The sequence below is a fragment of the Vibrio sp. 10N.286.45.E10 genome (assembly GCF_002874195.2).
GTDB lineage: Bacteria > Pseudomonadota > Gammaproteobacteria > Enterobacterales > Vibrionaceae > Vibrio > Vibrio crassostreae.
Genome location: NZ_MCWD02000002.1, coordinates 461371 through 519041 on the forward strand (window position 1 = coordinate 461371; position 57671 = coordinate 519041).

At 44.7% G+C, this 57671-nt stretch carries 51 protein-coding genes (1 of these 51 running past the window's edge); 26 read left to right on the forward strand and 25 right to left on the reverse strand.

Translation table 11 applies throughout. From position 1 onward, the window contains the following. The 11 genes from BCU34_RS15210 to BCU34_RS15260 form a co-directional block, all read left to right on the forward strand. Window positions 1–470: the 3' portion of an HD domain-containing protein gene (locus BCU34_RS15210; protein ID WP_102478901.1), read on the forward strand. It extends 157 nt beyond the left edge of the window; only the last 470 of its 627 coding nucleotides appear in the window; its start codon lies beyond the left edge, outside the window; the stop codon is at window positions 468–470. 42 nt (window positions 471–512) lie between these two features. Further along, complete coding sequence (locus BCU34_RS15215) at window positions 513–1010, forward strand: GNAT family N-acetyltransferase (protein WP_102478902.1); 498 nt, start codon at window positions 513–515, stop codon at window positions 1008–1010. Between the two features lie 97 nt (window positions 1011–1107). Then, window positions 1108–1794, forward strand: coding sequence for a DNA-3-methyladenine glycosylase I (locus BCU34_RS15220; protein WP_102478903.1), 687 nt, complete (start codon window positions 1108–1110; stop codon window positions 1792–1794). A gap of 194 nt (window positions 1795–1988) precedes the next feature. Next, window positions 1989–2723: a GntR family transcriptional regulator gene (locus BCU34_RS15225; RefSeq protein ID WP_048658960.1), complete on the forward strand. Its 735-nt coding sequence runs from the start codon at window positions 1989–1991 to the stop codon at window positions 2721–2723. Window positions 2724–3202: 479 nt separating this feature from the next. After that, complete coding sequence (gene xdhA / locus BCU34_RS15230) at window positions 3203–4648, forward strand: xanthine dehydrogenase small subunit (protein ID WP_102433431.1); 1446 nt, start codon at window positions 3203–3205, stop codon at window positions 4646–4648. Next, window positions 4641–7031, forward strand: a complete 2391-nt coding sequence (gene xdhB, locus BCU34_RS15235) for a xanthine dehydrogenase molybdopterin binding subunit (protein WP_102478904.1) — start codon at window positions 4641–4643, stop codon at window positions 7029–7031. Before xdhA ends, xdhB begins: the two co-directional genes overlap by 8 nt. A gap of 48 nt (window positions 7032–7079) precedes the next feature. After that, window positions 7080–7961 carry a xanthine dehydrogenase accessory protein XdhC gene (gene xdhC / locus BCU34_RS15240; RefSeq protein WP_102478905.1) on the forward strand — a complete coding sequence of 294 codons (882 nt, stop codon included), beginning with the start codon at window positions 7080–7082 and terminating at the stop codon, window positions 7959–7961. Window positions 7962–8020: 59 nt separating this feature from the next. Further along, window positions 8021–9355 carry a guanine deaminase gene (gene guaD / locus BCU34_RS15245; RefSeq protein WP_102433434.1) on the forward strand — a complete coding sequence of 445 codons (1335 nt, stop codon included), beginning with the start codon at window positions 8021–8023 and terminating at the stop codon, window positions 9353–9355. Between the two features lie 286 nt (window positions 9356–9641). Further along, complete coding sequence (locus tag BCU34_RS15250) at window positions 9642–10520, forward strand: AEC family transporter (protein WP_102478906.1); 879 nt, start codon at window positions 9642–9644, stop codon at window positions 10518–10520. A gap of 310 nt (window positions 10521–10830) precedes the next feature. Next, entirely contained in the window at window positions 10831–11358 is a 528-nt protein-coding gene (locus BCU34_RS15255; protein ID WP_102285549.1) for a hypothetical protein, read from the forward strand. Between the two features lie 52 nt (window positions 11359–11410). Further along, window positions 11411–11848 (forward strand): DUF3299 domain-containing protein, encoded by a 438-nt coding sequence (locus BCU34_RS15260; protein ID WP_219909161.1) that lies wholly within the window; start codon window positions 11411–11413, stop codon window positions 11846–11848. A gap of 115 nt (window positions 11849–11963) precedes the next feature. Here the strand turns inward: BCU34_RS15260 and BCU34_RS15265 are convergent, their stop codons facing one another. The 14 genes from BCU34_RS15265 to puuE all read right to left on the reverse strand — a co-directional run bounded on the left by BCU34_RS15265 (window position 11964) and on the right by puuE (window position 24330). After that, a complete protein-coding gene (locus tag BCU34_RS15265) occupies window positions 11964–12398 on the reverse strand; it encodes an META domain-containing protein (RefSeq protein WP_017105036.1) in 435 nt (144 codons plus the stop codon). 22 nt (window positions 12399–12420) lie between these two features. Then, complete coding sequence (locus tag BCU34_RS15270; RefSeq protein ID WP_240698053.1) at window positions 12421–13077, reverse strand: hypothetical protein; 657 nt, start codon at window positions 13075–13077, stop codon at window positions 12421–12423. Between the two features lie 455 nt (window positions 13078–13532). Next, a complete protein-coding gene (locus tag BCU34_RS15275; RefSeq protein ID WP_102431658.1) occupies window positions 13533–14051 on the reverse strand; it encodes a hypothetical protein in 519 nt (172 codons plus the stop codon). A 247-nt stretch (window positions 14052–14298) separates the two neighbouring features. Next, entirely contained in the window at window positions 14299–14769 is a 471-nt protein-coding gene (locus tag BCU34_RS15280) for a GNAT family N-acetyltransferase (RefSeq protein ID WP_102479038.1), read from the reverse strand. A 50-nt stretch (window positions 14770–14819) separates the two neighbouring features. Next, window positions 14820–16055, reverse strand: a complete 1236-nt coding sequence (locus BCU34_RS15285; protein ID WP_102479037.1) for an MFS transporter — start codon at window positions 16053–16055, stop codon at window positions 14820–14822. Between the two features lie 38 nt (window positions 16056–16093). After that, complete coding sequence (locus BCU34_RS15290) at window positions 16094–17590, reverse strand: RDD family protein (RefSeq protein WP_102479036.1); 1497 nt, start codon at window positions 17588–17590, stop codon at window positions 16094–16096. A 353-nt stretch (window positions 17591–17943) separates the two neighbouring features. Next, window positions 17944–18417: a GrpB family protein gene (locus BCU34_RS15295; RefSeq protein WP_102479035.1), complete on the reverse strand. Its 474-nt coding sequence runs from the start codon at window positions 18415–18417 to the stop codon at window positions 17944–17946. Between the two features lie 16 nt (window positions 18418–18433). Beyond that, complete coding sequence (locus tag BCU34_RS15300) at window positions 18434–18673, reverse strand: hypothetical protein (protein WP_102479034.1); 240 nt, start codon at window positions 18671–18673, stop codon at window positions 18434–18436. Between the two features lie 143 nt (window positions 18674–18816). Further along, window positions 18817–19590, reverse strand: coding sequence for a TIR domain-containing protein (locus BCU34_RS15305; RefSeq protein ID WP_017061600.1), 774 nt, complete (start codon window positions 19588–19590; stop codon window positions 18817–18819). 264 nt (window positions 19591–19854) lie between these two features. Then, window positions 19855–21171 carry a urate hydroxylase PuuD gene (locus BCU34_RS15310; protein ID WP_102479033.1) on the reverse strand — a complete coding sequence of 439 codons (1317 nt, stop codon included), beginning with the start codon at window positions 21169–21171 and terminating at the stop codon, window positions 19855–19857. A 14-nt stretch (window positions 21172–21185) separates the two neighbouring features. Next, window positions 21186–21746, reverse strand: coding sequence for an ureidoglycolate lyase (locus tag BCU34_RS15315; RefSeq protein WP_102479032.1), 561 nt, complete (start codon window positions 21744–21746; stop codon window positions 21186–21188). Between the two features lie 14 nt (window positions 21747–21760). After that, window positions 21761–22747, reverse strand: a complete 987-nt coding sequence (alc, locus tag BCU34_RS15320; RefSeq protein WP_102479031.1) for an allantoicase — start codon at window positions 22745–22747, stop codon at window positions 21761–21763. Window positions 22748–22870: 123 nt separating this feature from the next. Next, on the reverse strand, window positions 22871–23386 hold the full coding sequence (gene uraD / locus BCU34_RS15325) for a 2-oxo-4-hydroxy-4-carboxy-5-ureidoimidazoline decarboxylase (RefSeq protein WP_048658942.1): 516 nt from the start codon (window positions 23384–23386) through the stop codon (window positions 22871–22873). A gap of 23 nt (window positions 23387–23409) precedes the next feature. Then, window positions 23410–24330 carry an allantoinase PuuE gene (puuE, locus tag BCU34_RS15330; protein WP_102479030.1) on the reverse strand — a complete coding sequence of 307 codons (921 nt, stop codon included), beginning with the start codon at window positions 24328–24330 and terminating at the stop codon, window positions 23410–23412. Between the two features lie 412 nt (window positions 24331–24742). Between puuE and uraH the strand changes: the two genes are divergently transcribed. The 6 genes from uraH to BCU34_RS15360 all read left to right on the forward strand — a co-directional run bounded on the left by uraH (window position 24743) and on the right by BCU34_RS15360 (window position 34440). Beyond that, complete coding sequence (gene uraH / locus BCU34_RS15335) at window positions 24743–25096, forward strand: hydroxyisourate hydrolase (protein ID WP_004732855.1); 354 nt, start codon at window positions 24743–24745, stop codon at window positions 25094–25096. A gap of 304 nt (window positions 25097–25400) precedes the next feature. After that, window positions 25401–26744, forward strand: a complete 1344-nt coding sequence (locus BCU34_RS15340; protein WP_102479763.1) for an NCS2 family permease — start codon at window positions 25401–25403, stop codon at window positions 26742–26744. A gap of 225 nt (window positions 26745–26969) precedes the next feature. Next, window positions 26970–28421: a nucleobase:cation symporter-2 family protein gene (locus BCU34_RS15345; RefSeq protein WP_102479764.1), complete on the forward strand. Its 1452-nt coding sequence runs from the start codon at window positions 26970–26972 to the stop codon at window positions 28419–28421. Window positions 28422–28582: 161 nt separating this feature from the next. Beyond that, window positions 28583–29947 carry an 8-oxoguanine deaminase gene (locus tag BCU34_RS15350; protein ID WP_102479765.1) on the forward strand — a complete coding sequence of 455 codons (1365 nt, stop codon included), beginning with the start codon at window positions 28583–28585 and terminating at the stop codon, window positions 29945–29947. A gap of 690 nt (window positions 29948–30637) precedes the next feature. Further along, entirely contained in the window at window positions 30638–31876 is a 1239-nt protein-coding gene (locus BCU34_RS15355; protein WP_008220977.1) for an alpha-xenorhabdolysin family binary toxin subunit A, read from the forward strand. A gap of 167 nt (window positions 31877–32043) precedes the next feature. After that, the gene (locus BCU34_RS15360; RefSeq protein WP_102479121.1) at window positions 32044–34440 is read left to right on the forward strand and encodes a hypothetical protein; all 2397 of its coding nucleotides are present in this window, start codon (window positions 32044–32046) and stop codon (window positions 34438–34440) included. Window positions 34441–34536: 96 nt separating this feature from the next. Here the strand turns inward: BCU34_RS15360 and BCU34_RS15365 are convergent, their stop codons facing one another. The 6 genes from BCU34_RS15365 to gcl form a co-directional block, all read right to left on the reverse strand. Then, complete coding sequence (locus tag BCU34_RS15365) at window positions 34537–35973, reverse strand: amidohydrolase (RefSeq protein WP_102479120.1); 1437 nt, start codon at window positions 35971–35973, stop codon at window positions 34537–34539. Window positions 35974–36233: 260 nt separating this feature from the next. After that, the gene (locus BCU34_RS15370) at window positions 36234–36842 is read right to left on the reverse strand and encodes a TetR/AcrR family transcriptional regulator (protein WP_046223041.1); all 609 of its coding nucleotides are present in this window, start codon (window positions 36840–36842) and stop codon (window positions 36234–36236) included. A 163-nt stretch (window positions 36843–37005) separates the two neighbouring features. Continuing rightward, the gene (locus BCU34_RS15375; RefSeq protein WP_102479119.1) at window positions 37006–38316 is read right to left on the reverse strand and encodes a glycerate kinase; all 1311 of its coding nucleotides are present in this window, start codon (window positions 38314–38316) and stop codon (window positions 37006–37008) included. A gap of 260 nt (window positions 38317–38576) precedes the next feature. Continuing rightward, window positions 38577–39473, reverse strand: a complete 897-nt coding sequence (locus BCU34_RS15380) for a 2-hydroxy-3-oxopropionate reductase (protein WP_057622798.1) — start codon at window positions 39471–39473, stop codon at window positions 38577–38579. A gap of 37 nt (window positions 39474–39510) precedes the next feature. After that, the gene (hyi, locus tag BCU34_RS15385) at window positions 39511–40287 is read right to left on the reverse strand and encodes a hydroxypyruvate isomerase (protein WP_102479118.1); all 777 of its coding nucleotides are present in this window, start codon (window positions 40285–40287) and stop codon (window positions 39511–39513) included. A gap of 116 nt (window positions 40288–40403) precedes the next feature. Further along, the gene (gene gcl, locus BCU34_RS15390) at window positions 40404–42176 is read right to left on the reverse strand and encodes a glyoxylate carboligase (protein WP_102479117.1); all 1773 of its coding nucleotides are present in this window, start codon (window positions 42174–42176) and stop codon (window positions 40404–40406) included. A 313-nt stretch (window positions 42177–42489) separates the two neighbouring features. On the opposite strand from gcl, the gene aceB reads away from it, so the two are divergent. Both aceB and BCU34_RS15400 read left to right on the forward strand, forming a co-directional pair. Then, complete coding sequence (gene aceB / locus BCU34_RS15395) at window positions 42490–44115, forward strand: malate synthase A (protein WP_102479869.1); 1626 nt, start codon at window positions 42490–42492, stop codon at window positions 44113–44115. Between the two features lie 101 nt (window positions 44116–44216). Then, a complete protein-coding gene (locus BCU34_RS15400) occupies window positions 44217–44657 on the forward strand; it encodes a GlcG/HbpS family heme-binding protein (protein ID WP_008220964.1) in 441 nt (146 codons plus the stop codon). An 87-nt stretch (window positions 44658–44744) separates the two neighbouring features. On the opposite strand, the gene BCU34_RS15405 is transcribed toward BCU34_RS15400, so the two are convergent. Then, window positions 44745–45182 carry a DoxX family protein gene (locus tag BCU34_RS15405; RefSeq protein ID WP_102433251.1) on the reverse strand — a complete coding sequence of 146 codons (438 nt, stop codon included), beginning with the start codon at window positions 45180–45182 and terminating at the stop codon, window positions 44745–44747. 206 nt (window positions 45183–45388) lie between these two features. Here BCU34_RS15405 and BCU34_RS15410 point away from each other — a divergent pair, with 206 nt between their 5' ends. Beyond that, the gene (locus BCU34_RS15410) at window positions 45389–46294 is read left to right on the forward strand and encodes a LysR family transcriptional regulator (RefSeq protein ID WP_102433252.1); all 906 of its coding nucleotides are present in this window, start codon (window positions 45389–45391) and stop codon (window positions 46292–46294) included. 30 nt (window positions 46295–46324) lie between these two features. Here BCU34_RS15410 and BCU34_RS15415 read toward each other — a convergent pair whose 3' ends face one another. Further along, window positions 46325–46627, reverse strand: coding sequence for a hypothetical protein (locus BCU34_RS15415; protein WP_102433253.1), 303 nt, complete (start codon window positions 46625–46627; stop codon window positions 46325–46327). A 245-nt stretch (window positions 46628–46872) separates the two neighbouring features. Then, entirely contained in the window at window positions 46873–47355 is a 483-nt protein-coding gene (locus tag BCU34_RS15420; protein WP_004737459.1) for a MarR family winged helix-turn-helix transcriptional regulator, read from the reverse strand. Between the two features lie 123 nt (window positions 47356–47478). Here BCU34_RS15420 and BCU34_RS15425 point away from each other — a divergent pair, with 123 nt between their 5' ends. From BCU34_RS15425 to BCU34_RS15445, 5 genes are all read left to right on the forward strand, one after another. Further along, window positions 47479–48372 (forward strand): DMT family transporter, encoded by an 894-nt coding sequence (locus BCU34_RS15425; protein WP_102479872.1) that lies wholly within the window; start codon window positions 47479–47481, stop codon window positions 48370–48372. Between the two features lie 153 nt (window positions 48373–48525). Then, a complete protein-coding gene (locus BCU34_RS15430) occupies window positions 48526–49449 on the forward strand; it encodes a LysR family transcriptional regulator (protein WP_102433255.1) in 924 nt (307 codons plus the stop codon). Between the two features lie 171 nt (window positions 49450–49620). Further along, window positions 49621–50937 (forward strand): hypothetical protein, encoded by a 1317-nt coding sequence (locus BCU34_RS15435; RefSeq protein WP_102479874.1) that lies wholly within the window; start codon window positions 49621–49623, stop codon window positions 50935–50937. Between the two features lie 73 nt (window positions 50938–51010). Further along, window positions 51011–51664, forward strand: coding sequence for a hypothetical protein (locus BCU34_RS15440; RefSeq protein ID WP_102479894.1), 654 nt, complete (start codon window positions 51011–51013; stop codon window positions 51662–51664). A gap of 233 nt (window positions 51665–51897) precedes the next feature. Next, window positions 51898–53418 carry a DUF1254 domain-containing protein gene (locus BCU34_RS15445; protein WP_102479896.1) on the forward strand — a complete coding sequence of 507 codons (1521 nt, stop codon included), beginning with the start codon at window positions 51898–51900 and terminating at the stop codon, window positions 53416–53418. Window positions 53419–53507: 89 nt separating this feature from the next. On the opposite strand, the gene BCU34_RS15450 is transcribed toward BCU34_RS15445, so the two are convergent. Further along, a complete protein-coding gene (locus tag BCU34_RS15450; RefSeq protein ID WP_102433259.1) occupies window positions 53508–54416 on the reverse strand; it encodes a LysR family transcriptional regulator in 909 nt (302 codons plus the stop codon). 120 nt (window positions 54417–54536) lie between these two features. Then, a complete protein-coding gene (locus BCU34_RS15455; protein ID WP_102480079.1) occupies window positions 54537–55802 on the reverse strand; it encodes an MFS transporter in 1266 nt (421 codons plus the stop codon). A gap of 91 nt (window positions 55803–55893) precedes the next feature. Between BCU34_RS15455 and BCU34_RS15460 the strand changes: the two genes are divergently transcribed. After that, the gene (locus BCU34_RS15460; RefSeq protein WP_102480055.1) at window positions 55894–57630 is read left to right on the forward strand and encodes an SgrR family transcriptional regulator; all 1737 of its coding nucleotides are present in this window, start codon (window positions 55894–55896) and stop codon (window positions 57628–57630) included. Window positions 57631–57671: the final 41 nt, after the last annotated feature.

Here is a 57671-nt window from a genome sequence, read left to right on the forward strand (position 1 = left end):
CTTATCTTCATGACTGCTTCACCTTCCCGAAGAACCACCCAGACAGAGCCAAAAGCTCGCAAATGGCAGCAGACAAGGCGATCTCTTTCCTTAAATCTATCGACTATCCTGCGTCCTATCTGGATGAAATCCATCATGCGATTGTCACGCACAGCTACAGCGCCAACATCACACCAGAAACTTTGGAAGCTCAAGTCGTCCAAGATGCTGATCGTCTCGATTCTCTTGGTGCGATTGGCATTGCTCGTTGCCTGTACGTGGGTCAGAGCTTTAATGCCGAACTCTATAACCATCAAGACCCGTTCGCTGAACATCGAGACTTGGACGACAAGCATTACAGCGTCGACCATTTCTACGTGAAGCTGTTTAAGCTCGCTGAAACCATGAATACAGAATCCGCCAAGTTAGAAGCCAACAAGCGCACTGACTATATGCGTGGCTTTCTTGAGCAGTTGAGTACGGAAGTTTAATGGTTTAGAAAAAGAGACACACCATAAGGAGGAGACAAGGATATGGAAATAAACCGCTTTAAAGCATCCGACGCCGACGAGATCGTCACTTGGTTCACATCCCTCGAAGACTACGTACTGTGGGGAGGACGAACCTTTGGTTGGCCGTTAGAAGCCTCTTCCATCATCGAACGTTCTCAAGAGCCCCATGTCGAGCTTTACACATTCTCCACGTCTAGCACTAACTCGAATACCAATGACTTGCTCGGTTTTATGGAGTTTCAACGCATGTCAGACAATGAACTTCGTTTCTGCCGAGTTGCTATTCACCCAAACCAACGAGGCAAAGGGTTAGGACAATCGATGCTTGAAACGGCCTTAAAGGCGGCGAAAGAAATACCGAATGTCACCACCATCACCTTGGCCGTATTCAAGCAAAACCACGGCGCAAAACGCTGCTACGACAAAGCGGGCTTTGAGGTGGTCGACAAAGAGCCAAGCGTTAAAGAATTTAATGGTAAAACATGGCCCTTGTATCAGATGGAATTAAAGATCTCTTAATTGGCTTTCATTTGATTTGAAGACAATGGCTTAAGCTCCTTTTCATATAGAAATTAATCCCCATATCATAAAGAATCGCTTTAGTTTGGAACCTCCAATGACCCAAGAAAAATTCGACACCATTTACCAACGTGCCGCTCACCGTAAAGGCGGGGCAGCTGAGCTAGAAAAGATTGTTCGTGCACCTCTTTCACAAGCCGAGTTATCACAAATCACCGACGACCGTTGGCTAGCCGCCTTTACCGAGAAGGTATTCCAGTGTGGGATTTCGTGGAATGTGGTGAGGAAGAAATGGCCGCAATTTGAAGAAGTGTTCTTTGAATTCGACATAGAAAAGATGCTAATGCTGCCGAATGAGATGTGGGAACAGAAAGCGCAAGACCCGCGTATTATTCGTCACCTTACTAAGGTGATGACTATCCCTGCCAATGCCACCATGATTCATAATGCCAAGCGTGAAGCCGATTCATTCTCACAAATGGTTGCCGACTGGCCATCAGAACGCATTACAGAACTTTGGGACTACCTGAAGAAACACGGTAAGCGATTAGGTGGTAACACCGGTGCTTACACCTTGCGCCAGATGGGTAAAGACACATTCATCTTATCATCGGACGTTGAAGCGCACCTGCGCAGCACAGATGTGGTTGATAGCGGTCGTAACACTAAGCGAGCACAAGTTGCGGCAAGTAAGGCTTTCAACGAGTGGCAGCAGCAATCAGGTCGCAGACTGAGCGAAATCAGCCAGATCGTGGCATACAGCTGCGGCGATAATCGCGTCTAGTTTTAGGGCTAATGACTTAAAGCTCTAGATTGCACACAGTTCCTTGCAAACTAAATGTTATAAGTCATTAACAAATAAGCGTGCATCGCACTTTCATCCGGTGGAATTGTATAGATAAATGTATACAATATAGGGTAATACTCATGAATTATTCTCAACCAACCCAACTCGACTAAACAAGGGTCCTTATCTCTATGACAGTTCTCAAAAACTCTGTCTCCAAAGGTGTAAAAACGAAAGTAACAGGCCAGACTCAAGACGATGTTGTTTACTGCCATATCTTCGATGCGATACTAGAACAAAGGCTGCCACCAGCCACCAAATTAAGCGAAGAAGCATTAGCAGAAATCTTTAGTGTTAGCCGTACTATTATTCGTCGTGCCTTGCTGCGCCTATCTTTAGAACAAGTTGTGGTGATCCGTCCTAACCGAGGTGCCGTGATTGCAGCACCCACAGTAGACGAAGCCAAACAGATATTTAAAGCACGCGAAGTGATGGAAATTGCTATCACAGAGCTAGCGGTTAAAAACGCGACCAAAGCTCAAATCGAAGAGTGTAGAAAACTGGTCGCGAAAGAGAACTGCGCCTTCGACCAAGGTGACTATGGTTCTGGCTTACGTTTGTCTGGTGAGTTCCACATCAAACTGGCTGAAATGGCTGAGAACGCGCCACTGCTGGCTTTTCAACGCAGCTTGGTATCGCAAACTTCTCTGCTTATTGCCCAGTACGAAACCGGCAGCCACTCAAACTGCTCTCTCGATGAGCATGAAGGATTGCTTGATGCGATAGAGTCTGGAGATGAAGAGCAAGCCGTTGACCTAATGCGAGAGCATTTAAGCCACATTCGCTCTAAGCTAAACCTAGACAGCAGCACTGCATCGAGCGACCTGCATGTTGTGTTCTCAGATCTGCTTAAGAACAAATCATAATCGCTTCTATAAGCTATTAATGACTAACTGCTAATAGTTTCTTGTTGGCAACTATCAGTTAACAACTTTTTGTTAACAAGACGGGAGAGAAGTAAGCCTCTGCGATTACTTCTCTTTTTTATACCCTCCCTATAATGATAGACGCGAAGATCGACTCATTTCACCTCAAAATACTCTCGTTTCTGAGCAGAATAGTGTTCTTAGCCTCTATAACATTTACTCCCTAATGCAAAAATTATTGTCTTTATTTTGTATACATAGCCATTAATTCATTCACACCACAAAACTCAACACTTCCAATTTAAATCCCAATAAAACAAACAACTACATCCAAAATTAAATTGTACACAATCCACCAAAGCGCAACGTTGTTGCATTTTTGTAAATAAATAGTTGACCACAGGGTCAGGATGGATAATTATTGACCTAGAAGTCAAAAAGAATACACATGGAACAATGTCGATTTACAAGGAGGTCTCTTGATTACTTTTTTGCTCAATCAGGAAATAAGACGTGAAGACAATCTGTCACCTAACATGACAGTGCTCAACTACCTTCGTACCAAGGTTAATAAAACCGGTACCAAAGAAGGTTGTGGGTCAGGTGACTGTGGCGCATGTACCGTCGTTCTCGGTGAAGTAGTTAATGGACAACTGCAATACCGTTCGGTGAACTCTTGCCTTACATTTGTGTCAGCGTTACACGGTAAGCAGCTGATCACAGTAGAAGATCTGCAAAACCGAGATAAGTCATTACACCCGGTACAGAAAGCGGTCGTCGATTTTCACGGTTCACAGTGTGGTTACTGCACGCCGGGCTTCATCATGTCGATGTTTGCCCTAGGCAAGAACAAACCCGATGCGAGCAAAGAAGACGTCATGGAATCACTGGCGGGTAACCTATGTCGTTGTACAGGCTACCGACCAATCGTTGATGCCGCGATGTCGCTTTCAACAGACCAACCTTTGATCGACCAATTTGCTGAGCTTGAACGCAACACCATCAAGAAGCTAGAAGGTATTCAAGACACCGAGGCCAACTTACGCCTTGGTCACCTCACCGCTTTTTCCCCGAAAAGCACTGACGAGTTGGCCAAGCTTTTTCAAGCGCATCCGAACGCGAAGCTGGTTGCTGGCGGCACGGATTTAGCACTGGAAGTGACACAATTCCATCGCGAGATTGAAACACTGATCAGCGTAAACCTTGTTGAAGACATGAAGGTATGCGAAGAGACCGACACCGATTTAATCATTGGTGCCAACCTACCTATCAGCGATTCTTACTCACTACTGAAAAAACACTACCCAGATTTTGGGGAACTATTGCACCGCTTTGCTTCACTTCAAGTTCGTAACCAAGGCACCATCGGTGGCAATGTTGCCAACGCTTCACCTATCGGTGATACCCCTCCTCTACTGATTGCCCTGAACGCGAAGATCAAACTTCGTTGTGGTGATGAGTCACGCACCATGCCGATTGAAGATTACTTCATCAGCTACAAAGTGACAGCGCAAAAAGAGAGTGAGTTCATTGAACAGATCATCATTCCTAAGCCAACCAACGACAGCTTCCGAGCTTACAAACTGTCTAAACGTTTAGACGATGATATCTCTGCAGTGTGTGGTGCGTTTGATATTCAAATCGAAGATGGCAAGGTTTCTTACGCTCGTATCGCTTTCGGTGGTATGGCTGCAACACCTAAGCGCGCGGCGCGTTGTGAAAATACGTTATTAGGCAAACCGTGGACAGACGCTAATATTAAGTTAGCAATGCAGGAACTGTATAACGACTTTGAGCCGCTATCTGATTTCCGTGCAAGCCAAGAATATCGTTCATTGTCGGCAGCAAATATGTTGCGTCGTTACTTCATTGAACAACAGAACAAAAACAACCAAATCGAAACAAGGGTAACGTCTTATGTCTAAATCACACGAGCATGCGATGACCCACGAAGAGATGGTTACCATTGCAAAACAAGACCTAAAAACTGGCGTAGGCAAAAGCGTTAAACACGACAGTGCAGCCAAGCAAGTCACGGGCGAAGCGGTATACATTGATGACCGCCTTGAGTTCCCCAATCAGCTGCACGTCTACGCACGCCTGAGCACTCAAGCACACGCCAACATCACCAAGATAGATTTATCACCGTGTTACGAATTTGAAGGCGTGGCGATTGCCATTCAAGCCAAAGACGTACCGGGTGAACTGGATATCGGCGCAATTCTTCCGGGTGACCCACTGCTTGCCGACGGCAAAGTAGAATATTACGGCCAACCGGTGATTGCTGTGGCAGCTAACGATCTAGAAACCGCACGCAAAGCCGCACACGCAGCGATTCTTGAATACGAAGAGCTACCTGCCATTCTTGATGTAAAAGAAGCGCTGGTAAAAGAGCACTTCGTGACAGAGAGCCACACTCAACAGCGTGGTGACTCGAAAGCCGCACTGGCAAAAGCAAAACACGTGATCTCTGGCGACCTAGAGATTGGCGGTCAAGAGCACTTCTACCTAGAAACTCAAATCAGTAGCGTAATGCCAACCGAAGATGGTGGCATGATCGTCTATACCTCGACCCAAAATCCGACCGAAGTTCAAAAGCTGGTTGCGGAAGTGATTGGCGTACCGATGCACAAAGTCGTGATTGATATGCGTCGTATGGGTGGTGGTTTCGGTGGTAAAGAGACTCAAGCAGCCTCTCCAGCGTGTATGGCTGCGGTTATTGCTCACCTCACTGGTCGCCCAACCAAAATGCGTTTGCTGCGCAGTGAAGACATGCAGCAAACCGGTAAACGTCACCCGTTCTACAACCAATACACAGTTGGTTTTGACGACAATGGTGTGATTCAAGGTGCCGACATTACCGTTGCAGGTAACTGTGGTTACTCACCAGACTTATCAAGCTCAATCGTAGACCGCGCGATGTTCCACTCAGACAACGCCTATTATCTAGGTGATGCAACTGTGGTCGGTCACCGATGCAAAACCAACACAGCATCGAATACCGCTTATCGTGGCTTTGGTGGCCCGCAAGGCATGATGACTATTGAACACATCATGGACGAGATTGCGCGTTACCTGAAAAAAGATCCTTTGGAAGTACGTAAGGCAAACTACTACGGCGAAGAAGGCCGTAACGTGACCCATTACTACCAAACCGTTGAAGACAACTTTTTACCTGAGATAACCGAACAGCTTGAGCGCAGCAGTGACTATCACGCACGTCGTAAAGACATTGCTGAGTTCAACAAGCAAAGCCCTATCTTGAAGAAGGGCCTAGCAATCACACCAGTGAAATTCGGCATCTCGTTTACTGCGACTTTCTTGAACCAAGCAGGTGCGCTCATCCATATCTACACCGATGGCAGTATTCATTTGAATCACGGTGGTACGGAAATGGGGCAAGGCTTGAACATCAAAGTTGCACAAATCGTTGCACAGGAGTTCCAAGTCGATGTCGAACGTATCCAGATCACCGCTACAAACACAGACAAAGTTCCGAACACATCACCAACCGCAGCCTCATCGGGCACCGACCTCAACGGTAAGGCCGCGCAAAACGCCGCAATGACCATTAAGCAGCGCCTGATCGACTTCGCTTCTTCGCACTTCAAAGTGTGGCCTGAAGAGGTGGTATTTAAGAACGGCATGGTGCAGATCCGCGATGAGATCATGACCTTCAACTCATTTGTTGAACTGGCTTGGTTTAACCAAATCTCGCTATCGAGCACTGGTTTCTACCGCACTCCGAAGATCTATTACGATCACGAGAAAGCGCGCGGTCGCCCATTCTACTACTACGCATACGGAGCATCTTGTTCAGAGGTTATCATCGATACTCTAACCGGCGAAAACAAGATTCTGCGTGTCGATATTCTGCATGACGTGGGCGCTTCATTGAACCCTGCGATTGATATTGGCCAAGTCGAAGGTGGCTTTGTGCAAGGTGTAGGTTGGTTAACCACGGAAGAGTTGGTTTGGAACCAGCAAGGCCGCTTAATGACCAATGGCCCAGCGAGTTACAAGATCCCTGCGATTGCTGATATGCCAATTGATTTCAGAACGCACCTTTTAGAAAACCGTAACAACCCAGAAGACACCGTCTTCAACTCAAAAGCCGTGGGTGAACCGCCTTTCATGTTGGGTATGTCGGTATGGAGCGCACTAAAAGACGCCATTAGCTATGTCGCCATCGATGGCGCGATTCCTAAGCTCAACACACCTGCAACGCCAGAACGTATTCTGATGGCGATTCAGGAAGTCACTGAAACGGCTCCGACTTCAGTCGATGCTCAATCAGAAACGGCTTAATAAGGCTCATGATAGCTTGGGAAGTATAGAAGGGATTTAGGAGGACGTATGTTTAAGGATAATTGGATTCACGAACTGGCAAAACTGGAAGAGAATTACGAACCGTGTGTGATGGTGACGGTTCTTGAAGACAGAGGTTCCGTTCCACGCGATGCGGGCACCAAAATGCTTGTCACTCGTGACCGAATCATCGCTACGATTGGTGGTGGTCACCTTGAACATGTGGCCACCAAAATGGCGCGTGAAATGCTGATTGCCAGCGAGAAATCACTCAAAGTAGAACGCTTCAACCTAGGCGCTCGTTTAGGCCAATGTTGTGGCGGAATGGCAACGTTAAGCTTTGAACCGATTGGCACTCAGCAGAACCACCTTGTGTTGTTCGGCGCAGGCCACGTTGCCAAAGCGCTACTACACATTGTCGCAACCCTGCCCTTCCGCGTGACCTGGATTGATGAACGCGAAGAAGTATTCCCTGAAGCGCTGCCACACGGTGTGAAAAAGCTTGTCTCAGACGATCCAGTCGGTGAAGTGAAACACATGCCACCGAACAGCTATTACCTAGTGATGACCCACAACCACCAGCTCGATTTTGACCTAACCAAAGCGATTATCGACCGTGAAGACAGCCGTTACTTTGGCATGATCGGCTCGCTTACTAAGCGTAAGAAATTCGACTTCCGCTTAGAACAGCGTGGCTATAGCCAAGAGCAAATTGAAACCATGATTTGCCCGATTGGCATTAGCGCCGTGAATGGCAAACATCCTGCCGAAATTGCGGTATCGGTTGCGGGTGAACTGATCGCACACTATCAAGGCCAAGCGCTTGAACAAAAGCGCCCAACCAAACAATATCGAAATCAGGATTTGACCGATCAACACAGTCAACTAAGCGATGTAGGCGAACCACCATTGGAAGAGAAGATCGCCTAATACAAGTCGCAAAGCTTCAGTGGCCATCACGTCGCTGAAGTCATTAAAAGGAAGTAAACATGACAACGCAACGCAAAGCTTATCGCGCCAGTATTTTACACAGCGTCGCCGACCCAAAAGACGTCGGTATCGATGAGTCTTACGACTATTTTGAAGACGGTGTTTTAGTGGTTGAGAACGGCCACATCGTCGATTTAGGCCATGCCGATGACGTATTGGCTCGCCAGCCTAAAACACTCGAAGTAAAAGAATACAAAGATAAGCTGATCACCTCTGGCTTTATTGATACGCACATCCACTACCCTCAAACAGGGATGATCGCGTCTTACGGTGAGCAGCTACTTGATTGGTTAGAGAACTACACCTTCCCAGAAGAGAAACGCTTCAAAAACCCAGTTTATGCACACAAAGTGGCGAAGCTATTCCTAGACGAACTAGCAAGCAACGGCACCACCACAGCACTCGTGTTCGGCACCGTGCACAAAGAGTCGGTTAACGTTTTCTTTGAAGAAGCTGAGAAGCGCAACCTACGTATGATCGCAGGTAAGGTTTTAATGGATCGCAACGCGCCAGACTACCTCACCGACACTCCAGAATCTGGCTACGCTGATTCCAAAGAACTGATTGAGAAGTGGCACAACCGCAGCCGTTTGCTTTACGCGGTGACACCTCGTTTTGCGCCAACCAGCACACCAGAGCAATTGGCGACCGTTGGTAAACTTCTAGAAGAATACCCTGACGTATACATGCACACGCACCTTTCTGAAAACGAGAAAGAGATTGAATGGGTAAAAGAACTGTTCCCTGAACGCGACAGCTATTTGGATGTATATGACCACTATGGTCTACTGCACAAACGCTCCGTATTCGCCCATGGTATTCACCTGTCTGACTGCGAATGTAAGCGTCTAGCGGATACCGAATCTGCCATCGCTTTCTGTCCGACCTCTAACCTGTTCTTAGGCTCAGGTTTATTCCGATTACCCGAAATGGAAGAGCACGGCATTCGTGTTGGTATGGGTACCGATGTAGGCGCAGGCACTAGCTTCTCGATTCTGCAAACCATGAGTGAAGCCTACAAGATCATGCAACTACAACATAAGAAGTTGCACCCAGCCAAATCACTGTTCTTAGCCACATTAGGTGGTGCACGTTCACTGCATTTAGAAGACAAGATTGGTAACTTGGAAGTCGGTAAAGAAGCGGATTTCGTGGTGCTCGACTTACACGCCACGCAACTGATGCGCTTTAGAATGGAACAAGCCACAAAGCTCGAAGAGAAACTGTTCGTGCTAATGAGTTTGGGTGACGACAGAACCGTCAGCGAGACTTACATCTACGGAGAAAAAGCCTACGATGTGAACTTCAAAGATTACCAAAAGCTCGTTAGCTAGACTTAAAACCGAGTAACAATCGCTAGACAGCGGCAGCCGTCGTAATTAAAAATCCGTCCAGATTTATCTAGCCTTGAAAGACCAGTTGCTGATGCCACTGGTCTTTTTTGTGCTTCATTCAAAGAAATATAAATTAACCGCTCACAGACAACGATCTTCGGTGACGCCAAGTCATTATATTGATAGGTTAATGTTTATACATTTCGACTTCATACTTCACTTTAGCATCTCTCTCAAACATTCGTTTCTCAGCTAAATGGAAGCACCTAATCTAGAAAGGAATTCTATGTTCGAACAGGTCGTCAGCATTCTGTTTCCCGTTTTTGCTCTAGCCAGTGCTGGCTTTGCTGTCGGTCGTTGGCTCAAACCCGATTTCAAACCGATCAATCGCATCAACATGGATGTTTGTATCCCTGCTTTGGTGTTTGCCTCGCTGACCACCATGCCTCTCGACACTGAACAACTGCCACTCATCTCTGCGTCTTTGGTTGCGGTGTTAGTGCCAGCTTTATTAATGATTCCGATCTGTAAGATCTTTAAGCTCAACTTCAAAGCTTGGGCTCCGCCACACATGTTTCGCAATAGCGGCAACCTTGCGATCCCCCTATTCACGTATACCTTTGGCGAAAGTGCATTAGCCCCAGCGGTACTGCTGTTTGTGGTGTCGGCGTGTGTTCATATCAGTGTAGGCTTGGCGTTACTAAGCGAAGGCAACCCAATCAAACAGATCTTCAAGATGCCGATATTCTTGGCTGCTTTATTAGCAATGACACTGAATTTGTCCGGCATTGCAGTGTGGAATCCAATCTATGAAGCCACTTCGCTACTCGGGCAAGCAGCCGTGCCTATCATGCTGCTATCGCTAGGTTCGCAAATGGTCAACTTAAGGCTAAGCGGATTAAAAGTCGGCTTGTTGTGCACCGCTCAATCACTGTTTACTGGCGCCATCGCCTTTACCATCATCTACTTCTTTATTCCGCTGCCAACGCTGCACCTGCAAATGATGGTGCTATTCACCATGCTGCCACCCGCAGTGATGAATTACCTGTTTGCAGAACGCTTCAATGTAGAGCCCCCCAAGGTCGCGTCTATGGTGTTGTTCGGTAACTTCTTAAGTGTGGTAACGCTGCCGATATTGCTGTCTTTTGCCCTGTCGATGCCCTAAAAATTACTGCAAGTCCGCTGTACGACAGGCACACAAGATAAAAACATAAAGTTCCCACCCTAAGAATAAATATCATTGTTGATGTTTACGTTAATGTTTAATAAACGCACAAAATAGAAACTCAATACAAAATAAGTTTGATATCACTCTTTCCCTCACCCCCCCTTTCTGAACAAAAACACAAAAATGAACAACAAAATATTTTATTTATTTTGACTTTGTTCTCCTCGAGCTTCATCTTCCTCAAGTTACCTAGTTAATAAAATACCATCCGATTTTCGCCCCGCTAGCATTACCTTTTATAAGTCATATGAAAATTAAAAATTTAATACCTCTACTGCTATGTACCTTCTCTCACCAAGCATTGTCTGCTGCAAATTTCACTACAGATTTTGTAGAGCTTGGGATTCAAACAAAGCCAAATGGTATTAGTTTGGAAGGGGGACGAGATATCAATGACAGCCTGGCGCTTCTGGGTGGAGTAAGCTCAAATGCCGATCTCGATGAAGACAACTATGACGTCTATATCGGCCCTCAAGTTTACGGTCCTATCAACCAAGCCATCGATCTCAATACTCAATTATTTCTTCACTACAACAAAGGCTCTTACGCTCCAGGGAAAAGCAAAGCCTTTATTGAATTCAACGCAGGGCTTCGAGCCTGGATTACCCAACGAGTAGAGGCAAATGTCATGGTCGGTGCAAATGGAGAGCATTCGATCTTTACGTTTGGCGCGAGATTTCATGCAACGGATAAAGCCGCGTTCTCGATATCTTCTAAGAACAACGGGATTTATGGGCCTCAACTACAACTTGGGGTTAGATACAATTTTAGTTAACTGACTGTAAGTAAATGTTCTTAAAAGCAAAGTAGCCATTTGATGAGACATCTTGTATTCAACATACTTAGCGCAGCAAAAATTAACATCAGAAGGGCTAGGCGCCGATGAATTACTGAAGCTGCGTTCGAAATACATCGCGAATCAACAGCGAGCATCAGAGACATTGACTCAAGACTTTGACGGTAAGAAGGTGCGTATACCTGGATTCCTGGTTCCAATTGCTTTCTCAGCGCCCCTCGTTGCTACCGAATTCTTGTTAGTTCCTACAGCAGGAGCGTGCATACATATGCCACCACCACCAGCGAACCAAATTGTCAGAGTCTCTTACCCCGAAGGCTACAAAGTAGAAACCGTTCAGTACCCAGTTTGGGTAGAAGGCGTGATTTCGTCAAAACTGACCACCGACAATGTATATCTTGTCGATGGCGATACCGATCTGACCATGGGGTACGATATGAATGCTTCGTTGGTAGTGAATTACCACTAACTAAAACGGCGTGAACCACTAAGTGCTAATGCTAGCTTTGGTTTCACCGACAACTCATAACCTATAACAAAAAGAGCCGCATCGAGGCTCTTTTTAACATCCAATCAATCCCAGACTAGCTTGACGGTTCGAAAATCAACGTATTGTCATGCCCGATAATCGTCAGCTGTTCACCTACATCGTCGTAAGCCACAGTAACGCTCTCTTCGAATGTATCAAAAATCAAATTCTCTTGAATCGCTTGAGTTCCACTACAGCCCATTCTCGTGCTGACAATTGGGGTGAATGCCAAATAGCCCTGCTCAAATGTCGTCACGTGGGTGAAAAAATGGTTACACCCCGTACGGCCATAAATGTTGTCTCGTGCTATTTGTATTGATGCTTGGTGTGTCGGCTGCTCACCATTAACACGAATAAGATTCCAAGGCCCCATAACAGCCTGGTGCATTGGTGATAACTCATGAGAGGTTTCTATTTCTTGCGCTTGAACGGCTGTTCCTAACACTCCAGAAAATAACAACACACTAAGCGATAAAATTACTTTTTTCATTATTCTTTCCGTTACTTATGAATTACCAACGTGTGAATTTAATTGAGACTGCTTCACCCATTCCCAGCCCTAACCCGCCAGCTTTAAGGTCAAAAATCTCTCCAGCTTCTCGGTCCCAAATTTTCACCTCATGGTAAAACAAGCCGCTGAAATAATGCCCCTTATTATCGAGTAATTCGATCTGTTTCCCCTTCTCAAGCTTATCGAAGAATCGCTCATCAATATAAGATGAACCAGAGAAAACAGGGATTGTTGTAATACCAGCGAAACGCATCACTAGCTCACCATAATCACCAACAGCACAGGCAATCACAATACCGGCACCGCCACAGGTCGTTACACGATATTGCCAGCCAGAATCGGTAGTAAAGGCACGCTTGATCGTTCCTCGCCCTAATACACCATCTATTTGAATATGAACTTCTTCTGGCAATGTCGTGCCTTTAATTTCAAACATATGAGGTTGAGAGTTACGGAAGTAAGGTATAGACATACCTTGACTAACGAATCGCTTAGTCGGTGTGATAACTTTGATTCTTAACCTATCACCATCAGTGTAACTAATGAGATTAGACAGGGAGCTCGGGTCATTCATATCAAGCTGTTCAATATCAACCCAAGCACCTTTGTTAATTGAATAAAAAGCTTTCATCTCCTCGCTGCCACTTTCTCCAGACATGTCCAAGCTATTCTTGATAAATAGTGTTGAACTTAGCGCCGAGTTAGAAAACATCAGGGTTAATAATAGAAATGTAAGTTTAATTTTCTCCAGCATATACTGACCTTAATATTTAATAAGTATTTAGCTGGCAGGATGTTATGTACAAAAAACAAGAAAAACAACACATGATAAAATAATATATTAGAATCAAGTTGGGGCGCATACTTTTTTACGGTTTATAATAATATAACTATCATACTTTAGAACTAGAAATATAACATTTAACAAGATCAGTAAGAAAAAACCAATGAAAACAAAAGTCTATAAATTAGGGGACGGTAATATTAGCCACACAATAATTTAAACTGAGTTGCGTATGGTTATTTATCAAATAATAAAATGACTAACACGGAAAAGAAAACGAGAGGCTTCCTCGTCAAAGAAAGCCATACCCACTGAATCTAAACGGTAGTTTACCCAAGCTTGTCCAGTTTAAGTTCTGCCGTCACCTTAGTAAGGCGGAGAGCTATCGCAAAGCAAACTAAATAAGGGCTTACATACCAAAAGAGGCTTTCTAGTGGCTGCTTGACCTGGGCCTCTCTGGTTTTAATGTATTGGTTTTTCTGCTTCTCATACTGACTCAACATACCATCCACCCACACCGCATCGCTTTCCACCAGCGAAACGCTCGGCGCAGGAACCGTAAAATCCGATGCATTCGGTAGCAAGGTGAAATCGACATCTTTGAACGTAATTGCGGTATTCAAATACCACAAACACGCTTCATGGTGCTGAGCGTGATTATCTAAAGATGGTTGACCGGTGCAGGTATCACTTCTCAGCTTATCCAAAGAAAACTGCTGAACCGACTCTAAAATCGCCACCGCTCTGGTTTGTTCTGTTTCAACCCAATCACCCGCTACTTTCGCACGAATCTCAGACACTGCACCCAGCATCCCGATACCCGCCAAGAACGGCCATAAATAATCCATAAGTTTCCATTTGCGTCGGCTCAAGTTGAACCCACACCAAATTGGAATATGTAAGATGAGCGTTAGCCCTAGTGATAGCAAAACGAAATTCAAGGAGCTAGAGAGCATGAGTTCGCTATCGAAGAAGTTCCTCATAATGAGAGACTTGCCTGTATAACAAAGAGAAATTTGATACTAGGTTCGATGTTAGAAAAGAGTGTAAGGGGAAAGTAAAAACAGCACCAAGATTGGTATTGGCGCTGTTTATTTAAGCAACCACCGGCTTTTCCATAGGGATGCAATCGAGGCTAATACCTCTAGGCGAGTGATAAGTGGAAAGTTCATCGCCAATAAAGCCACACGAACGATAAAACGTAGCGGCATTCAGGGTCGATTCTAACTTCATTAAGGGCAAGTTGTGTTGAATCGCGAGCTCCTCTAAGAAGTGCAACATCTGCTTCGCTGCACCTTTTCCTGCAAAGTAAGGGTCAACAAAAATAGCATCAACCATACCGGTTTCGATGTTGATCTTACCGCTGCCAATCACTCGACCATCAACTTCTGAAACGTGGAAGGTTTCAACTACATCACTGATGAATCCATCAGACATTCCACCCTGCGTCCATATTGACAGCTGTTCTTCTGAGTAATAAGCCGAGCACTTCTCGACAATGGCACGGCTTCGGATATCGAAAATATCCTGAGCATCAGACTCAACCGCTTTTCTAATTGTAATCATAAGCCTACCTCTGGTGACTAAAAGATACTACTTGCTAGTAAATCGAATAACTACTCGGTGACTAACGCTGGAGATTGCTTCCCCTTAGCTGACATAAGATAAAAACCAACGGCACCAACAACTGAAATTAATATCACACTAAACCAAGTGAAAGTGTACCCATAATCATCGATAAAGTAGCCAATCACGATAAAACTAGGCATGACGAAAACCGTTCGCAAGGTAATGAGCACGCCTTGAATGCGTCCACGATGACTCGACGGGGAGTTGTTTGCTAAATATATGCCCTCTTTTGTCAAAAGAAGAACCTCGCCCGCAGATAGAAATAGCCAAGCAAAGAAATGAACAGGAATGTTGGGAAACAACATGACGAGCATATAACCAAAGGCAAACATAAAGCCTGCATAAGCAAGGCTTACGGTTTCAGCCTTACCTGACGTGAACTTCATTAAGATTGGCGTAATCAGCACCACTACAACACAAGCGTAAGTCATAAGTTGCCCGAAAATAATTGGGCCTTGCTCTCCAAACACATGACTCAAATACAATGGACTCGCCATAGTCATTTGATTTAGCGAATACCACAGTAATCCACATAGAAAAGTGAACAACAAAAGCCGTGGCCTTGATTTTAAAACTGACCAAACCGAACCAGAAACGGGCTGCTCCAGTTCACTCTTGCTGGTCGATTCCGTTCCAGGTTGCAACTTCACAAATGCAGCCACAATAAAAACACAAAAAAGAGCCGCAAAACCGTTGCCGAAAAATATCCAGTCAGTGTGATTCCAGAACAAGTACCCAGCCATAACAGGACCAAGAGCTGAACCAAAGTTATAGGCTAGATAACTCAGTGACATAACTGCATCACGATTCTGAGGGGTAGAAAGGTCAGCAACTAAAGCATTACTCGCGGGCAACGCTAAGCCGCCAAAGAAATAGGCACAAAACAAAAACACAGGTACGACGACCGGAGCATCGGCGAAGAAACCACAAATAATCAATAATACAGCACACATAAACTCGCCAAACACCATGACCCGTTTATGTCCCAACTTATCCGCCAATCTCCCACCTAAAAAGCTCCCTAAAAGGTAAGAGCCCGTCACACCCATGGCAAGGGAACCTGCGACTGTTGCGGAATAACCCAACTTATCGGTTAACAGTAAGACTAAAAATGGAACGATAAAGTTACCCATTCCCAGAATCATTCTAGCCAGTGCTAAATAATAGATGTTATTCGGTAAATACCTGTAAATAGAAATGGCTGAGAAAAGCTTATGAATCATGAAATGCCTAAAGTATGTAAGTGCTTAATTATGAATCTCTATTCGATAGTGCTGAAATCGAGATTTCTAGGAACAGCAACACTAACAACCTGACTTCCCGCGATTAAGTCATGCAAGCAACGTCTGTTTTTACGTAAAGCAAACAGATAGTTTAGCAACGCAATAAATTGACCAATAACAGGAATATAAACAAAGATGTTCATAGGTAAAATTCGTTTGATCATTATTTCGAATAACCCTAGTTGCTTGCCATCCATATCGACAATCGCGATTTCCATTATATTTTTGCCAATAGTCTGCCCTTTCTTATGCAGTAAATAGCCATTCAACAAAAGGAACACGAGCCAACCGTAAGCAGTGACTGCTATTAGTTCTGCTGTATCAGCTGTCCCTGTTTCAAATATTTTTTGGAAATAATCGGTATAGAGATAAATTGGCATGACAATAGCCACAGCAATTAAGACATCAATAAAAACGGCCCAAAAGCGCAGCCACCTAGACGCGAGTCTTACTTTAGGTGCATTTTCAATTATTGGGTTTTCTAATGATTCGTGCTCATTTTTTTCTAAATTGTTGGCTGACACACTAACAACTTGAGTGCCTGCGATTAAGTCATGCAAGCAACGTCTGTTTTTTCGGAAAATGAAAAGAGAATCCAACATGGATATTAAATGGCCAGTGATAGGTATAATAGTAAAGGGAATCATAGGTATCATTCGTTTACCCACAATTTTATATAACCCTATAGGTTTACCTTCCATATCGACAATCGCAATTTCCATTAGATGTTTGCCAATCGTCTGTCCCTTCTTATTCAGTAAATACCCATGTACCAATAAAAACATCAGCCCTAAATAGGCATAGACAGCAGCGACTTCTCTAAGGTCTATCACCCCTGTATCGATTGTTTTTTGGAAATAATCTGTATACATAAAGATTGGCGCAATGATGGCAGCCGTAATGACACCATCAATAAAAAACGCTAAAAAACGAGGCCATCGAGATGCAGGGACAACTTCGGTTGTATTTACACCAATTTCAGAGTTGTCGCTATCTGAACTTTTCTTTGAAACAATGACAACTTGAGTGCAAGCGATTAAGTCATGTAAGCAGCGTTTGTCTTTGCGAAAAACAAACAGATAATCAAACGTTGATATAAATGGACCAATAAAAGGTATGTAAGCTACAGCCACCATAGGAATGATTCGTTTGCCCACTATGTTTAGCAAACCTATTTGTTTACCTTCCATATCGACAATCGCAATATCCATTAGATTTTTACCAATTGTCTGCCCCTTCTTATGAAGTAAGTACCCTTGGCACAAAAAGTAAACCACCCAACTATAAACAGTCAGAGCAACTTGTTCTGTTAACTCAATGGTTTCATTGGAAAGCAATTTATCGTACAAACCGCCATATAGAAAAACAGGAACAATGAAAATCGCATACACGAAAGCATCAATGATAGATGCCCATAAGCGAGACCATCGAGACGCGAGTACAATTGTAGGGGTGTTTTCTATTACTTCAGACATGTCCTTTCCTAAGGTGGTATTGATTATTGGCGTAGAGAAATCGATTTTTGATAGCGTTAGGTTGATGTACTGATAGACAAATCTTGAAATTAATTCGAAAGAAAACACTTTGCTTTCAATAGATAAGAAACGCTTTATAAAATCGAGAGAAACATAACACAGGCAAATGCCAAAACTAATGGACCATGCAATATATGTGAGCTTAGTTGCTTAAATTTCGACTATAAAACGCGATAAGGTAGGTTGAAGGAAATTTAACAAGGTAAATTTTCAGAGGTAATAATTTTTGACTTAACAGTTTGTATTAATAAGACTTTTGTTAATTGGACAATTAGAAGAGAGGGGCATTGTTGCTATTTCAGTTCCAATACATGCTCAATGAAATCCGCTTTCTTTTCACGATACTCTTCTTGCGACCAACCTTCACAAGACATTTTAAGGGCATTGTATTGCTCGACTAGGGCAGGGGCCGCACGTAGCTTGTCACGAAACGTTAGAAAGCATTCAAACTCAGAACCATTAGCGACAACTTGCAACGCCACATCGTCCCCAGATGTAGAATCCAACATACACAGTTCCGGCGTTCTTAAGGTATCGAGTTTCTCATTGAAGCCGAGTGTTGTGAGTCTCCCTATAACATCCTCAAGTTCGACAAGCTCAACACCTACGAAGATATCCAAATCGCCCTTAGACACGGCAAAAGGAATAGAAGATGCGCCTACGTGCTCAACTCTCGCGTTAGGGATTAGCTTTTTGATGTCACGTTCGTATCGGATAAACAGCTCGTTGCAAGCTGCTTGGTATTGCTCCGCGGGGTAAAATTTCATATATCCTTACTCCGAATCACAAACTATTGAAGACACCAATTGCTAACAGAAGCAACACGATGCTAGTAGCTCCGATATAAGAGATTCTTGTTCGCTCTTTTTCCGTTGGAATCAATAGGGGGAAGCGCCCTAATGTGAAGATTTTACAGACTATCCAGCCAGCTCCGTAACCAATAAATTCGATCACTAGCGACTGAAACATATATCTGAAGAATGCGCTTAACGCCCTAAAATACGCAACTATCAAGTCTTCCATTTTCTGTCCTAATCAAAGTCAATTGGGAACAGAAAATGCCATGAGTAGAGATTCATATCAAATTTCTTTACTATGCCTATAACGGTAAAATCCCCTTCAAAGCGGTTATATTGGGTGTTTTATACGATGACTTAACTAAAACATCATGACGCTAAATCTGAACCCAATAACAAATCAATCCCTGCTTCATTGATTGAGTACTGATACACGCCGTTCCCCCAACTATCATGCTCGATGGTTTTTTCAATATAACCAAGACGTTCCAATTTAATTGCAGCCAAACTGATTAAACTATCTGACTCGTGAACATCATTACAAATTTGAAAAAAATCCAAGCCATCAGGGCGAGATGTGTGTGATGAAAGAACAACCGATAAGAACTTTAGATCTACTGTAGAAATAGGATAATTTTTAGAGTTAACTTCCAACACCGTGTTAGCTTTCAAAGATTCTCTATTCAATAAACCTAACCTTTTAACTTCAGCCTTAACTAATGAGCAAGCTCTATTTGTTGCAGAAACAAGATCACCATCACTTCGATTAGCTTCATAATCTGCTGGCATTAAGCCAAGAAGATCTGTGGGTAAGTGCATTTCTTGATTTCGAGGTTTAATAAAAAATGTACGCTCTTTCCCGATAGCTCCTACAAATAACCCCATCTCAAAAAGCACATTATCTCGCACGACATGTTGCTCTCGGCTTCTTATCATAGCAATGTCATCTGGAGCAAAAATAAACAACGCGAAATCAACAGAAGATGACTTTGCAACCAAGTCATCAACACTAGTGGAAGAAAGCTTAAAAGTTCCATTTTTCCAAATAGTAACCTCAAACTCATGATCTAGATTGACATTAATAGCTTCTGCCACATCCAAACTTTCTACTGAAGACGCTATAAATATTCTTGGTTTTCTCATTGAAAACACACCTTAAAAAAGCAATTAACTGCATATAATATAGCTTGGCATATTATTACTCAAACACTGAGAACACTCTAAGTGACATATATACACATATGCCATTAACTAAATAGTATTTCTGCATTCCCTTTGTCCAAAAACAAAAAGCCCCGGTTATAGGAACCGGGGAAACAGGGTGGGATGAGTTTGGCGCGTGCCCGAAACCAAACTCTCCCCAAGCCTCACCTAAGACTCATGCTCTTAGGTAAAGGATTTAAATCATTATTGAAGCGTAGCGCCTTGCTCTACCCAAGTGCCGATCAGTGCGCGTTCTTCATCAGTCATTTGAGTCATATTGCCGAGCGGCATCACCTTGGTTGTTACCGTTTGAGCAACAATTCTTGGTACGTTAGCTTTAATCTCTTCTGGCGTATCAAACATCACACCGCCTGGCGCAGCAGCAAAAGCGGCGTGGCTTGGGGTTGATGAGTGACACACAGAACAGCGCTCTTGAATGACTTTGTTGATGGTTTCAAAGCTGACACCTGCGCTAGCAGGTTGCGTTGCATACGCTGGAGTCTCTTGAGCGTCAAGCACTGCCGAAGCCGTGCTGTTCGCAGCAAGATCTTCTGGAGTCGATTCTGTCGCGCTCACTTGCGCTTCTTGAACCACTGGCGCTTGCACAACCGGAGTCATCTGTTTTTTCGCGTAAGGTGAGGTAACAAACGCAAGCGTGATCATACCCAATGCCGCTACTGGTACTGTCCATGCAAACTTCTGGCTACCATGACGGGTGTTAAAGTAGTGACGCACCAAGATACTGAAGATCGCTAACCCAGCAAGAATCAGCCAGTTGTATTCCGAGCCATAAGTGCTTGGGAAGTGGTTACTGATCATGATGAACAGCACTGGCAGTGTCATGTAGTTGTTGTGACGAGAACGCAGTAGACCTTTCGCTGGTAATGCCGGATCCGGTTCGCGCTTCTCTTCAATCGCTTTCACCAAGTTACGCTGCGCCGGCATGATAACGCGGAATACGTTACCCACCATGATGGTACCAATGATGGCACCTACGTGGATGTAAGCACCGCGACCACTGAACACTTGGGTTAGACCATAGGTCGCAGCAACGAGCAACACAAACAGCACTACGCCAAGCAACACGGGGGTTTTACCTAATGGCGAGTCACACAGCAAGTCGTAGATAAACCAACCAGCAACGAATGAACCAATACCAATCGCGATTGCCGTTGTTGAATCAAGGCCAGAGCCCGGTGCAATCAGGTAGATTTCAGCGTTGAGGTAGTAAACCACACCCAGTAGACACACACCGGTGATCCACGTGAAGTAGGCTTCCCATTTGAACCAGTGCAGGTGCTCTGGCATTTCTGGTGGCGCAAGTTTGTACTTCTTTAGGTGATAAATACCACCGCCGTGAATCGCCCATAAGTCGCCTGAAAGGCCCGTTTTAGGGTTAACTCGGTTAAGGTTGTTCTCTAACCAAACAAAGTAAAATGATGCGCCTATCCACGCAACACCAACAATCATGTGAGCCCAGCGTATTGCTAAATTCAACCATTCTGTAATATGCGGATCCATAATAAACTCCTGTATCACAACGCTTTAGCTAAGCGTTGCTCTTCCTTGTTGTCTTCCGTTGGCATATCTTCCAAATGCAATGCCACTCGATCGTTGTCGAAATAAACTTCATCACAGTTATGTCCTTCTCCGCCTCTATCGACAATCAAGAACTGGTCTTGATCCGTGAGCGCAAGAACCGGGTGATGCCACACCCCTTTGTGATAGTTCACTCCTTGACGGCCGTTGCTCAAGAAAGCTCGGCTATTGGCTAACGTTGGGTTATCGCCTTTTGGTGCAACAACAATTAAATAGGGTTGACCAAGTAATGGAACGAATGCCTGAGAGCCAAGTGGATGACGCTCTAACATTTCGATGGTCAGTGGGTAGCTCAACGGTGTGGCTTGGAAGATGCTGATGATCGCTTCTCCGTCTTGGTCTTGCACATCCGTTGTCGCTAGCTTGTGATAGCGACGTGTTGATCCACTGTTGATCATAAAGAAATCACTATTATCGGACTCGATAACATCACCAAACTCAGCAAAAGCCTGCTTGGTTAACGGTTCGATGGATAAACGACGTATTCCATTACTCATACTCATTTCCTTACCTATTTCGCTTTCGTACCAAATAGACGCAAACGGCTGATACCACCATCTGGGAATATGTTTGCACGTACATGGGTAATCGCACCAAGGTCGTTTACCTCAGAAATGAATTCGTGAATCTCATGCGCTTGCAGCTTTTGTGCTGGCAAGAGTTCACGCCAGAATAGGCTTTGTGTTTCCACTTGATCGTCGGTACCACCTTTCACGTAAGCCGCTTGGATTGAGCAGCAGTCTGGGTAGTTACCTTTGAAGTGTGCCGTATCCACAACGATACGTTCGATATTACCGGGGTGACCTAATGCCACGATAACCCAGTCGTTACCCGGTGTACGACGACGTGCTGTTTCCCAGCCATCACCCATGTTTTCACCGCGGCCTGGGCCTAAGATGTTGGCTTTGTTGCCGTAGTGCTCATCGCTACATGCGAGTGCTCGGCCACCGTGCTCAACCGCTGCTAGGTCGACTTGTTGTTGAGAATCTATTGCGTCCCAATCCACGCTTGGTCGGCCATAAACACGTAGGCGTGCGACACCGCCATCTGGGTAGATGTTCAAACGTAGGTGCGTAAATACTTGGTCACTTTCGATGTCTTCAAGATGATGATGATCACCTTGTAGTGCCATTGAAGGCAGAATTTCTTGCCACTCTGTTGAGTCAGTTGGCTCACCTTGTGGTGAATAACACGCGTCAATTGATGCCGAAGGTGGGAAGTTACCTGTGAAGAATGAGGTATCAATATCAACGCCAGCAATGGTGCCAGCTAGGCCAAGACGAACGACACAGTAGTCGTAACCTTCACCGCGTTTGCGTCTGCTTTCCCAACCGTCCATCCACTTGCCGTTGTCGTCGTATAAGTCGTCTTTCCACTCTGGTGCTGCATGGCTGAGTAAACGGCTTTTATCGGCGAAAAAGTCGTCGGTTGCGAACGTAGCTTCTGCGCCGAGTTTTTCGTCTGCAAGGTTTATGTACTGTTCAAATTTATGGGTCATGTACGTGTAATCCTATGAAATTAATCAAGTAATAATAAAATGAGAACTTAGTGGCTTATGTTTTTACAAATCAAACCTTTAGCGCACTAAGACTGGGCTGAGATAGCTGTTAACTCCGTTAACTTACATATCCCAGAGACGAAACATCGCGATCTTGTTGATCTCTTGAATCGCCGTAGCAAACTCAGTTTCACTATCATTTCCTAATCGCATCTCGAACGACTCAAGAATTTGGTAACGATTGGCTCCCTTCACCGCCATGATAAAAGGGAAATTGAAGCGACTTTTGTAGCTGTTGTTGTAAGAAGTGAATTTTTCAAATTCTTCGGCGTTGCACTGGTCGATGCCCGCCCCCGCTTGTTCTTTGGTCGACGACTCGGTGAGTTCGCCGTTTACTGCTGCTCGACCTGCTAAATCCGGGTGAGCGTTGATCAAAGCCAACTGTTTGCCTTGGTCGGCATTTAACAAGGTCGAGGCCATTTTCAGATGAAGATTCTCTATATGATCATCTTCGGCATTCAAACCTTGGTCATATACCGCTTCAGCAACCCATGGGCTGTGTTCGTAAACATCAGCAAAGTGCGCGACAAAGGTATCGCGGTTCATGGTTGTTGGTTGGCAAGATCGAAATTCAGTCACGTTAAGCCTCCTTGCTGTTCGTTCTAATTTTGTTGTTCGTTGTATGGGTGATGTTGGTGCCAGTGGTTCGCGATATCGATTCGACGACATAGCCACACGCTGTCATGCTGTTTTACGTAATCTAAGAAACGTCTTAATGCAGCAATACGACCGGGACGACCAATAAGACGACAATGCAACCCAACCGACATCATTTTCGGTGCGGCTTCGCCTTCCATATAAAGGGTGTCAAACGTGTCTTTTAGGTATTGGAAGAACTGTTCACCAGAGTTGAAGCCTTGCGCGGTTGAAAAACGCATGTCGTTCACATCGAGTGTGTAAGGGATCACCAGTTGTGGATGACCGGTTTCGGTATGCCAATAAGGCAGGTCATCGTCATAGGCATCCGAGTCGTAAAGAAAACCGCCCTCTTCTGCAACCAAGCGACGCGTATTTGGACCCGTTCGACCGGTGTACCAACCTTGTGGGCGTTGACCCGTCACTTGTTGGATGATCTCGATCGCTTTGGTCATGTGGTCGCGCTCTTCTGACTCATCAATGTATTGATAGTCGATCCAGCGATAACCGTGGCTACAGATTTCGTGACCCGCTTCGACCATGGCTTTGGCAACGTCTGGATGACGCTCAATCGCCATTGCGACAGCAAATACGGTCAGTGGGATTTCATATTCATCGAACAAGCGAAGAACACGCCACACACCTACACGGCTACCATATTCATAGATGGATTCCATGCTGATGTGACGTTCGCCTTTGATCGGTTGTGCTGACGGGATCTCTGAGAGAAAGGCTTCAGACTCGTCGTCTCCATGTAACAAACAACGCTCACCGCCCTCTTCATAGTTCAATACAAAAGAAACCGCGACGCGCGCATTACCTGGCCATTGAGGGTTTGGAGGGTTAGCTCCGTAACCGATCAAATTTCTTGAATAATCCTTATTCATCCAAGTACTCCTAACATAAGTGGTTGGCTTAGCCGCTCTTTAAGTAAGTCACCAAATGATTCAACCAAATGGATTCTCGATAAACAGAGCAACCTTACCCCTGTACATTTATTGTATACAATTATTTATCTCAATGTAAAGATTTTGTTATTTAAGTTAAATTAAAGCACTATTACCAATTAAAAACAACAACTTAACAAAACCAAAATTCACCAAAAAAACGATAATCAAGATCTATAAATTCAGAAAAAACGACACAATGGTTAACATTTTTCCAACAATTAGCTTTACTAATTGTGTACAGTTCGTACATAGTTAGTGATAACAAAGTGACCAGTTGCATTCTTTGCAAGGTCGAAGCAGACAGATAAACCACGGAACAGAGGAGCGCCAAAAGCGCTATTAAAGGACTATGGGAAGACTAACAACACACGTATTAGACACGACTCACGGCTTACCGGGTGCAGAGATCAAGGTAGAGCTTTATAAGGTCAATGAAGACTCAACAGAAAAGCTGGCGACGGTAATCACGAACTCCGATGGCCGAACCGATGCGCCGATTCTGGCAGGGAATGATTTCCGACCGGGGAAATATCAATTGGTGTTCTACGTTGCGGATTACTACAAAAGCAAAGGTGTGGAATTGGATGGTGTGCCTTTCCTAGACGATGTGGTTATTCGTTTCGGCTTAGATGATCCAGAAGCGCATTATCACGTTCCTCTTCTTGTCTCGCCTTACAGTTTCTCAACCTATCGGGGCAGTTAGTCCCGTGTCCTAGAACTTCGAACTAGGCTCAACCATCGAATAATAAACAGATTCGTGCGTGCATCTAAAATGATGCGCGCTCATTAAGCACGCTCATATAAAAATACTAACAACGTTAATAGTTAGAGATTAATAGCTAGAAAACAGATGGTTAGAAACCAATGGCTGGAAAATGCATAGCTAGGGAGTTAACCGTTAGGAAACTAATAAATAGAGAGCTAGTGGCTAGGAAAAACCTTAAAACTTAATATTGAAATCTCGCTGTATTCAATAAATGGATCACAACATAAAAGGACTTGCTGACATGAGTGAGAGTAAAACAGAAATACTCAACCAAGATGCGAATAACGGATTTTTAGAGAAACTCTTTAAAATTAAGGCCCACGGAAGCAGCGTAAAAAATGAGTTGGTCGGTGGTGTCACTACCTTCGCTACCATGGCTTACATTATCTTCGTTAACCCACAAATAATGGCCGCTTCTGGCATGGATTCAGGTGCGGTATTCGTCGCAACCTGTATTGGTGCTGCGATCGGTTGTTTGTTAATGGGGTTATTTGCGAACTGGCCTGTCGGCCTCGCACCGGGCATGGGCTTGAACGCCTTCTTCTCGTTCACGGTAGTAAGCGAAATGGGCTACAGCTGGGAAGTGGCACTGGGTGCTGTGTTTATCTCAGGTATCTTGTTCGTCGGAATGAGCTTTTACAAAGTCCGCCAATGGATAATTGAAAGTATCCCGGTAAGTCTGCGTTACTCCATGACAGCGGGTGTGGGTTTGTTCTTAGGCCTGATTGGCTTAAAAACAGCAGGCATTGTCGTCGAAAACCCAGCTACTTTGGTATCACTTGGTGACTTCACTAAACCTGAAGCTCTGCTCGCTGCTATCGCATTCTTGATTATTGCGGTTCTAAGTGAGCGTAAAGTATTTGGCGCGGTACTGATCGGTATTTTGAGTGTAACGCTTGTCGGCATGATGCTTGGCTTAGTGCATTACAACGGCTTCTTCGCAGCACCACCAAGTTTAGCGCCTACATTCCTAAAAATGGACATTATGGGTGCGCTTGATGTTTCGATGATCAGCGTTATCTTGGCTTTCCTTTTTGTAAACATGTTCGATACCGCAGGTACTTTGATGGGCGTGGCAGAGCGCGCAAACCTAACTAATCCTGAAACGGGCAAAATTGAAGGTCTTAGCAAAGCACTGAAAGCTGACAGTATCTCAAGTGTGGCAGGTGCGTGTGTGGGTTGTCCGCCAGTAACCAGTTATGTAGAGAGTGCAGCGGGCGTTGCAGCAGGCGCACGAACTGGTCTTTCAGCAATTGTGGTTGGTGTGTTGTTCTTAGCAGCGATTTTCCTATCGCCATTAGCAGGTATGATCCCCGCTTACGCAACGTCTGGTGCTCTTATTTACGTGGCATTCGTGATGATGAGCAGCATGCAGCACGTCGATTGGAAAGACTTTACCAACGGTGCTCCAGCTGCGATTACCGCACTGATGATGCCTCTGACCTTCTCTATCGCTAACGGTATCGCACTGGGTTTCATTACCTATACAGTGCTGAAACTTGCAACAGGTAAAACAAAAGACGTATCAATTTCGATGTACTTCTTAGCGGCTATCTTCATCGCCAAGCTGGTGTTCATCGGTTAACCCTATAGCTCCTGAGCAGTCATTTCTTGATTGCTCACAACGTTGCTTGGCTGGTTCGCGAGCCAAGCAACAATATGATTTTTAAGAAAGCTAATTGTATTGATGACGAGAGAGCAGAATCCCTGCTGATTCAGTGCACCTTTTTTATGACCCTACGCAGTTTGTAGAAGTCATTATTTGACCGCCAATCGCCTGTAAACGGAAACGCAGGCAGAGGAATATCAAATGAAACTTCTGTACACCCTAAATGAAAGACCGCCTCACGGCTTAACCCTTCTACTCGCATTGCAACACATGCTCGCCTCGATTGGTGGCATCGTTGCAGTCCCCCTTATTGTTGGTGCTTCAATTGGCCTGCCTAACACAGAGATCGTCTCGCTGATCAATGCGGCGCTATTGGCGTCAGGTATTGTGACTGTCGCTCAATGTCTTGGCTTTGGTCCTATTGGTATTCGACTGCCCGTTGTGATGGGTTCAAGCTTTGCCTTTTTAGGTGTCGCCATTTCAATCGGTAACGAAGGTGGTGTCGCCGCGATCATGGGCTCAGCGCTTATAGGCTCGTTCGTGGTGATTGGTGCCAGCTTCTATATGGACAAGGTTCGCAAGCTGTTCCCAACCGTGGTAAGTGGTGTGGTGGTTACCCTAATAGGATTAACCATTTTACCGGTTGCCATGAATTGGGTCGGAGACTCCCCTGCCAACACGGAACAATTCGCCACGCTACCAAAGCTGTTTCTAGCACTGATCTCTTTGGGGATTGTGGTTGGCGTATCGGTTTACTGTAAAGGCGCGGTTGCCGCTTCGGCCATCGTGATTGGTTTGGCGGGCGGCTACATTGTGGCGCTATCACTCGGCATGGTCGACCTTGAGCAAATCAGCTCTGCCGCTTGGATCGGTGGACCTGAGCCCTTCAAATATGGCTTTACCTTTTCTGCGAGTGCCATCATCAGCATGAGTTTGGTGTACATCGTGGTTATCGCCGAAGCAACCGGTGACTTCATGGCACTAGGCAACAACTGCCAAACCCAAGTCAGCGGTAAAGACTTAAAACGTGGTCTGTTGGGCGATGGACTTGGTAGTACCTTATCTTCGATTTTAACGGCAATGCCATTGGCGTCATTCAGTCAAAACGTCGGCATTGTAGGTATCACAGGTGTAGCAAGTCGCTATGTAGTGGCTGCAACCGGTGGTTTGCTAATTTTAGGTGGTTTATTCCCGAAATTAGCTGCTATTGCCGTCACGATTCCGAAACCTGTTCTAGGTGGTGTGGGCTTCGTGATGTTCGGTATGATTGCTTACGCGGGTATCCGAATGTTGATCAAAGCCGCAGACACCAAGCGAAATGCCTTGGTAATCTGTGTTGGTTTAGCGTCTGGTTTGGCCGTCACTTTCGAACCAAGGTTGCTGCAACACTTACCACATGACCTAGCGAACTTTCTTCACTCAGGTATCACTACCGGTACTATTATGACGGTACTACTGAACCTTGTTTTACCAAAATCTTCACGAGCAGAAGAGCAAGAAGCGTTAGCCGAGAGCCAAGCGCAAGTTGAGCTAGAAATGAAAGAACAGGCTGAAGAAGAACTACACTCAAACGAGCAATCAGAGATTCAACAAGCAACAACAGAACCTGACGTTCAAACGGCATCAGAAAACCCTGAGCCAAAAACTAACTAGATGATTCGCTAATTAGCGTTAAAACGATTTCCGTAGAATCACGGGCGTAACTAGAACACTAATTGTTTCATCGCCCTTGATTCGAATTTATCTTTCAACAACAAATACCAAATAAAGACCCTCTTCCCTGAAAAGGCTGAGATGGCTAAGGACTACTATGAATGGAAACCATCTGGATTAAGAATCCTCTCGCAATCTACACTGGCTCACACGCTGATGCAGAAGGCGGCATTGTCATTAAAGGTAATACAATCATTGAGCTGGTTGGCAAACACAAAGAGCCAACCTTACCCGTAGATTACAGCGTCGACGCCTCTCGTCATGTTGTGACTCCTGGGCTTATCAATGCGCACCACCACTTCTACCAAACCCTGACGCGTGCCTACCCCGGCGCACTCAATAAAGAACTCTTCCATTGGCTACAAAGCCTCTACCCGGTTTGGGCCAACCTCGATTCTGAGATGATGAGCCTAGCTACAGAGCTGGCGCTGGTTGAATTAATGATGTCGGGCTGTACTACTGCATCCGATCACCACTACTTGCTACCTAATGGGCTTGAGCACGCTATTGATTTACAAGTCGAGGCCGCAGAGAAGCTGGGCGTTAGAGCCATATTCACACGTGGTTCAATGAGTCTTGGGGAAGATGAAGGTGGGCTACCTCCACGACACACCATTCAAACCGAACAAACCATCATTGATGACAGCCAGCGCTTGATTCGTGATTACCACCAGCGTGATGAAGGCGCGATGATTCAAATCGCACTCGCGCCTTGTTCGCCGTTCTCGGTCACCACCGATCTAATGAAAGAGACCGCCAAGATCAGTGAGCGTGAAAACGTCATGATGCACACGCACCTGTGCGAAACCTTAGACGAAGAAGACTTCTGTATTGAGAAGTTTGGCCTGCGCCCTGTCGATTACCTAGAAGATGTCGGCTGGCTCAATGAACGCACTTGGCTTGCTCATGGTATTCACTTCAACCCAGAAGAGATTAAGCGTTTGGGTAAAGCAGGGATAGGTATCAGCCACTGCCCAACTTCCAACATGATGTTGGCTTCCGGTATTTGTAAGAATAATGACCTCGAGGCCGCGGGTGTAAAGGTCGGGCTGGGTGTGGACGGTTCTGCTTCAAACGATGGCTCCAATATGATTGCCGAAGTTCGCATGGCGATGTATCTACAACGTCTGCAATATGGCTCAGCAAACGTATCTCACTTCGACGCACTGCGCTGGGCAACATCAGGCTCTGCAGCGGCAATGGGCAGAACCGACATCGGTACGCTAGAGGTCGGTAAACAAGCTGACATCGCGATGTTCAAACTTGATGACATTCGCTTCTCTGGTAGCCACGATCCACTTGCAGCACTACTACTCTGCGGCGCTCAACAAGCGGACAAAGTAATGGTTGCCGGAAAATGGCGAGTTAACGATGGTTCGGTGATCGGCGTAGACATGGAGCAGTTAATGCACCGTCACCACGCCGCTGCGATGAAACTCGGTAAACTGGCAATGAATAATAACTAACGCCAATGCTTGCCCATCATAGTGTATATATCACTATGATAGGCAAGCTTCCTTAATACTGCTAATACTAATTCACTCCTGACTATTAGATACGCCGTCCTATTGGTTGTTCTTCCCTTAAATATCCAACCAAACCTCACCCTACAATTAACATCACTAATTTAATTATTGCTAATTTAAATCTAGCTAATTTAATTAAATCTAAATATTAAACCTCTTAGTTATTTGGCACAGGTCAAATTTAAAACGCTTGTTCTATTTATATAAATATCAATTCAATCAACAGATTTAGTAATAATCACAACAATTATTATAATTACATTTTTATCATTTAACTCATTGGTGAATAGAATAAAAATCGCCGACGCCTTTCTAGATATAGCCTGAAGAAAGAATGGAAACTAATGATTTAAATATCACCAAATTCAATAGATCAACAATCAAACAATATGAATCCCAATATGTGATCTAGATAGAACTTTTCATTATAAATTTGCTATAGATTGACCAAATCTTATAAAAACAAAAAGCGCATTAATGGAGAGTGTATTTAAAACCCACAGCATAATTACAACAATAACAATATAAATAATTCAATAAACCCGCATAAATATATAGGAATACCATTTTCATGGTAGGGGATTTTATTGTCTCTAAAAAAGCTAATCACAAATCTAACAGGGATAAAACATGAAAAAAATCACACGAACGCTGGTATTATCTTCGATCTCGATTGGACTGCTTTCCTCTTTTGCTTTCACTTCTCAAGCAGCGCCAATTCAAGTTAATCAAGCGTCAGCCGAACAGAACATACCTCAGATCACCTACGATACGATCACCGGTGAAAATGGCGTTTTTATCGATCTAGAAACCGACAATTTCATCCTCAAACAGCAAGAGTGGTATCAGATTCAAGCGTATGTCGAGGGAGCACTGGCACTGCCCGTAACAGAAACCAGCATGAAATCGGCTTTTAGCATTCCTAACGACATCCCTTTTTCTAACTTCCAAGCTTTAGTTCAGCAATATTCCAATATCCATGACACCGCTTTCTACTGGAAAAAAGACCTGTACCCAAGCATCGTGGACCTCTCATTGAGCCTAGCGAACTATGTACAAATCAAAGACTACATGCTCAACCCTTTGAGCGACGCCCTTAATGAGATGTTGGCAAAGGCATTTTCACCGTTACCAGAAGATATCGAGGCTGTTGAGCGCAACCGAAAAATGGCGATTGCTTATCTGAAAAGCCTGCAAAACTTTTCATTGAGATACCAGCAAGAGGTGTCCGATGTGGGTGACAACCTGTTGGACTTTTCTGCGCAACTAGACACGCAAAAGCTACAACTTGAAGTGTTGGAAGGGACCCATAACGGGTATCTAACGGATGATGGCAGCGTACTTCAACAGCAAGTGAACGATATCAATGCCCGAATCGCACAACTCAACAAAGACTACACGCACTATGTCACGGTTGCCTCTACTGCCGTCACCTACGCGTGGTTCCCTTTAGTAGCCGTACCAATTATGGGTGTCTACGGAGATAAAGCAGAGAAAGCGCGTAAGCTTCGCAACGAACTGCAAAATGAAGTTAAAGATTTAGAAGAACAGTTGTCTTACACACAAAAGGTATATAACTCTTACCATCGCTCTTCAGAAAGCATTGACCTTATATCTCAGCAAATTGAAGACGCTATCCCACATATTAATAAGCTCAAGTTAAATTGGCAGCAAATGAACACCGACTTCACATCACTGCTTGCTGCATTGGATGAAGCTCAAAACAATGCCGATATCATGAAAGACGACGCAATGCTTGGTGCTATCGGTGCATTAGCCAATACATCGGTTGCAGAAATGAACTGGAATAACATCAGCGAGAAAGCTAAGGCATTTGCAAATAATGCTTATATTCAAGAAATGGAGTAGTCCATACCCATCGACAAATAGCTCGGCAAAGCGAAGCCTCGCTATAAGTTAAACCAGTAAGACCAATAAAAACAAACTAACAACAGAACCCCACGCCTTATGAAAAATAAGGTGTTGGTTTCTGCTACCCAAAATTTGGCTAATACTCATTTCGACAGGACATTAATATGAGAATTCTACCGATTATTATTTCTCTTTCATTATCTCCACAAGCTTTTGCTAGTGACTGGCTAGAGCTTAATAACTTGCCTAATTCCATCGAATACCCAACTTGGGTTCAGTCTGCCTATTCAGATGTCGATGTTCTCTCTCGCTCTACATCTGATCTCCACATCAACCTCAGTGACTGGGTTGCAGAGCAGAACCTTTACGTGACTAAGCCCTCCAAGATCGTCGTTTTTGCCGATACCATTGAGGTTCCAGAAAACTTCAACTTGGTGGTGAATAACCAAAACATTCTCATTTTTGCCCGTAAAATTGTCGGACAAGGCGCCCCGACTTTCGTTCTCGGGCAACAAGGCGCTGCGGCATCAGTGACTGTGATTGCAGGAGAGATCGAAACTCCAATTAATGTCCTCGCTTTCCAAAACGATGGCAGCATTACACGAGATGCCCTTTCAGCAGAAGATGGCGATGGAACCTCTGTGGCATTAGCAGGAGAACACTACCGCAGAACCACCATCGACTCGAACATTACTGGGCAAATGAAACTAGCGACCACACCTTTTACCGACATTGTTAACCGCTCTTTTGATATGGCTGCCAGCTTATTCGACACCAACCCAGAGCTTAGTCTCGAACTGATTAATTGGATCGAGCAGAGTTTGCGTCACGCAGGCTCAGTGGTGGAAGATGACCCTATCCTTTCAGACCTATACCTCCAAACCGTAGCCTTCAAACAGTTCATTAGTTTCAGCACTAAAGAGAGTAACTATGTGCCTTATCTCGACAAGGTGCTCTACCAAGGCAAATACGAAGCGTACCTGAATGCAATGATCGCGTATCAAGCGCAGTGGGATATCATTCAAGACAGAAGTACGGTGATCGAAGACAAGATTGAAGCTGCGAAGTTAGCACTCGCTAACGTTGAAGACGTTCTCAGAGCACAAGAATCGATCATCACTCAAACCCAATCCAACATCGACAAAATAGGCGACAGCCTGACCGAGATCGACAGCCAATACAAAGCTCAGGAGCTTGTGACACTGAGTGCAAGAACCACTTACTTGGTCGGCGTGGAAAACTGGAAAACTCAGCAAGAGCTCAATGCAGCCTTGGCTATCTTCAAAGCCATCGCAGAGATTGGCAGTGCCGTCAGTGGCGTATTCACAGGGAACCTATCTGGTGTGAACGACCTCACCGAACAATTAGCCAAAACCCCGGAGGCTTTAGATAAAGCGAAAAACTTAGTCACCAATATCAAATCAGTCACGGGGATCATTGATAGCGTTACTAAGACCATTTCGGGCATCGCACAGCTCACCGCCGATGTGAAATCGACCATCAAACTTCATAAAATCTCCGAAGCGATGGATGGCTTTGACTTTAATATTCCGACTTTGAATGAGAGTAATCTGGCCTGGGATCTGATGATCACCGAGATCCGCAGTAACTTAAGACTTGCTGATAGCTTGGGAATTAAAGGCGCGAGACAATACCTAGTCGAACTTGAAAAACAGGTGCTATTAGGCAAAGCAATTAACACCACTCAGCTTAACTTTGCACAAGAGCAAGCCAAACTCGTCGACCTATTATTGACCAAGAACGTCACCGCTAATCAACAGCAAAGATTGAGTGACGCCATTGAGAGTTATCAGGTAGACAGCGAAGGTTTCGACTCCATCGAGCGTGAGCTGTCGCGAGTGCTAATGCACTTCAAACGACCAATGTATGTGGCTTTATCTAACTATGTTCAGGCATACGAATACTGGGCGTTGAAACCAAGTGAGATCACACCTTCGCTGAATAAAAGTTACTTGGACTACCAGTTTGACCTCGCGTCCATAGAAAATGAGTATGTGAATGCACTCTCTTCATTCCAGCCAGCACCACAAGACTTCACTATCGACAACTACACCATCTCTAGCCCAGAGCAACTCGATAGCTTCGCAACCACTGGCGAGTTGAACTTCACAATTCCATTAGGGCAGGCACAACTATGTTCATTCGACCGAGTTAGACTCTCTACAGTACGTGTGTTCTTAGAAGGGGAAAACTTACCTTATGGCAAGCAGTTCAACCTTGGAATATCGAGTTCAGGTAACTATGCCGACCGCTATCAAGATCAGGATTACCAATTCAGTTCTAATCCGGTCGCACGGGCGTTTTACTACCGCTTAGATGATCCAACCACCAATGACGTTAGCATCATCACCGATGGCGCAGTGGCGAATAGGTTCGAGTATGCGTACTTCCAACCAACTCCATTCTCGACATGGAATGTCACCCTCAACAACTACGATGAGGCAGACCAAGCCAACAACCAATACCTAAAAGATGTCGAACAAATTAGGGTTGAGTTCTTAGGCAGTGGTATCCCGAATGGCAACAGTTGTTCTAACTGAAGTGAGAAATAACCAAGCTATCTAATAGCCATAAAAAAGGCCGACATCTTGTCGGCCTTTTTGGTTTTATTCGATTAACTACTTAGCGTTTGGAGTCTAATCCATCAAGCTCTTCGACTTAATCGCTTTCTTAGAAAGTTCTTTGGCAAAGGCTTTAATATCAGCTTCAAACTCATCAACGCTTTGGCGGATTTCATCCAGTTGAACCGTCTGCATCACTCGGTTTTCCATTACGATTTGGCCGTTAACAATGGTGGTGTCGATGTTGCTTGGGTTCGCTTGATAAACCAGGGTCGTGTATGGGTCGTAACTTGGCATCATGTTCGCCGATTGTGTCTCTACAATCACGATATCCGCTTTCTTACCCGCTTCAAGAGAACCGATTTGGTCTTCCATGTGTAGGGCTTTTGCGCCACCTAATGTCGCCATCTCAATCACTTGTTCAGGAATCATGATGGTACGGTCAGAATGCTTTAAACGTTGCATGTTGGCTGCGTAGCTTAGAGTACGCATGATATCGACTTGGTTAGAGCTCATTGGGCCGTCTGTTCCCAAGCCGATTCGCATATCAGCACGGTACATATCCCACGCAGGTGCAATGCCTGTCGCCCCTTTAGCATTGGCCATTGGATTGTATGAGATACCCGCATCAGCTTGTTTCAATAGCTTTTGGTCATTCTCTGAAAGGTGGATACCGTGAGCAATCACTACGCGCTCGTCCAGTACTCCAATTTCATCCATGTATTCGACTGGCGACGTTGCCTTAGTTTCGTCTTTGATACGCTTTTCTTCATTCGGGAATTCAGCAACGTGAATCAACACAGGCACATCGTATTGAGCCGACAGTTTATTGATTTCTTGCAGTTTATCTTTGCTCACGGTGTACACCGCGTGTGGCGCATAAGCGGGTGTGATTAACTCATCGTTTTTGTACTGCTCAATAAAACCTTTAGCATACTCAATCCCGCCATAAGGTTCTTTGGCATCAACCACCGGGAACTTAATCACGGTTTCGCCCAGCACAGCACGCAAACCAACTTCTTTGGTCGCCTTGGCCATTTCGTCCATGTGGTAATACATGTCGGCATAAGTAGTTACACCGCTTTGTGCCAATTCGATAGAGCCAAGCTTAGTCGCGTTGTAAATCAGTTCACGGCTTAGCTTTTCTGCTTCTAGAGGAAAGAAGTAAGCGAACAAGCGGTTCGAAATGCCCTCTTCGCCTAAGCCACGAAACGCAATCATAGGTAAATGGTTGTGCGCGTTCACCATGCCCGGCATAACAATCCCATCTTGAGCATCAATCACCTTTTCAGCACGGTACTGAGCAATCAAATCCTCATTGCCCACCGCGATAATCTGGTCGTCTTTTACCACTACCACACCATCTTCAATCACATCCATTTCAGAGTTGATTGTTAGAACCTGTCCATTGGTTATGATCAGATCGGCGTTGTATGTTTGCGTCGCGACTGTCGAACCACAGCCTGCCAGTAGAACTGCGCTGATGGTGCATGCCAAGCTTTTAAGCGTCATTGCTAAACCTTAATGTTGTGCGTGTAATAAATATAGAAGTCTAATATTAGCTTCTAGCTTTGATAAAAATGACGGAATTGAATTTTTGCCGATACTATAACGCTAACTTTAAATAAAATGGCATACCTAATCGAGCCAAATTCAAGATAAATAAGTTATTGCACAACAGGTCACAAAAGTAGCTTTGCACATATGCTCACTCAAATGCACAAACAAAAAAGGCCTGCAATCGCAGACCCAAAAAAAACATTCAAATAACGTTAGCTTTTCACACCACAGCCTTTAATCACCAGTTGAGTAATGAACTCAGCGGCATCGGCATAGTCTTTATCATCGAGCTGCTCTTTCTGCATTACACTGCAAATCTGCCAGCCAAAGTCGGCGTAAGTTTGAGTGGCCGCCCAAATGGTAAACATCAAGTGGTGTGCGGGGACATCGTCCATTAGACCTTGCGCCGACCAAGTTGAGAACTTATCGAGGATCATCTGGGATTGTTTATACAGCTCGTCACCGATCTCTTTTGGTAACACTTTCGCGCCAGACATCACTTCATTGGCAAACACTTTAGAGGCGTGTGGATGGTCGCGAGAAATGATCAGCTTGGTTTGAATATACTGAGACAAGGCTTCAACAGGATCGCTGAGTTCTTCAATCGGACGAGACGCTTCTAGTAAGGGCTGAGTGACGGTTTCAAGCACAGCGTTGTAGAGCTTATCTTTAGAGCTGAAATAATAGAATACGTTAGGTTTGGGAATGTCGGCCGCTTTTGCGATATCGGCCATTTTTGTTGCGGCATAACCATGAGTGGCGAATTGTTCACACGCGACTTCGATGATTAAATCTTGATTCTTTTGTCTGATCCTAGACATATTACATCCTTTACAGCTCGTTACTGAAATCATAGTAATCAACGTGCTTCATTAGTCCAGAAGATAATTACAGAACTCAAGGTCACAGCATTGATAACAATAAAATGGCCGCTCTATTTGTTAAGAAGCGACCATTCCATACCGTGTTTTTGAACTGTTCAAGTTAAAGAATCAATATTGCGCGAAAGTCATTCACATTGGTCAGCGTCGGCCCCGTGGTAAGAAGCACATCGACTTGCTTGAAGAAATCGTAGCTGTTGTTGGCATCGAGGTAGTCTTGCGCTTTAAGCGACAAGCTCGAACCTTGTTGCCATGTTTGTGGGGTAATCCACGCGCCCGCATTGTCTTCCACGCCATCAATCCCGTCGGTATCAGCTGCCAATGCAAATATGTTGTCTTGGCCTTTAAGCTCATTATACAAGCTCAATAAGAACTCACAGTTACGCCCACCGCGACCATTGCCCTTAACGGTTACTGTGGTTTCGCCACCGGAAAGTATCACGCAAGGCGTCGCAAATGGGTGCTCGTGATTGGCCACTTGCTTAGCCAACGCAGCGTGAACTTTCGCAACATCTCGCGCTTCTCCCTCTATACAATCACTCAACACATAAGCAGGAATCCCCAAGCCTTCAGCTTCTGCAGCAGCGGATTCCAATGCCGACATCGGGGTCGCGATAATATGGTGCTCGGCGTTCTTCCAACAGACGTCATCTGGCTTAACGGTTTCTGACTCTGGATTATTAAGCCATTCAAATGCCGAGCATGGTGTTTCTATTTGGTAACGCTCTAAAATTGCCATCGCATCAAAACGTGTGGTGGTATCTGGTACAGTCGGACCTGATGCAATCACACTAATGTCATCACCCGGTACATCAGAAATCGCCAGTGACACAACCCTTGCAGGATACGCGGCTTTTGCTAGTCGCCCACCTTTGATTGACGATAAATGTTTACGAACACAATTCATCTCATCAATGGCGGCGCCTGATTTGAGCAGCGCCTTATTGATTTGTTGCTTCTCTGCCAAGCTGATGTCGCCACCGGGCAGACTTAACAAAGCAGAGCCGCCGCCAGACAATAGGCAAATAACCGTATCGTCAGCGCTCAAGTCACTCACCAATTGCAGCATACGTTGGCTTACTTCTAAGCCCATCGCATCCGGAACTGGGTGCGCCGCTTCAATCACCTCAATATGTTCGCAAGGGGCGGTGTGCTCATAACGAGTCACCACCAGGCCTTCAAGGTCACGCAACGCAAGGTCTTGTTGTTTCTTTGCCTGCCAAACCGCTTCAAGCTCAGCTGCCATTGATGCGACTGCTTTTCCTGCTCCTATCACCACAGTTCGCCCAGCTTGGTTAGCAGAGCGATAAAAAATGTCTTGAGGAAGAAAAGGTTCGATGTGATTTTTAGGTAGCGCCTGATTAACAGCACTTGAGAAAAGGGTTTGCAGAAACTGCTTAGCATCAATGTCCATCAGCCACTCCTTAGTTGACGGAGAAAAAAAGAACCCCGATACAAGGCTAAAGGGTGCCTGCTAAGATCAAGTTGGAAAGGAACAACTTCAACCTCTGCCTCATATCAGGAACGCGTATAAAAGGAGACGAAACTACGCGATTTATAAACAAACTGTTTGAAACTGGTGGGCTAGCTCATCAATGTGCTGTCGAGGAGTAAAGTAGATTCACTATTCGACATTACATGCGATGCCAGCCCGTATTCATCATTAAAACGAGGTTAACGAATCGAGTGGTCAGAACGCTTCTCTATTGCTTGGATAAGTGCAGAGTGGTCCCAGCCTTCACCGCCCATTTCGGCACACTCGCCAAACAACTCTTGAGCATTAGCCGTATTTGGCAGTGCAACCCCTAACTCTTGTGCGCCCGTTAGCGCAAGGTTAAGGTCTTTCTGGTGAAGTGAGATTCTAAAGCCAGGGTCGAATGTGCCTTCAACCATACGCTCGCCGTGCACTTCCAGGATCTTAGAGTTGGCAAAGCCGCCCAATAGTGCCTGACGTACACGTGCTGGATCAGCACCGGCTTTTGAGGCAAATACTAAGGCTTCGGATACCGCTTCGATATTCAGAGCAACGATGATCTGGTTGGCAACCTTACACGTTTGGCCAGCACCGTTATCACCCACCAGCGTGATGTTTTTACCCATGGTTTCAAATAGTGGACGTGCTTTATCAAAGGCGTCTTGCTCACCACCAACCATGATAGTCAGCGCTGCATTAATAGCGCCGACTTCGCCACCTGATACCGGAGCATCTAGGTATGACGCGCCACCCTCGTTGATTCGTGCGGCAATCGCTTTGGTCGCGATTGGCGAGATTGAACTCATATCGATAACCAATTTTCCAGCTGCGCCACTCGCCATTAGGCCTTGCTCGACACCGTTCTCACCAAACAGGACATCTTCCACTTGAGGCGTATTAGGCACCATTAGGATAATGACATCCGCCGCCTCTGCCGCTTCTGCTGGTGAGTGGTAGACCGTTGCGCCCGCTGCCACAAGATCGGCAGGTGCTGCATTAAAGTGATCCGACAGAATCAATTCATGACCCGCTTTTTGAAGGTTACTCGCCATAGGTTTACCCATGATGCCAGTTCCGATAAATGCAATTTTAGACATGTTGTTCTCCTTAACGTTTGAGGGTTACCAGACGCAATTAACGGTACTGGTGTAGCCAACCAAGGCCTTCTGTCGTTGTTGTTTTTGGCTTGTATTCGCAGCCAACCCAGCCTTGATAGCCAAGCTCATCAAGATAGTTGAGCACGAATGGGTAATTGATTTCTCCGGTACCCGGTTCGTGTCGGCCTGGATTATCCGCCAGTTGCACGTGTGCGATTTGGCCGATGTTTTGTTGCATGGTCGGCGTAAGATCGCCTTCCATAATTTGCATGTGATAAATATCGTATTGGATAGAAAGGTTATCGCTCCCTACCTCTTTGATAATCGCTTTGGCTTGCTCAGTCGTGTTCAAGAAGAAGCCCGGAATATCACGGGTATTGATCGCTTCTATCACTAAGCTAATGCCTTCTGCTGCTAGCGCGTTCGCCGCGTAATGCAGGTTAATCACAAACGCCGATTGCGCGTCTTGTTGGGTCACACCTTGCGGAACAATCCCGGCCAAGCAATTCACTTGAGTACAACCCAGTGCTTTTGCGTAAGCGATGGCTTTAGGTACACCCGCTTGAAACTCTTCAACGCGTGCAGGGTCGACCGCGATACCACGGTCGCCAGCATCCCAATCACCCGCGGGCAGGTTAAATAGCACTTGCTCTAGGTTATTAGCGTCGAGCTCTTGTTTAATCTCATCGGCATCAAAGGCGTAAGGGAAAAGGTATTCGACACCTTGAAAGCCCGCTTCTGCGGCGGCTTCAAAGCGATCCATAAAATCGACTTCCGTGAATAACATCGACAAGTTTGCAGCAAATTTTGCCATGACTCTGTCCTTATTCTTTATCTGTAAAAATCTGGTTGTTTGTAGTAAAGCCTCGCTCTATCGGAGGCTTTCCGTAGGGCTAAACCTCAGCTCTACGGATACACATTACTTAATGATTACTTGTACGCCAGCGCCGTTGGAGCATCGCCGCGGCTTTCGGCAAGCGGTTCAAATTCATTGATGGCATTGATCTCAACGCCCATCGCAATGTTGGTTACTCGCTCAAGAATCAGCTCAACAACAACCGGGACCTTATGCTTGTTCATCAGCTCTTTGGCTTGCTCAAACGCAGCGGCAATTTGCTCTGGTTCACGAACTCGAATCGCCTTACAACCTAGGCCTTCAACAACTGCGACATGGTCTACCCCGTAGCCTTCAAGCTCTGGTGCGTTCTGGTTATCAAACGCCAGTTGTACACAATAATCGATATCAAATTGGCGCTGCGCTTGGCGAATCAAACCTAGGTAAGAGTTGTTCACCAGTACATGGATGTATGGCAGGTTGAACTGAGCACCTACCGCCAGTTCTTCGATCATGAATTGGAAATCATAATCACCAGAGATAGCGACGATATCGCGATTTGGATCAGCCGCTCGGACACCCAATGCTGCTGGTGTTGTCCAACCTAGCGGGCCAGCTTGACCACAGTTGATCCAGTTACGCGGCTTATAAACATGCAGGAACTGAGCGGCAGCGATTTGCGACAAACCAATGGTGCTCACATAACAAGTGTCACGACCAAATGCCTTGTTCATCTCTTCATAAACACGCATCGGTTTCATTGGTGCTTCATCAAAATTGGTTTTACGCAGCATGGTCGACTTGCGTTCCTGACACTCACTTGCCCAAGCATTTCGGTTTGGCAGCTTGCCAGCATCACGCCACTCTTGCGCCACTTCAACCATTAACTCTAGTGCTGCCTTCGCATCAGAGACAATGCCTAAGTCAGGACAAAACACGCGGCCGATTTGGGTCGGTTCAATATCGACATGTACGAACTTGCGCCCTTCGGTATAAACATCGACAGAGCCTGTATGACGGTTAGCCCAGCGGTTACCAACGCCAAACACAAAGTCAGAGTTAAGCATGGTTTCGTTACCGTAACGGTGGGAAGTTTGTAGCCCTACCATGCCCGCCATTAAGTCATGATCATCTGGGATAGAGCCCCAGCCCATCAAGGTTGGAATCACTGGTACGCCTGTGATTTCAGCAAACTGCTGCAGCAGCTCAGATGCGCCAGCGTTAATCACACCACCACCGGACACAATCAGCGGTTTTTCCGATTGAGACATCATGGTTAATGCTTTCTCAACCTGCGCACGTGTTGCTTGTGGCTTATAAGGTTCAAGCGACTCATAGGTATCGATATCAAACTCAATCTCAGCCAGCTGAACATCAATCGGTAGATCAATCAGGATTGGACCCGGGCGACCCGAACGCATTAAATGAAAGGCTTTTTGAAATGCGCGTGGCACTTGTGCAGGTTCCAGCACCGTGGTTGCCCACTTAGTCACTGGCTTAGCGATAGATTCAATGTCGACCGCTTGGAAATCCTCTTTATGAAGACGAGCACGTGGCGCTTGGCCTGTGATGCAGAGAATTGGAATCGAATCTGCAGACGCAGAATAAAGCCCCGTGATCATGTCCGTTCCCGCTGGACCAGAGGTACCAATACACACACCTATATTTCCTTGACTGGTACGTGTGTACCCTTCAGCCATATGGGATGCACCCTCTACGTGGCGAGCTAAGACGTGATCGATTCCTCCGAGCTTTTTCATAGCCGCATACATAGGGTTTATTGCTGCGCCGGGAACACCAAATGCGATGTCTACTCCTTCACGTTTAAGCACTTCTACCGCTGCTTCAATCGCTTTCATAATTGCCATTCGAACCTCCAGTTCAGATTGTATACAATTAAACTAACTTTTGTGTACTATGAACCATCCTCGCTATTTATCAACCCCAAAATGAAACAATTTTATTACATCACACTGCCACTTTGAGTAAGCATCAACCCTGAAAAGCTTACAATTCATTACTTTACATAAAATATCTTTACGTAAAAATAAATTCTAAAAAGACCAAATGATAAATAAATGTTAAATACCCTTTGCTTGTTTACAATTTATGCAATATAAATATCCTTAAAAAGAGTATTTTGTATACAAAGTGGCATCGTATTGTTCAAAGGAGACAACAATGATGAATGACGTAAAAGAGAGAGAAGAAGTACAATGTATGCAGGTACTCGGGAATATGGACAACCCCGAGTACAAAGAGATCTTGTCTAAAGATGCATTAAAATTCTTAGAAGCTCTCGTCAATAAGTTTGGAGATCGCCGTCATGCCCTGCTAAGTGACCGCGACATAAAACAAGCTCAATATGACGAGGGAGAGCTACCCAATTTCAGAAAAGACACCATTTCCATTCGCCAGAATAAAGAGTGGAAAGTGGCAACGCCGCCGCCAGAATTGCTGGATCGCCGAGTAGAGATCACCGGGCCTATCGAAAGAAAGATGGTGATCAACGCGCTAAACTCAGGCGCGAAAGTCTTCATGTGCTGCTTTGAAGATGCGTCTTCTCCTACTTGGGCCAACATGGTCGAAGGGCAAATCAACCTAAGAGATGCCAACCTTGGCACCATTAGTTATTTCGATGAGAAGAAGCAGAAGCGTTACCAATTAAACGACGATCCTGCACTGCTGATCGCACGCCCACGAGGGATCCACCTTCCTGAGCAATCCATCCAATTCAACAATCAGCCTATCGGCGGTTGCTTGATGGACTTCGCCTTGTACTTTTTCCACAACTATCAATCACGTGCACAACAAGGCTTAGGCGTTTACTACTACATTCCAAAGCTAGAAAGCATGGAAGAAGCACAATGGTGGGACGATATTTTCAGCTTCACCGAAAACTATTTCCATGTACCCAAAGGCACCATTCGCGCGACAGTATTGATCGAAACGCTACCAGCCGTATTCCAAATGGAAGAGATCTTGTACGCAATGCGTGATCACATCGTTGCGATGAACTGTGGCCGTTGGGATTACATCTTCAGCTATATCAAAACGCTGAAGAACCATAAAGACCGCATCCTGCCAGATCGTCATGGGATCGGCATGGATCAAGAATTCCTTAACGCTTACAGCCAACTGTTGGTACGCACTTGTCATGCTCGCGGCGCACTGGCGATGGGTGGTATGTCAGCCTTTATTCCAGCAAAAGATCCGCAAGAAATGGCGCGTGTGACTGCCAAGGTAATCGAAGATAAACAAAGAGAGTCTCAAAACGGCCACGATGGCACATGGGTCGCGCACCCTGCGCTGGTTGATTTGGCAATGTCGATATTCGATAAGCACCTCGATGGTAAAGTAAACCAAATGGATTTCCAAAGCCCAGAGCATGTAATCAATGCAGACTTATTGCTGAAACCTTGTGAAGGTAGCCGCGATGAAGCGGGCGTTCGTAAGAATATCCGCATCGCGCTGTATTACATCGAAGCTTGGATCCAAGGCTACGGCTGTGTACCTATCTACGGCCTTATGGAAGATGCCGCAACCGCTGAGATCTCAAGAGCCAATATCTGGCAGTGGATCCACCACGGGGTAACACTCGATGATGGCCAAACCTTTACCAAACAATTGTTCCACTCTTGGCTTTACCAAGAGCTAGACACGATAAAACATGAAGTCGGAGACTCGCGTTATACAGCAGGTCGATTTGAAGAGACAGCCGATCTTTTCTATCAACTTTCTACAGCCGAAGAGTTCGCCGCCTTCCTAACTTTACCCAGCTATGGGCTATTACAAGAGTCCAGTTAGGACTCTTGTACCGAACTGAATCAGTCGATGATATCCACAACAAGAGTAATGATTGGCTGACTTAGCTTGGTACACGGCCCCTTGAAAAACTAGGAGATAACATGGGAAGTTTGACTCTACAACAAGCGTTAACCATCATTGATGGCACCTTAAAAGCAGGAAACAAGATCCACACTGAGCCTTTGACGGTCGCCGTCTTAGACAGCGGTGGCAAGCTGATTTCTTTGCAACGTCAAGACGGCTCTAGCATGATGCGACCAGACATCGCGATTGCTAAAGCGTGGGGGGCACTCGCACTGGGCTGTTCCTCTAGAAAGCTCGCCCAAGATGCTGACAACAGGCCTGCATTTATCTCCGCCGTAAACGTACTCGCACACGGAAACATGGTGCCAGTGCCAGGGGGCCTACTGATTCGAGATAAGGATAAAACGGTACTGGGCGCGATTGGGGTCAGCGGTGACATTTCAGACATCGACGAGAGCTGCGCCATTAATGGTATTGGTTGCGCAGAGCTGTTCAGTGACGAGATGCTACAAGCTTAATTCACTGTACTTGAATTTCTTAAACAGGAACAAAAAGCCGAAGCTATTAGGCTTCGGTTTTTTTATTCATACGTTGCGCCAACAACGCTAACGAACAAACGCCACTAAGCGCGCCCATTTAGCGTCTTCCTTCAATTTATTAGACAGCCAGTAATCAACACTAAACGATCCCGCGCCAAGTACCGCTAACGCTAGATACCCACCAGCAACAGAGACGTTTTTGTAGAAGTGAATCATTTGCCCCGATGAACTTGGGTCGAAGTGAAACATAACACCAGAAACCAAAGAGAAAAGCGCAATCGAGAACGCTGTAAAGCGAGTCATACACCCAGCTAGAATCGCAAGCCCACCACCGAGTTCAAGCAAGATAACCAAAGGCAACAAGTGAGCGCTGACTCCTTGAGAAGCCATGTATCCCGCCGTTCCTTCATAGCTAAATAGCTTTCCCCAACCCGCTTGAATAAACAAGTAAGCCAATAAAATACGAGCGAAAAAAGTCAGTGTGTCGTTCAATCTAGTGTTCATAGTTCTAAGCCTTGATAAGTTTCATTGCCGATAGGTTATTCGGCTTAGCATTAAGATGATAACGAGAAAAATAGAACAACTTGTTTGAAATTTTAGTAGACATACTTGCATACAAATTACTGGCTAAATCCGAAGATTCAACAACCTCAATGCTGATACCATTGGCTTAAATTCATTGAAACACTTGTCCCATTTTTATTGATTTTATGAAGACTTTGAAGAAAACACTGCCGCTCGATACTTTACAAATATTGGATGTTCTACAACGTGAAGGGACTTACTCGTCAGCCTCTGCGCACCTCAATCGATCCGTATCTGCATTAAGCTATCAGATTCAAAAGTTGGAAGACGAACTCGGTATCTTGATCTTAGATCGATCAGGGCACAGAGCCGTGTTTACTCAAGTCGGTAAAATGTTGGTGGAAAATGGTCGACAATTGCTAACGGGATCAGATGAACTCATAACCCAAATACAACGTTTCTCAAGTGGTTGGGAAAGCGAACTGTTTGTTTCTTATGACGGTATTATCGGGCAAGACATTGCGTTATCACTAATCGCTGATATGGCAACGGAGTGCAGCACGCAACTGTATGTCCAAGAGGATATTTTGTCAGGAGGCTGGGAGGCGTTAACCACAGGAAAAGCAGATATTCTTATCTCATCGATGCCCAATATCGAGCTACCGAATACCGTGAACAGTAAAACCATCGGCAGGGTAGAAATGATCTGGGTGGCCGCAAAAAATGCACCCATTTTAGACGAGAAAAATCCACTAAGTGAATCAACACGACGTGAACACACAATCATCGCAGTTGCAGATACCGCTAAGTCAGCGCCTAAAATCACCAAGAATATCTTGCTGAATCAAAAAACCAGTACGGTCAGTTCAATGAGTAGTAAGTTGACGGCAATTCAACGTAATCTTGGTATTGGCACTCTACCCAAGCAATTAATAACATCCGAGTTAGAAGACGGAAGTTTAGTGGAAATTGGCCACGCAAGAACCGTTGATATCGTGCTCGCGTGGCAAATAGGCAATATGGGGAATGCAAAAACACTCGCTTTGAAAAAGTTAGAAAAGTGCTGGAGAGCATCAGCTCAAATTCACTAGGCCTATCCCCTATCCGGGCACTCTAGATATCTATTTATCTCTTCCAATGAATCGGCTTTGTTGAATACTCTCACCGTCGGGATTCGTTACTTTAAACTGGTAAACTCTCGGGATATTACCTTTGTAGAAAAATGCTCGTCCATTCTCAGTTGTTTCTTGTACTTGTTGGCCTCGAATGTTGGTGGTCACTTGAGCATTAGCAAGGCGTTTACCATCTTGGTAAGCCGTCACCACCACTCCATTATGTTGCTCGAAAATCGACATTTTCAACTCGGCATGAGATGCAAATGAGGCTGCGAACAGTGCTGTGCTAAGGGCAAATTTAAATTTCATTTCAGTAATCTCTGTATTGTGGGAATATGAGAAATATACGGATGGGGACTCTCTATTGATAACGGGAAGTCTTAAATAGGATGTCCTAAATTATTGAATTACATCGATGGAACTTGTTCTATTTTCTGGTTCAGTGTCGCCCCAAATTAACCGACACAAAATTACAGACACAAAAAAACCGAAGCCCATCACTTCGGTTTCAAATCAAATTAAGCTCGTTCAGTTCACTGAGTTCAGCAAGCCGATTACTCGTAAGCACTCAACCATGTTTTTAGCAGCTGGTTAGTATTCTTCTTCTGGCTAGCAGACAATGATTTAACCAATTTTTTTTGCATTTCGACATGTTCAGTCATCATTTCATCGATCAGAACTAGGCCATCTTTGGTCAGTTTCACACTCACGCTTCGTCTGTCTTCCTTACTGTGCTCTCGACTTATTAACCCTTTGGCTTCCAGTTTATCAAGACGATTGGTCATCGCGCCTGACGTTAGCATCATTGAGCCAATCAGCTCTGAAGGCGTCAGTCGATATGGCTTTCCAGAGCGTCGTAAGGTCGCCAATACATCAAACTCGCCCAACTTCATGTCGTACTTTTTATGCAGGTCGGCAACTTGCGTTTCCATATACTTGGCAATACGCATAATTCGGCCCATCATTGCCATAGGCTCAGTTTCTAATTCGGGCTTTTCCTTTGCCCATTGCTCTACAACGCGGTCGATAGCATCCATTTGCAATCTAGCTCCGTTATTAGTCTGATTACTTTAAACTAGTTTAACATAAAGATACTTTACAACCACTAGTTCTCAGTATACAGTTCACACAATAGTTATCTTAACGTAAAGATATTTTAGATGAACATATTATTAGCAATGATTCCCGCATTCTTCTGGGGAACAACTTATGCAGTGACGCAATTTACGCTACAGGAGTGGCCACCACTATTACTAGGTGCTTTGCGTGCATTACCTGCTGGTTTGTTATTGCTAGCGGTAAAACCGACACTGCCGAGAAAAGGCGAGTGGCAAATCATTTTCACTCTAGGCCTGATCAACATCGCGACCTTCTTTGGTTTGATCTTCGTGATGGCACTAACCCTGCCTTCAGCGATTTCAGGCGTGGGGATGATCTCTGTACCTGTGTTCGCAATGATCTTCCATTGGGTAGTGAAGAAACAGCGCCCGCATTTGATTCAAGCCTTGTCAGGTATTGGCTTGATCACCTTAGCTTGGATTCTATTCAACCCAAGTCAAATCGCATTGAACCCTATCGGTTTAGGCGCCATGTTTGCCGCTATCATGTGTATCGTTATCGGCAGCAGCATTACCAAGTCACTGGGTAATCGCATGCACTGGTGGAAGGTACTCACATGGCAGCTCATTCTGGGCGGTACGATTTTGTCTGTCGCGTCTGGCGTTCATGCCTTCATCGACCCACAGCCTTATGTTAACGCTGTCACTCATTTCGATACTCGTAATGCGATGGGCCTATTGTGGGTGATTGGGCTAAACACGGCACTTGGTTACGGCATGTATGTGTGGTTGCTGCAACGTATGTCTGTAGTTGATTTCACCTTCGGTGGCATCGCTAACCCAGTAGCAGGTATCGTTACAGGTATGGTGTTGATGGGTGAATCATTCACTGCAGTCCAATACTCACTAATGACAGGCATGATCGTAATGTCGCTGCTACCGCAACTTATTCTTGCAGTCAGACAATCCAAGCAAGTTAAGCCTGTTACTCAATAGTAATCGCATACAGAAAATACCTATTCCAGAGCCCAACAAACCCGCCGAGTGCGGGTTTTGTTTTATTAGCATCACATCCATATAAGTTTTCTATTTGTTCTCAATCTGTTACCAACTTATGATTAAAGAACTCATAATCATTCGGTGCTCCTTATGGCAAAAGATCTATTCTCGAACTTAGATTTAAATTTACTTCGCACTTTTATCATTCTTCATCAAGAAAGGAATATGCGTAAAGCCTCCGAGCGCCTATTCGTATCTCAGCCTGCGATAAGTAAAGCTCTACAACGATTGCGCGATCATTTCGACGATGAACTATTTGTCAAAACGCATCACGGCTTACGTGCAACTGAACACGCAAATATGTTGGCTGAGAGTATTTCACCTATCTTGGATGACCTATCCTCGGCACTCAATAATAGTAATGAGTTCGATCCTAGTGAACTACGCGGTCCATTGAAATTAGCTTTGTCTCCATTTCTTTTAAGTTCACTATCTAGCAAGTTGTTCAATGCAATTCGTTCTCAAGCTCCACACGTTCAAGTTCAGCTATTAAATTGGTCTAAAACAACGATGTCAGACATCATCAATGATGAAGTTCTGATTGGCTTCAATTATGAAATTAACCACGCCCCAAAAGAACTATTACAACAGCCGATCGCACAAGACAGCTTTAAGGGCTATCTAAGAGAAGGGCATCCTTACCAGAAAGATTTCATTGAAATCAAAGATGGTGTGAAGTTTGAACTGGCGACGATCATTGCTATAGACTGGAATTCTCATCAAACAATTGCTGAAAAAATTCTAAAAATCAAAGGGCTTGACGCCAGAATAGGCTTTCGCTCCGAGCTTCCATCAGCAGTTATCGACGTAGTGCAAAACTCCGATATGATGTTTCCTGCCTCGAAGTTTTTAGGAATAGAGAAGAAAACCTCTTTACGAGCTATCGATATCTTGTTTGATAACAAAGATATTAACCCTGTCGTTTGTGCTTATTTTCATCACAAGAATCGAAACAGCCCAACAACTCTATGGCTTAAAAAGATACTTGATAACCTTATCAATAATAACCAGTAGTTATCAGCGTCTTTACTTTCCTTTATTAATAACTAAACGTTAATGCCTCTATTCCTTTAAGGGATTAGAGGCTTTTTTGTTCAATCCATATACTTCTCTCATCGGCTAGGAACGCCACATAACACTGCAAGAAGCAACTTAAGTTCCTAAACAATTATTTGAGAGTAAACCATGAAACTAAAATTACTGAGCACTGCTATTGCGGCGACATTCCTTGCTGGCTGTTCTTCTTCTGGTTCAAGTGATAACGGCGGCGGTATTGATCCACAAGACGGTATTGCTGACGTTACATACTTCCAAGGCGAAAACCTACAAGCAGCAATCATTAGTGGTGATGAAGGTAATTACCAAGCTAATTTATTGCAAGGAAGCAATGGTAATACGGTCATGCGCTTAAATGGTACAACCTATGTAACCAATGGTGATGAAGTAAAAAATGCTCAAGGTGAAACCATTGGCCATATACAAAAAGAAGGTTCAGAGCTTATCTTTCATGGCAACAATGGTGGAGAAGCAGTACTTAAAGTTGAAAATGGCCGTTTAATTATTTCTGAAACGATAAAACCAGCCCCACAACTACCACCTAAAGATGATGATTCATGGGATGGAGATCATGGCTGGGATGTCACGAAACCTGCTCCAGAATTACCACCTAAATGGGATGGCGATGAAGGACACACAAACCCATTTATACCAGTGACAATTAATGGTGTTGATTATGTTATTGATACAACAACTAACTTAGTCACAATTGATGGTGTTGTTGTTGGTGGAGCTGAATATGATGGAAAAGGTCGAATCGTATTTACTGATTTCTCTACTGGCGAAACTATGCAAATTGGAAAAGACAGCAACGGTAATATTACCATCATCAGAGGTGATGTAGATAATGGATGGGGTTGGGTAAACCCAGATAACGACTTACCTGAATTTGATGGCGGTTGGGATAATCCAAATAAACCTTACACTGTCGAGTTTAGTAAAGAACACCAACAAGCTTACGTGTACAACGAAGAGGGTAAAACGGTATTAATTATTGAGCCAGGTGATACTCATGGATCGTTTGAAGTTCGACTAGGTGCCATGAACTCTGACGACGTTTATGTTATTTATCAAGACAATCGTGGGGAATGGGTAATTGATTGGGAAAAATCAAGCATTGATGGTGAATGGGGAGTATCTCCTGATTCTGAAAAACAACTACCACCAAGCTTAAATGACCAACTGATTACTAGCATTGAATCTGGACAAAATACTGACGGCTCAACATGGATTAGTATTAATGACAAAGCGGTAAGTATTATTATTAATGACGGGAAAATTGTTGATGTAAATATCTCTGATAAAGCAAAGAAAGTAATTGCTGAACGTATTGAGCTTCGCTCAGATTTAAATGCAGAGCAAATTCGTCAAAAGGCACAATCTCTATCTCAAGAACAACGTCAGCAAATTAAGCAAGCTGTAAAAGACCGTGTTAGTCGCAGCTAATCAAAGACAATAAATATAAAAGCAAAGGAGCCGCTTATTAGCGGCTCCTTTTTATTTGAGAGTTGGGAACACGATGAAACGACTATTAATCACTTTATTGATACCCCTTGCCGTATGTGCAAACGACCATCAATTACAAACATTAAATTATCATGAGCCAAGCTTGAGCTTTCAAACAGCTAAAGCTGGAGACAACTGGATAGGTACTGTATCTGGAGTTATTCAAGCAACTGAAGAGATCAACATCAGTGCAGAAATTGACTCGGAAGGTTACCTAGAAATAGGAACTGGTTACGGCTTGATGCTGGGTAACTTTTACACTGAAGCTTTCGTGAGTTATGGCCGAGCAGACCTTATCGATATCTACGATATCGGCTTATTTGGTGGCACCGCCATCACGAACAATATTATGGTGTTTGCGAACACATCGCATGAATGGCGCGATGTTTCTTTATCCCTCATAGATATGACAGATAGAGAATGGAAAAACACTATCGGGACAAGTTACTCTCCCACGGAGTTTATGAACTTTTCCTATTCATTCAGCCATGATCGCCAATTAACGGGTTCAAAAGGTTATTACAACAGCCAAGACATCACTTTTACCCTGAAACCCAAATGGGTGGAGCCTTATGTGAAATATACATTCGGTCAAAAGCGCGTTAGTCCAGGAGATGTATTTCGTTCAGATGGCAGCGTCGAACTAGGCTTCAACCTTCGTTTTTAGTTTACCGTTTCGTGTGGTAGCTCTCACCCCTTTATAGTCTGATTCAGTAAAGGGGCTTTTTTATAACGAATACACTTCTTAAGATCCCTAAGTAAACCCACTAAGAACCTACATTTAAAGAATTTGCTCATCTATCGTACTTTCGTGCTCTTTTTTGAGCCTGAAGCGTATCAGATATTTTTTTTCGACTAGCATAAAGTAAGCACATCGAAACGAAACTGAAAGGTGACATCATGATTACGTCGAAGCTGAAAGCAATTGTATTAGCGAGCAGTATTTTTATCTCACACCAAGTACTGGCGACTGAAAGCTACAATACCGATATTCCGTCAAGCATCATGACGCCAGATACAGTACAAACCAGTATCGGCGAGTTGAATTTTAAAGATGGTGCGCCAACGGCTGAAACCGCGCAAAAGCTTTATGACAACCTAGACACGCTTCGCTCAACAGAAGTGTTCCTCAATGCAATTCCAATGGCTTCGATTGAAGCACTGCGTGTTGGTCATACTGAGATAGGCTCAACATCATCAAACCAAGTGGTGGTGTTCGATAATCTGATGGATTCAAATCCGTTATTTTTAACAGGTAACACCGACACCGTTTATGCTTCGGTTTTCCTAGACCTTGAAAAAGACGGTCCAACTGTCATTGAAGTCCCTGAGGGCATGGGACCGACAACGGTGAACGATGCGTTCTTCCGTTTTGTCACTGACTTGGGCATCGTAGGTCCGGATAAAGGCAAAGGCGGTAAGTACTTGATTCTACCTCCGGGTTACGAAGGCGAAGTGCCTGAAGGCTACTTTGTTTCGCAATCCACCAGCTACACCAACTGGTTTATTGCGCGCGGATTCCTGAAAGATGGGAAGACTGACGCTGCTGTAAAAGCTTACAAAGAGAAGCTGAAGATTTACCCATTGGCGAAGAAAGATGATCAACCAAAAATGGAGTTCATCTCTGGTAGCGGCAAGTCATTCAATACCATTCATGCGAACGATGAGCACTTCTACACCGAGATTAAAACGGTGCTAGATAAAGAGCCGATTTCATTCATCGACCCAGAACTTCGTGGTTTAATGTCGAGCATTGGTATTCAGAAGAACAAACCTTTTGCACCCGATGAGCGTATGCAAAAACTGATGAAGGATGGCGTCGCGATTGGTAATGCAACAGCTAGATCACTGTACTTCCAACCAAGAGACAAGAAAGCTTACATCTATGAAGATCGCCTATGGAAAACGGCGTTTATCGGCAAAGATTACCAATGGTTAGTCGACCAAGGTGAAGGCGGGCGCAACCTAGATGCTCGTTCTTACTTCTTCTACATCGCGACAGTGAATACACCAGCGATGGCCCTGAAGCTTATCGAAAAGGGCTCTCAATACGCATTGATTGACCAAGCAAAAAGCGGTGAATACTTTGATGGTGGTAAGCAGTATAAATTGAATATTCCAGCGAATGTGCCTGCTAAGAACTTCTGGTCGATTGTGGCTTACGACACGCAAACGCGCTCAGAACTGCAAACCAGTCAACCGCTGCCAAGTAAGAATAATCAGCGTGATGATTTCATTGAAAACAAAGATGGTTCGGTTGATTTGTACTTTGGCCCTACCGCTCCAAAAGGCAAAGAAGCGAACTGGATTGAGACGGTACCAGGTAAAGGTTGGTTCACGATACTAAGACTCTACGGCCCTCAAGAAGCTTGGTATGACCAAACATGGAAGCCAAGCGACATTGAAGAAGTTAAGTTGTAACACGAACCAGACTTAACTAAACAAGCTGTAGATACTAAAAAACGCGCCTTCATCGGCGCGTTTTTTTGTTGTTGTCATCATCTATATGATCAATAGCTTTCTAAGCTCTCACTTAAGATCTGCTCAATCCGTTTGACTATCGGGTGCTGATAACAAGCTCGGTGATACTGAATACCAACATCAAAAGTCACCGCTTCACCGTTGAATAAAACAGGACGTTTACTGAGCCCACTAGGGATAGAAGCCAAATCCATATCAAAGCCAACGTACACATACTGGCTTACTTGAACACATTGCAACGCAGAGGATACCGATGCAACGGTCAGCTTTTGTTGCAATACCAAGCCTGTGCGTTTTTTTAGGCGTTCGTAATAGGAGTTCGCATCCAATGACCCCATCGAAACGCGCACCGTATCAAAGCTTTCTAACTGGTTGAGGTCGATGGCTTCATTTTTGGCTAAAGGGTGAGTATCCGCCACATAAGCAAACAGCTCCAACGACCCTACTTTACGCTCCACAATTCGGTCGTTGAGCTCATTAGGGTAGCCCGACACACCAATCGCTAAGGTCCCTGCTTTAGGGAATTCAACGCCATCCAAAGACCAGTCCATCATCGAGATCTTGGGTTTAGCCTCCTCATTAGTAAGTCCCTGCAACAAAGGGACCGTAAACAGTGTGCTCAGCGGATTGGCGGCGTGAAAAACATATTCGATGTTCGAATCGTTACCAATAAACGACTGCGATATTTGCTGCGCTTGCTCTAGCTTTTCTAAAGGTTCTTTCACCACCAGTATTAGTTGAGTGGTGAACAAGGTCGGCGCATAAACACCTTTGGTTGCAATGAATAACTCATTAGCAAACAAATCTCGACAATCCGAAAGGTGGCGATTAAACGTGGCGCGGCTTATATCCAGAATATGGCATACCTTCGCCTGAGATTGTTGCTCATAAAGCAGGTCCAAAAATCGATACAGATTTAAGTCGATTGTGTTTTTCAAATGCCCTACCTCATTTCCATGCTATGTCGGCCTTTGTTCAGTATGAACGTGAACCAAATAAATTTTAAACACTTAATGCGATAACTTTGCTGCTGATAACGGTTTACCCAGAATGAGGCGTTAAGGAATCTTGCGAACCTTGGTCATCATCAACCCAAGGGCAGCCAACACTTGAGCCACGAAACAGCTGACAAAGAGTACTGGCAAACCAAACATTGTCACCAAGTATCCAGAAGCAGCCAGACCAAATGGCATCAAGAGTTTAAACAAAGACCCTGTAATTCCAGCAACACGACCAAGGTGCTTTTCCTCGAATGCTTCTTGACGATAGCTCCAAATACAAATGCTGCTGTAGACGCCAATCGCACTCACCCATAAGAACGACATCATCAATACGCCTTTTTCAATAACAACCATGTGCGCTGAAGTCATACCTTGCAATAAATAGCTTCGACTCAGCAATGCAGGGAACAAGAATCCAAACGCCTCTAAAACAATAGACAAAATAAGCAGCACACCAAACCCGATGCGCTTTCTAACCTTATCAGCGGTAAAAGAACCTAATAAACCACCGACGCCGGACGCCGCGATCAAGTAACCCACCTCGATATGACTAAGCGCTAATTCAGCTTTGGCAAAATAGATGGCTTGAATCCAGAAAATTGCACCCGTGGTATTGATCACCATCACGACCAAGGTGATGTGCCACATGTTTTTGTTCGCATATAAGATCGACCAACCCTCTTTAAGCGCGCTCAGCACCGACTGTTGAACCACGGGGGCTGATGGCTTGAATTCCAGTTTATTGAGCTGCCAAAATGCTAGCACATACATCCCCGCAATAAGCAAAAACACGTTATGTAACGCAGACAATAAAAGCAGCCCCCCAGACAAAACCGGGCCAACAGTTTCTAACAAACTGTACAAAGAACTCATTCTCGCGGTGGCGATATTTTGCATGTGCTGAGGTAAAACATTTTTCATCATCCCAATACGCGCATTGTGGTAACCATAGTTAAACGCCATCATCAGGAATGCGCACGGAAACAGTGCGTACAAAGGGTTCGGCAACCATCTCACTGCAATATAAGAGACGACCAATACTGCTGCTTGCCCGATCAACATGCATTGTGACCACTGCTTTTTATTAAACCTGTCAACCCAAACACCGATGAACAGAGCTAATAGTAGGTTGGGTAAAAACTCGACGGCTCTCATCCAACCCATCATCTCTGAAGACTCTGTCAACTCGTAAACCAACAAGGGCAGAGCAAGGTCATAAATCTTGGTACCAAAGGCAACAAAGAACGCTGTTGAGAACAAAACAATAAAGCTTGAGCTTTTCCAAATAGAGGGGGATACCTCTGCACCTTTTATACTTTCCATTTCTCATTCCTTTTAAAAACAATCGAATAACTCTATTATCGAGATTAAAAGATGAAGAAAAATAGAAAGTTCAAACAAGGATTTCACCTTTATGCATTACTGGAAGGCTCTAGCATTTTTACGTTCTCGGGTACTCGTTAACCAACCGACTTCACTCTCTTTAACTGAAATAACGAATGCGCTAGGTTGTACCAAACGTAACGCTCAATTGGTGATCAAAAAGCTAGTCAACGAAGGTTGGGTTGACTGGAAGTCGGGAGTTGGCAGAGGCAACCTACCCACACTCACGCTATTAAAAAGCTTGGACAGTGAGCTTGAGGTACGAATAGATGAATTGCTCTCTGAGAATAAAGTTGACCAAGCATTGGATCTGGTTGATGAATCACAACGGGATCAGTTTCTACTGGGTTATATCAGCCGCTATCAAAGCTTGCCTACTGAACTAGATATTCTGCAAATCCCTTTTTATCGAGGGACACACAGTCTGGACCCGATTGAAGTCACACGACGCACTGAAGCTCACATCACTAGCTACCTTTTTAGTAACTTACTACGTTTCAACAAGTCAACTCACTCGTTTGATGGTGATCTTGCCATTGATTGGTATCAAACAGAGCACCGTTGGCACTTCACGTTACGCAAAGGCTTAGTCTTTCATGACGGTTCACCGATTCTAGCGCAAGACGTCAAAGCACACTTTCAACGTCTGATAGGCAGCAGTCACCACAATAGTCAGCAATTTAAATGCATCTCCGCTATTACTGTTATCGATCCGCTCCACCTCTGTTTCGATATCAATGCCAACACAGGCTACCTTCCATCACTGCTATCGTGCTCCGCCGCAGGTGTTGCCAAAAAAGTAGGAGATAAAATCATTGGTAGCGGCAGCTTTAAATTAGTGGAACAGTCCGAATGGCTAACCATACTCGAGGTTTTCAGCTCCTACCATGGGCACCGACCTTGGGTAGACGGTATAGAAATTTGGAATGTTGGTGATAAAGCCAAAGACTATGAAATGCACTGCGATATTGTTCACTCACACCCACATTACCAACACTCATCCATCTCAAACGAGCTTGCCGAGATAGAACAGTGGGAAAAGGGGTGCGAGTACGCTTTAATAAACCCACATCGACACACTTGGCTATCAAACCCACAACACCTTAAATCACTGAGTGAATTACTACGTTTGCTAGGGATCGCGAAAGACATACCTCTGGACACTGTCGGCTACGCCGAGGGGATGCTATCGACGTCAAATCAATCAACACAGCCAAAGATAGAAACGGCAAATAACCAAAGCCCATTACAAATGGCTCGACAATTCGCTGACCAGCATAGCAAGCCTAAACAACCGTTAAAGATCCTAACCTATCAGCTTTTTGACCACATAAAAATGGCTCGCCACTATTGTGATCGGTTAAATGAACTTGGTTTTATCTGCGAATATCAAGTGCTCGAGTTCCCTGAATTTTGTCAGCCAGATAACCTAAAAGATGCAGACATATTAATTAGCGGCGAAGTGTTTTCAGATAACCTCGATAGCAGTTGGATGGGGTGGCTACAAAGTTCTATCGCATTAGAAGTGTGCCTCACTGATGAGCAAAAACAGTGGCGAGATGAAAACCTTGAACGGCTTTGGAAAATCACCGATTACCAGCAACGACAACCTGCCTTCCTACACATAGAAGCGCAATTGATCACATTCGGAATCTATCGACCAATTTTCCACGTTAAACAGCAGCTCAATTATGCCAAAACCGTGAACCCAGTGGAGCAGTTGGCGAACGGTTGGATTGATTTTAACCAAATCACTATGCGCCGCTAAATTGGTTAATTCTCAACCAAAACTAAACCTCACAAAGAATA

What these genes read in the sequence shown, in the direction of transcription:
- BCU34_RS15215 (WP_102478902.1), top strand. Translation starts at nt 513, where the DNA reads ATGGAAATAAACCGCTTTAAAGCATCCGACGCCGACGAGATCGTCACT.
- BCU34_RS15220 (WP_102478903.1), top strand. Translation starts at nt 1,108, where the DNA reads ATGACCCAAGAAAAATTCGACACCATTTACCAACGTGCCGCTCACCGT.
- BCU34_RS15225 (WP_048658960.1), top strand. Translation starts at nt 1,989, where the DNA reads ATGACAGTTCTCAAAAACTCTGTCTCCAAAGGTGTAAAAACGAAAGTA.
- xdhB (WP_102478904.1), top strand. Translation starts at nt 4,641, where the DNA reads ATGTCTAAATCACACGAGCATGCGATGACCCACGAAGAGATGGTTACC.
- xdhC (WP_102478905.1), top strand. Translation starts at nt 7,080, where the DNA reads ATGTTTAAGGATAATTGGATTCACGAACTGGCAAAACTGGAAGAGAAT.
- guaD (WP_102433434.1), top strand. Translation starts at nt 8,021, where the DNA reads ATGACAACGCAACGCAAAGCTTATCGCGCCAGTATTTTACACAGCGTC.
- BCU34_RS15250 (WP_102478906.1), top strand. Translation starts at nt 9,642, where the DNA reads ATGTTCGAACAGGTCGTCAGCATTCTGTTTCCCGTTTTTGCTCTAGCC.
- BCU34_RS15255 (WP_102285549.1), top strand. Translation starts at nt 10,831, where the DNA reads ATGAAAATTAAAAATTTAATACCTCTACTGCTATGTACCTTCTCTCAC.
- BCU34_RS15265 (WP_017105036.1), bottom strand. Translation starts at nt 12,398, where the DNA reads ATGAAAAAAGTAATTTTATCGCTTAGTGTGTTGTTATTTTCTGGAGTG.
- BCU34_RS15270 (WP_240698053.1), bottom strand. Translation starts at nt 13,077, where the DNA reads ATGTCTGGAGAAAGTGGCAGCGAGGAGATGAAAGCTTTTTATTCAATT.
- BCU34_RS15275 (WP_102431658.1), bottom strand. Translation starts at nt 14,051, where the DNA reads ATGGATTATTTATGGCCGTTCTTGGCGGGTATCGGGATGCTGGGTGCA.
- BCU34_RS15280 (WP_102479038.1), bottom strand. Translation starts at nt 14,769, where the DNA reads ATGATTACAATTAGAAAAGCGGTTGAGTCTGATGCTCAGGATATTTTC.
- BCU34_RS15285 (WP_102479037.1), bottom strand. Translation starts at nt 16,055, where the DNA reads ATGATTCATAAGCTTTTCTCAGCCATTTCTATTTACAGGTATTTACCG.
- BCU34_RS15290 (WP_102479036.1), bottom strand. Translation starts at nt 17,590, where the DNA reads ATGTCTGAAGTAATAGAAAACACCCCTACAATTGTACTCGCGTCTCGA.
- BCU34_RS15295 (WP_102479035.1), bottom strand. Translation starts at nt 18,417, where the DNA reads ATGAAATTTTACCCCGCGGAGCAATACCAAGCAGCTTGCAACGAGCTG.
- BCU34_RS15300 (WP_102479034.1), bottom strand. Translation starts at nt 18,673, where the DNA reads ATGGAAGACTTGATAGTTGCGTATTTTAGGGCGTTAAGCGCATTCTTC.
- BCU34_RS15305 (WP_017061600.1), bottom strand. Translation starts at nt 19,590, where the DNA reads ATGAGAAAACCAAGAATATTTATAGCGTCTTCAGTAGAAAGTTTGGAT.
- BCU34_RS15310 (WP_102479033.1), bottom strand. Translation starts at nt 21,171, where the DNA reads ATGGATCCGCATATTACAGAATGGTTGAATTTAGCAATACGCTGGGCT.
- BCU34_RS15315 (WP_102479032.1), bottom strand. Translation starts at nt 21,746, where the DNA reads ATGAGTAATGGAATACGTCGTTTATCCATCGAACCGTTAACCAAGCAG.
- alc (WP_102479031.1), bottom strand. Translation starts at nt 22,747, where the DNA reads ATGACCCATAAATTTGAACAGTACATAAACCTTGCAGACGAAAAACTC.
- puuE (WP_102479030.1), bottom strand. Translation starts at nt 24,330, where the DNA reads ATGAATAAGGATTATTCAAGAAATTTGATCGGTTACGGAGCTAACCCT.
- uraH (WP_004732855.1), top strand. Translation starts at nt 24,743, where the DNA reads ATGGGAAGACTAACAACACACGTATTAGACACGACTCACGGCTTACCG.
- BCU34_RS15340 (WP_102479763.1), top strand. Translation starts at nt 25,401, where the DNA reads ATGAGTGAGAGTAAAACAGAAATACTCAACCAAGATGCGAATAACGGA.
- BCU34_RS15345 (WP_102479764.1), top strand. Translation starts at nt 26,970, where the DNA reads ATGAAACTTCTGTACACCCTAAATGAAAGACCGCCTCACGGCTTAACC.
- BCU34_RS15350 (WP_102479765.1), top strand. Translation starts at nt 28,583, where the DNA reads ATGGAAACCATCTGGATTAAGAATCCTCTCGCAATCTACACTGGCTCA.
- BCU34_RS15355 (WP_008220977.1), top strand. Translation starts at nt 30,638, where the DNA reads ATGAAAAAAATCACACGAACGCTGGTATTATCTTCGATCTCGATTGGA.
- BCU34_RS15360 (WP_102479121.1), top strand. Translation starts at nt 32,044, where the DNA reads ATGAGAATTCTACCGATTATTATTTCTCTTTCATTATCTCCACAAGCT.
- BCU34_RS15365 (WP_102479120.1), bottom strand. Translation starts at nt 35,973, where the DNA reads ATGACGCTTAAAAGCTTGGCATGCACCATCAGCGCAGTTCTACTGGCA.
- BCU34_RS15370 (WP_046223041.1), bottom strand. Translation starts at nt 36,842, where the DNA reads ATGTCTAGGATCAGACAAAAGAATCAAGATTTAATCATCGAAGTCGCG.
- BCU34_RS15375 (WP_102479119.1), bottom strand. Translation starts at nt 38,316, where the DNA reads ATGGACATTGATGCTAAGCAGTTTCTGCAAACCCTTTTCTCAAGTGCT.
- BCU34_RS15380 (WP_057622798.1), bottom strand. Translation starts at nt 39,473, where the DNA reads ATGTCTAAAATTGCATTTATCGGAACTGGCATCATGGGTAAACCTATG.
- hyi (WP_102479118.1), bottom strand. Translation starts at nt 40,287, where the DNA reads ATGGCAAAATTTGCTGCAAACTTGTCGATGTTATTCACGGAAGTCGAT.
- gcl (WP_102479117.1), bottom strand. Translation starts at nt 42,176, where the DNA reads ATGGCAATTATGAAAGCGATTGAAGCAGCGGTAGAAGTGCTTAAACGT.
- aceB (WP_102479869.1), top strand. Translation starts at nt 42,490, where the DNA reads ATGATGAATGACGTAAAAGAGAGAGAAGAAGTACAATGTATGCAGGTA.
- BCU34_RS15400 (WP_008220964.1), top strand. Translation starts at nt 44,217, where the DNA reads ATGGGAAGTTTGACTCTACAACAAGCGTTAACCATCATTGATGGCACC.
- BCU34_RS15405 (WP_102433251.1), bottom strand. Translation starts at nt 45,182, where the DNA reads ATGAACACTAGATTGAACGACACACTGACTTTTTTCGCTCGTATTTTA.
- BCU34_RS15410 (WP_102433252.1), top strand. Translation starts at nt 45,389, where the DNA reads ATGAAGACTTTGAAGAAAACACTGCCGCTCGATACTTTACAAATATTG.
- BCU34_RS15415 (WP_102433253.1), bottom strand. Translation starts at nt 46,627, where the DNA reads ATGAAATTTAAATTTGCCCTTAGCACAGCACTGTTCGCAGCCTCATTT.
- BCU34_RS15420 (WP_004737459.1), bottom strand. Translation starts at nt 47,355, where the DNA reads ATGGATGCTATCGACCGCGTTGTAGAGCAATGGGCAAAGGAAAAGCCC.
- BCU34_RS15425 (WP_102479872.1), top strand. Translation starts at nt 47,479, where the DNA reads ATGAACATATTATTAGCAATGATTCCCGCATTCTTCTGGGGAACAACT.
- BCU34_RS15430 (WP_102433255.1), top strand. Translation starts at nt 48,526, where the DNA reads ATGGCAAAAGATCTATTCTCGAACTTAGATTTAAATTTACTTCGCACT.
- BCU34_RS15435 (WP_102479874.1), top strand. Translation starts at nt 49,621, where the DNA reads ATGAAACTAAAATTACTGAGCACTGCTATTGCGGCGACATTCCTTGCT.
- BCU34_RS15440 (WP_102479894.1), top strand. Translation starts at nt 51,011, where the DNA reads ATGAAACGACTATTAATCACTTTATTGATACCCCTTGCCGTATGTGCA.
- BCU34_RS15445 (WP_102479896.1), top strand. Translation starts at nt 51,898, where the DNA reads ATGATTACGTCGAAGCTGAAAGCAATTGTATTAGCGAGCAGTATTTTT.
- BCU34_RS15455 (WP_102480079.1), bottom strand. Translation starts at nt 55,802, where the DNA reads ATGGAAAGTATAAAAGGTGCAGAGGTATCCCCCTCTATTTGGAAAAGC.
- BCU34_RS15460 (WP_102480055.1), top strand. Translation starts at nt 55,894, where the DNA reads ATGCATTACTGGAAGGCTCTAGCATTTTTACGTTCTCGGGTACTCGTT.